54 protein-coding genes and 4 pseudogenes are annotated in these 57671 nt (G+C 39.7%); 40 read left to right on the top strand and 18 right to left on the bottom strand.

The window, feature by feature from the left end; all coding sequences use genetic code 11:
- Nucleotides 1-56: 56 nt before the first annotated feature.
- The 7 genes from E0409_RS07060 to E0409_RS07025 all read left to right on the top strand — a co-directional run bounded on the left by E0409_RS07060 (nucleotide 57) and on the right by E0409_RS07025 (nucleotide 9326).
- Entirely contained in the window at nucleotides 57-1163 is a 1107-nt protein-coding gene (locus E0409_RS07060) for an efflux RND transporter periplasmic adaptor subunit (protein ID WP_131289186.1), read from the top strand.
- Nucleotides 1160-4318, top strand: coding sequence for an efflux RND transporter permease subunit (locus tag E0409_RS07055; protein ID WP_131289184.1), 3159 nt, complete (start codon nucleotides 1160-1162; stop codon nucleotides 4316-4318). The genes E0409_RS07060 and E0409_RS07055 overlap by 4 nt, the downstream gene beginning before the upstream one ends.
- Before the next feature lie 133 nt (nucleotides 4319-4451).
- Nucleotides 4452-4829, top strand: a complete 378-nt coding sequence (locus E0409_RS07050; protein ID WP_131289181.1) for a hypothetical protein — start codon at nucleotides 4452-4454, stop codon at nucleotides 4827-4829.
- Nucleotides 4830-4936: 107 nt separating this feature from the next.
- A complete protein-coding gene (gene dnaJ / locus E0409_RS07045) occupies nucleotides 4937-6052 on the top strand; it encodes a molecular chaperone DnaJ (protein ID WP_131289179.1) in 1116 nt (371 codons plus the stop codon).
- A 420-nt stretch (nucleotides 6053-6472) separates the two neighbouring features.
- Complete coding sequence (locus E0409_RS07035; RefSeq protein WP_131289177.1) at nucleotides 6473-7534, top strand: RNA-guided endonuclease InsQ/TnpB family protein; 1062 nt, start codon at nucleotides 6473-6475, stop codon at nucleotides 7532-7534.
- A gap of 267 nt (nucleotides 7535-7801) precedes the next feature.
- Complete coding sequence (gene dapB / locus E0409_RS07030) at nucleotides 7802-8623, top strand: 4-hydroxy-tetrahydrodipicolinate reductase (protein WP_131289175.1); 822 nt, start codon at nucleotides 7802-7804, stop codon at nucleotides 8621-8623.
- A gap of 58 nt (nucleotides 8624-8681) precedes the next feature.
- The gene (locus E0409_RS07025) at nucleotides 8682-9326 is read left to right on the top strand and encodes an START domain-containing protein (RefSeq protein WP_131289173.1); all 645 of its coding nucleotides are present in this window, start codon (nucleotides 8682-8684) and stop codon (nucleotides 9324-9326) included.
- Nucleotides 9327-9389: 63 nt separating this feature from the next.
- Here E0409_RS07025 and E0409_RS07020 read toward each other — a convergent pair whose 3' ends face one another.
- Nucleotides 9390-10565 carry an MFS transporter gene (locus E0409_RS07020; protein ID WP_131289171.1) on the bottom strand — a complete coding sequence of 392 codons (1176 nt, stop codon included), beginning with the start codon at nucleotides 10563-10565 and terminating at the stop codon, nucleotides 9390-9392.
- Between the two features lie 9 nt (nucleotides 10566-10574).
- Nucleotides 10575-11378 carry a 2,5-didehydrogluconate reductase DkgB gene (gene dkgB / locus E0409_RS07015; RefSeq protein WP_131289169.1) on the bottom strand — a complete coding sequence of 268 codons (804 nt, stop codon included), beginning with the start codon at nucleotides 11376-11378 and terminating at the stop codon, nucleotides 10575-10577.
- Nucleotides 11379-11494: 116 nt separating this feature from the next.
- On the opposite strand from dkgB, the gene E0409_RS07010 reads away from it, so the two are divergent.
- Nucleotides 11495-12385 carry a LysR family transcriptional regulator gene (locus E0409_RS07010; RefSeq protein WP_131289167.1) on the top strand — a complete coding sequence of 297 codons (891 nt, stop codon included), beginning with the start codon at nucleotides 11495-11497 and terminating at the stop codon, nucleotides 12383-12385.
- Between the two features lie 83 nt (nucleotides 12386-12468).
- On the opposite strand, the gene ahr is transcribed toward E0409_RS07010, so the two are convergent.
- From ahr to tnpA, 6 genes and pseudogenes are all read right to left on the bottom strand, one after another.
- A complete protein-coding gene (gene ahr / locus E0409_RS07005) occupies nucleotides 12469-13491 on the bottom strand; it encodes an NADPH-dependent aldehyde reductase Ahr (protein WP_131289165.1) in 1023 nt (340 codons plus the stop codon).
- 31 nt (nucleotides 13492-13522) lie between these two features.
- A complete protein-coding gene (locus E0409_RS07000) occupies nucleotides 13523-14095 on the bottom strand; it encodes a DNA-3-methyladenine glycosylase I (RefSeq protein ID WP_131289163.1) in 573 nt (190 codons plus the stop codon).
- A gap of 21 nt (nucleotides 14096-14116) precedes the next feature.
- Nucleotides 14117-14362 carry a hypothetical protein gene (locus tag E0409_RS06995; protein WP_131289162.1) on the bottom strand — a complete coding sequence of 82 codons (246 nt, stop codon included), beginning with the start codon at nucleotides 14360-14362 and terminating at the stop codon, nucleotides 14117-14119.
- Nucleotides 14363-14379: 17 nt separating this feature from the next.
- A complete protein-coding gene (locus tag E0409_RS06990; protein ID WP_131289160.1) occupies nucleotides 14380-14922 on the bottom strand; it encodes a M23 family metallopeptidase in 543 nt (180 codons plus the stop codon).
- A gap of 71 nt (nucleotides 14923-14993) precedes the next feature.
- A pseudogene (locus E0409_RS17055) lies at nucleotides 14994-15169 on the bottom strand (transposase); the annotation flags it as partial.
- 118 nt (nucleotides 15170-15287) lie between these two features.
- Nucleotides 15288-15525 (bottom strand): annotated as a pseudogene (tnpA, locus tag E0409_RS06980) (IS200/IS605 family transposase); the annotation flags it as partial.
- On the opposite strand from tnpA, the gene E0409_RS06975 reads away from it, so the two are divergent.
- Nucleotides 15493-16980, top strand: a complete 1488-nt coding sequence (locus E0409_RS06975; RefSeq protein WP_235942341.1) for an RNA-guided endonuclease InsQ/TnpB family protein — start codon at nucleotides 15493-15495, stop codon at nucleotides 16978-16980. The pseudogene tnpA and the gene E0409_RS06975 overlap by 33 nt on opposite strands.
- A 61-nt stretch (nucleotides 16981-17041) precedes the next feature.
- On the opposite strand, the gene mutY is transcribed toward E0409_RS06975, so the two are convergent.
- From mutY to E0409_RS06930, 9 genes are all read right to left on the bottom strand, one after another.
- Complete coding sequence (mutY, locus tag E0409_RS06970) at nucleotides 17042-18076, bottom strand: A/G-specific adenine glycosylase (RefSeq protein WP_131289156.1); 1035 nt, start codon at nucleotides 18074-18076, stop codon at nucleotides 17042-17044.
- A gap of 117 nt (nucleotides 18077-18193) precedes the next feature.
- On the bottom strand, nucleotides 18194-18556 hold the full coding sequence (locus E0409_RS06965) for an HIT family protein (RefSeq protein ID WP_131289154.1): 363 nt from the start codon (nucleotides 18554-18556) through the stop codon (nucleotides 18194-18196).
- Between the two features lie 86 nt (nucleotides 18557-18642).
- Nucleotides 18643-19383, bottom strand: a complete 741-nt coding sequence (locus E0409_RS06960; RefSeq protein ID WP_131289152.1) for a dienelactone hydrolase family protein — start codon at nucleotides 19381-19383, stop codon at nucleotides 18643-18645.
- Nucleotides 19384-19741: 358 nt separating this feature from the next.
- On the bottom strand, nucleotides 19742-20443 hold the full coding sequence (gene bamJ / locus E0409_RS06955; protein ID WP_131289150.1) for a BamJ family beta-barrel-assembly machinery protein: 702 nt from the start codon (nucleotides 20441-20443) through the stop codon (nucleotides 19742-19744).
- A 50-nt stretch (nucleotides 20444-20493) separates the two neighbouring features.
- Entirely contained in the window at nucleotides 20494-21198 is a 705-nt protein-coding gene (bamJ, locus tag E0409_RS06950) for a BamJ family beta-barrel-assembly machinery protein (RefSeq protein ID WP_131289148.1), read from the bottom strand.
- 332 nt (nucleotides 21199-21530) lie between these two features.
- A complete protein-coding gene (locus E0409_RS06945) occupies nucleotides 21531-23735 on the bottom strand; it encodes a polysaccharide biosynthesis tyrosine autokinase (RefSeq protein WP_131289146.1) in 2205 nt (734 codons plus the stop codon).
- Nucleotides 23736-23753: 18 nt separating this feature from the next.
- Nucleotides 23754-24182, bottom strand: a complete 429-nt coding sequence (locus E0409_RS06940; RefSeq protein WP_131289144.1) for a low molecular weight protein-tyrosine-phosphatase — start codon at nucleotides 24180-24182, stop codon at nucleotides 23754-23756.
- 1 nt (nucleotide 24183) lies between these two features.
- Nucleotides 24184-25287, bottom strand: coding sequence for a polysaccharide biosynthesis/export family protein (locus tag E0409_RS06935; protein WP_213073360.1), 1104 nt, complete (start codon nucleotides 25285-25287; stop codon nucleotides 24184-24186).
- Between the two features lie 148 nt (nucleotides 25288-25435).
- Nucleotides 25436-26461, bottom strand: coding sequence for an IS30-like element ISAba125 family transposase (locus tag E0409_RS06930; protein ID WP_131289142.1), 1026 nt, complete (start codon nucleotides 26459-26461; stop codon nucleotides 25436-25438).
- Between the two features lie 327 nt (nucleotides 26462-26788).
- Here E0409_RS06930 and tviB point away from each other — a divergent pair, with 327 nt between their 5' ends.
- From tviB to galE, 29 genes are all read left to right on the top strand, one after another.
- Nucleotides 26789-28066, top strand: a complete 1278-nt coding sequence (gene tviB, locus E0409_RS06925) for a Vi polysaccharide biosynthesis UDP-N-acetylglucosamine C-6 dehydrogenase TviB (RefSeq protein ID WP_131289140.1) — start codon at nucleotides 26789-26791, stop codon at nucleotides 28064-28066.
- Between the two features lie 14 nt (nucleotides 28067-28080).
- Nucleotides 28081-29106: an NAD-dependent epimerase/dehydratase family protein gene (locus E0409_RS06920; protein WP_131289138.1), complete on the top strand. Its 1026-nt coding sequence runs from the start codon at nucleotides 28081-28083 to the stop codon at nucleotides 29104-29106.
- The gene (locus E0409_RS06915; protein ID WP_353682183.1) at nucleotides 29082-30278 is read left to right on the top strand and encodes a lipopolysaccharide biosynthesis protein; all 1197 of its coding nucleotides are present in this window, start codon (nucleotides 29082-29084) and stop codon (nucleotides 30276-30278) included. The genes E0409_RS06920 and E0409_RS06915 overlap by 25 nt, the downstream gene beginning before the upstream one ends.
- Nucleotides 30275-30889, top strand: coding sequence for an acyltransferase (locus tag E0409_RS06910; RefSeq protein ID WP_252151781.1), 615 nt, complete (start codon nucleotides 30275-30277; stop codon nucleotides 30887-30889). The genes E0409_RS06915 and E0409_RS06910 overlap by 4 nt, the downstream gene beginning before the upstream one ends.
- Nucleotides 30890-31025: 136 nt before the next feature.
- Nucleotides 31026-31577, top strand: coding sequence for an acyltransferase (locus E0409_RS06905; protein WP_131289134.1), 552 nt, complete (start codon nucleotides 31026-31028; stop codon nucleotides 31575-31577).
- A gap of 25 nt (nucleotides 31578-31602) precedes the next feature.
- Nucleotides 31603-32721, top strand: a complete 1119-nt coding sequence (locus tag E0409_RS06900) for a glycosyltransferase (protein WP_131289132.1) — start codon at nucleotides 31603-31605, stop codon at nucleotides 32719-32721.
- Nucleotides 32718-33812 (top strand): glycosyltransferase, encoded by a 1095-nt coding sequence (locus E0409_RS06895; RefSeq protein WP_131289130.1) that lies wholly within the window; start codon nucleotides 32718-32720, stop codon nucleotides 33810-33812. Before E0409_RS06900 ends, E0409_RS06895 begins: the two co-directional genes overlap by 4 nt.
- Complete coding sequence (locus E0409_RS06890; RefSeq protein WP_131289128.1) at nucleotides 33809-34948, top strand: glycosyltransferase family 4 protein; 1140 nt, start codon at nucleotides 33809-33811, stop codon at nucleotides 34946-34948. The genes E0409_RS06895 and E0409_RS06890 overlap by 4 nt, the downstream gene beginning before the upstream one ends.
- Nucleotides 34948-35556 carry a sugar transferase gene (locus tag E0409_RS06885; RefSeq protein ID WP_131289126.1) on the top strand — a complete coding sequence of 203 codons (609 nt, stop codon included), beginning with the start codon at nucleotides 34948-34950 and terminating at the stop codon, nucleotides 35554-35556. The genes E0409_RS06890 and E0409_RS06885 overlap by 1 nt, the downstream gene beginning before the upstream one ends.
- Nucleotides 35549-36205, top strand: coding sequence for a NeuD/PglB/VioB family sugar acetyltransferase (locus E0409_RS06880; RefSeq protein WP_131289124.1), 657 nt, complete (start codon nucleotides 35549-35551; stop codon nucleotides 36203-36205). Before E0409_RS06885 ends, E0409_RS06880 begins: the two co-directional genes overlap by 8 nt.
- A 22-nt stretch (nucleotides 36206-36227) precedes the next feature.
- Nucleotides 36228-37397, top strand: a complete 1170-nt coding sequence (locus tag E0409_RS06875) for a DegT/DnrJ/EryC1/StrS family aminotransferase (RefSeq protein ID WP_131289122.1) — start codon at nucleotides 36228-36230, stop codon at nucleotides 37395-37397.
- Nucleotides 37398-37456: 59 nt separating this feature from the next.
- Nucleotides 37457-39310 carry a polysaccharide biosynthesis protein gene (locus E0409_RS06870; protein ID WP_131289222.1) on the top strand — a complete coding sequence of 618 codons (1854 nt, stop codon included), beginning with the start codon at nucleotides 37457-37459 and terminating at the stop codon, nucleotides 39308-39310.
- A 235-nt stretch (nucleotides 39311-39545) separates the two neighbouring features.
- Nucleotides 39546-40604, top strand: coding sequence for a dTDP-glucose 4,6-dehydratase (gene rfbB, locus E0409_RS06865; protein WP_131289120.1), 1059 nt, complete (start codon nucleotides 39546-39548; stop codon nucleotides 40602-40604).
- Nucleotides 40604-41485, top strand: coding sequence for a glucose-1-phosphate thymidylyltransferase RfbA (gene rfbA / locus E0409_RS06860; RefSeq protein WP_131289118.1), 882 nt, complete (start codon nucleotides 40604-40606; stop codon nucleotides 41483-41485). Before rfbB ends, rfbA begins: the two co-directional genes overlap by 1 nt.
- Entirely contained in the window at nucleotides 41485-41886 is a 402-nt protein-coding gene (locus E0409_RS06855) for a sugar 3,4-ketoisomerase (RefSeq protein ID WP_131289116.1), read from the top strand. The genes rfbA and E0409_RS06855 overlap by 1 nt, the downstream gene beginning before the upstream one ends.
- A complete protein-coding gene (locus E0409_RS06850; RefSeq protein ID WP_131289114.1) occupies nucleotides 41883-42617 on the top strand; it encodes an N-acetyltransferase in 735 nt (244 codons plus the stop codon). Before E0409_RS06855 ends, E0409_RS06850 begins: the two co-directional genes overlap by 4 nt.
- Complete coding sequence (locus E0409_RS06845; protein WP_131289112.1) at nucleotides 42617-43036, top strand: MaoC family dehydratase; 420 nt, start codon at nucleotides 42617-42619, stop codon at nucleotides 43034-43036. The genes E0409_RS06850 and E0409_RS06845 overlap by 1 nt, the downstream gene beginning before the upstream one ends.
- 11 nt (nucleotides 43037-43047) lie before the next feature.
- The gene (locus E0409_RS06840) at nucleotides 43048-44163 is read left to right on the top strand and encodes a DegT/DnrJ/EryC1/StrS family aminotransferase (protein WP_131289110.1); all 1116 of its coding nucleotides are present in this window, start codon (nucleotides 43048-43050) and stop codon (nucleotides 44161-44163) included.
- A gap of 1 nt (nucleotide 44164) precedes the next feature.
- Entirely contained in the window at nucleotides 44165-45436 is a 1272-nt protein-coding gene (locus E0409_RS06835) for an O-antigen translocase (protein WP_131289108.1), read from the top strand.
- Nucleotides 45423-46283 (top strand): glycosyltransferase, encoded by an 861-nt coding sequence (locus tag E0409_RS06830; RefSeq protein WP_165541310.1) that lies wholly within the window; start codon nucleotides 45423-45425, stop codon nucleotides 46281-46283. Before E0409_RS06835 ends, E0409_RS06830 begins: the two co-directional genes overlap by 14 nt.
- On the top strand, nucleotides 46280-47251 hold the full coding sequence (locus E0409_RS06825) for a glycosyltransferase family 2 protein (protein ID WP_131289104.1): 972 nt from the start codon (nucleotides 46280-46282) through the stop codon (nucleotides 47249-47251). The genes E0409_RS06830 and E0409_RS06825 overlap by 4 nt, the downstream gene beginning before the upstream one ends.
- A 46-nt stretch (nucleotides 47252-47297) precedes the next feature.
- Nucleotides 47298-48305, top strand: coding sequence for an EpsG family protein (locus E0409_RS06820; protein WP_165541309.1), 1008 nt, complete (start codon nucleotides 47298-47300; stop codon nucleotides 48303-48305).
- Between the two features lie 8 nt (nucleotides 48306-48313).
- The gene (locus E0409_RS06815; protein WP_131289099.1) at nucleotides 48314-49378 is read left to right on the top strand and encodes a glycosyltransferase; all 1065 of its coding nucleotides are present in this window, start codon (nucleotides 48314-48316) and stop codon (nucleotides 49376-49378) included.
- A gap of 7 nt (nucleotides 49379-49385) precedes the next feature.
- Nucleotides 49386-50213 (top strand): glycosyltransferase, encoded by an 828-nt coding sequence (locus tag E0409_RS06810; protein ID WP_131289220.1) that lies wholly within the window; start codon nucleotides 49386-49388, stop codon nucleotides 50211-50213.
- Nucleotides 50214-50225: 12 nt separating this feature from the next.
- Nucleotides 50226-50843 (top strand): sugar transferase, encoded by a 618-nt coding sequence (locus E0409_RS06805; RefSeq protein ID WP_131289097.1) that lies wholly within the window; start codon nucleotides 50226-50228, stop codon nucleotides 50841-50843.
- Between the two features lie 20 nt (nucleotides 50844-50863).
- Complete coding sequence (gene galU / locus E0409_RS06800; protein WP_131289095.1) at nucleotides 50864-51739, top strand: UTP--glucose-1-phosphate uridylyltransferase GalU; 876 nt, start codon at nucleotides 50864-50866, stop codon at nucleotides 51737-51739.
- 22 nt (nucleotides 51740-51761) lie between these two features.
- Nucleotides 51762-53018, top strand: a complete 1257-nt coding sequence (locus E0409_RS06795) for a nucleotide sugar dehydrogenase (protein WP_131289093.1) — start codon at nucleotides 51762-51764, stop codon at nucleotides 53016-53018.
- On the top strand, nucleotides 53018-54691 hold the full coding sequence (gene pgi / locus E0409_RS06790) for a glucose-6-phosphate isomerase (RefSeq protein WP_131289091.1): 1674 nt from the start codon (nucleotides 53018-53020) through the stop codon (nucleotides 54689-54691). Before E0409_RS06795 ends, pgi begins: the two co-directional genes overlap by 1 nt.
- On the top strand, nucleotides 54684-55703 hold the full coding sequence (gene galE, locus E0409_RS06785; protein ID WP_131289089.1) for a UDP-glucose 4-epimerase GalE: 1020 nt from the start codon (nucleotides 54684-54686) through the stop codon (nucleotides 55701-55703). Before pgi ends, galE begins: the two co-directional genes overlap by 8 nt.
- A gap of 70 nt (nucleotides 55704-55773) precedes the next feature.
- Here the strand turns inward: galE and E0409_RS06780 are convergent, their stop codons facing one another.
- A complete protein-coding gene (locus E0409_RS06780) occupies nucleotides 55774-57144 on the bottom strand; it encodes a phosphohexomutase domain-containing protein (RefSeq protein ID WP_131289087.1) in 1371 nt (456 codons plus the stop codon).
- 224 nt (nucleotides 57145-57368) lie between these two features.
- On the opposite strand from E0409_RS06780, the pseudogene E0409_RS16710 reads away from it, so the two are divergent.
- A pseudogene (locus tag E0409_RS16710) lies at nucleotides 57369-57476 on the top strand (IS982 family transposase); the annotation flags it as partial.
- A gap of 78 nt (nucleotides 57477-57554) precedes the next feature.
- Nucleotides 57555-57671, top strand: a pseudogene (locus E0409_RS17050) (IS3 family transposase); the annotation flags it as partial.

The following is a 57671-nucleotide window of genomic DNA, read 5'->3' as shown; positions in this document are numbered from 1 at the left end:
ATTTAAGATACTCGTTATTTTGCCCTAAAAAACATTTTTAAATAAGAGCGAATTTCATGAGCATAATTAAGACCGCAGTTGTCAGCATGATCATCGTTTGCAGTGTGACCTTATGGGGATGCAGCACGGATGCAACCGAAACAGAACACATCCCCTTTGTGATGGTGACTCAACCGAATAGCACGCATAACGAGCAGAAAAGTTATGCCGGTGATGTACAGGCACGTCAGCAGACGGCTTTGGCATTCCGGGTTGGGGGGCAAATTATTGAACGTTATGTCGATGTCGGTGATCAGGTCAAAGTCGGTCAAGTGCTGGCTAAACTGGATGTGAAAGATGCACAGCTACAACTGAATGCGGCCAATGCTCAACTGGAAAGTGCGCAATCTGCAGCAAAAAATGCCGAAGATGAACTGAAACGCTTTAAGCAGTTACTCCCAATGAGTGCGGTGAGCCGCTCGCAATATGATGCCGTTGAAAACCAATATAAAGCAGCGATGTCAGGCTTAAAACAAGCCCAATCCAATTATGACGTCAGCCGTAACCAAACCGGTTATAACCAGTTGGTCGCCAATAAAAATGGCGTAATTACTGCGCGTAATATTGAAGTGGGGCAGGTGGTCGCTGCAGGGCAGGTAGCTTATCAAATGGCGATTGCCGGTGATCGTGAAGTGGTGATTGGGGTTCCTGAACAGGCCATTTCAGAGATTAAAGTCGGTCAAAGCGCATGGGTGACCTTGTGGTCTAAACCAGAAGATAAATTTGCAGCCTATGTTCGTGAAATTTCACCAGCAGCCGATCAATCCCGTACTTTTAGCGTGAAAGTTGCATTACGTGAAGGCAATACTGCGATTCAACTGGGGCAAAGTGCCCGGGTATTTTTTAACAACACCCAAAACAATGTATTAAGTGTGCCTTTATCCAGTGTTTCTGCCAATGATCAGCATGCCTATGTTTGGGTGGTAAAACCTGACCAGACCATTCAGAAAGTCTTTGTGACTTTAGGTGCTTATGGTCGTGACAGCGTACCGGTATTGTCCGGCTTGAATCCGCAAGATTATGTGGTGATTGGCGGGGTGCATTTATTGCGTGAAAAACAAAAAATCCAGCCGATTGACCGTGAAAACCGTGCCGTGAAAATTCAGGCAGGAGCGCCCTCATGAAGCAAGACCTGAAGTCTGAATCACGTTATAACCTGTCGGAATGGGCGCTAAAAAATAAAGGCCTGATCCTTTATTTTATGCTGCTATTAGGCATTGTCGGGATCGTCTCTTATTCCAAACTGGCACAAAGCGAAGATCCACCATTTACCTTTAAGGTGATGGTGATTCAAACCTATTGGCCGGGAGCAACAGCTGAAGAAGTTTCATTACAGGTCACCGATCGTATTGAAAAAGAACTGATGAGCACGGGCAACTATGAACGCATCATGGCATTTTCACGTCCGGGCGAATCGATGGTGACTTTTGTGGCCAAAGACTCGTTACGCTCCAGTCAGATTCCAGATGTATGGTATCAGGTCCGAAAAAAAGTCGGGGATATCAAACAGCAATTACCCAGTGGCGTACAAGGTCCGTTTTTTAACGATGAATTTGGCGATACCTTCGGCAATATTTATGTCCTCACTGGCAACGATTTTGACTACGGCATATTGAAAGAATATGCCGACCGCTTGCAACTGCAATTGCAACGGGTGAAAGATGTCGGCAAAGTCAATCTGGTCGGCTTGCAAGACCAGAAAATCTGGATTGAACTCTCCAATACCAAAGCAACTCAACTCGGTATTCCGGTCACGGCTATTCAGCAAGCCCTGCAACAACAAAATACCGTGGCCAGTGCCGGGTTCTTTGAAACGGGCACTGACCGTATTCAGATGCGGGTCAGCGGTCAGCTGCAAAATGTTGAAGAATTAAAACAAATACCACTCTTGGTGGCAGGCAAGACCATTCAACTGGGCGATGTCGCAGAAGTCTATCGTGGCTTTAGCGAGCCGGCTCAACCGCGTATGCGCTTTATGGGTGAAAACGGGATTGGCATTGCGGTCTCGATGCGTAAAGGTGGAGATATTCTGGCTTTAGGTAAAAACCTCGAAACTGAATTTTCCCGTTTACAAAAGTCTTTGCCTTTGGGCATGCAGCTGCAAAAGGTTTCTGATCAACCGGTGGCGGTGAAACACAGCGTCAATGAGTTCATGAAAGTGTTGGCTGAAGCGGTGATTATCGTTTTACTGGTCAGCTTCTTCTCACTCGGCTTCCGTACCGGACTGGTGGTTGCATTTTCGATTCCCTTAGTATTGGCGATGACCTTTGCCGGGATGAATTTATTCGATGTCGGACTGCATAAAATTTCACTGGGTGCACTGATTTTAGCACTGGGTTTATTGGTTGATGATGCAATTATTGCCGTCGAGATGATGGCGATCAAAATGGAGCAGGGCTATAGCCGGCTTGAGGCCGCAGGTTTTACCTGGAAGACCACCGCTTTCCCCATGCTGACAGGGACTTTAATTACCGCAGCAGGTTTCTTACCGATTGCAACGGCTGCATCCAGTACTGGTGAATATACGCGTTCCATTTTCCAAGTGGTGACGATTGCGCTGATTGTGTCATGGTTTGCCGCAGTGCTTTTTGTGCCATATCTAGGCGACAAACTTCTCCCGGATTTTGCAAACTTGCCACAAAAAGCACCGTGGTATCAGCGTCTTTGGGCACGTTTACGTAAGCAACCTGAACCACAACCACTACAGCATCATGCCGGTGAACATCATGATCCGTATCAGACCAAGTTTTATCAAAAATTTAGAAATTGGGTTGATACCTGCCTGACCTATCGTAAAACGGTGATTGCAGCGACGGTGGCTATTTTTGTATTGTCGGTCTTGATGTTTAAACTGGTGCCGCAACAGTTTTTCCCACCCTCAAATCGTGCCGAAATTTTGGTGGATTTAAAACTGGAAGAAGGTGCATCACTCACTTCAACTGAAAATGCGGTGAAAAAAGTCGAAAAACTTTTGTCGACTAAACAAGGCATTGATAACTATGTGGCCTATGTTGGCACAGGTTCAACCCGTTTCTATTTACCGCTAGATCAGCAACTTCCACAGGCCAGTTTTGCCCAGTTTGTGGTTTTGGCTTCGTCCTTGGATGACCGTGATGAAATTCGTCAATCTTTAGATCAGGAAATTCGTAAATTGTTGCCGGATGTTCGTACCCGCGTCTCCCTGTTAGAAAATGGTCCGCCAGTCGGTTATCCATTGCAGTATCGGGTTTCAGGTGAGGACTTGCATTTAGTCCGTCAGTGGGCGCATAAAGTTGCTGCTGTAATCGGTGATAATCCGAATACCAGCAATGTGCATTTGGACTGGGGCGAGCCAAGCAAAGTCATTCATTTAAATATCGACCAGGACCGTGCCCGCCAAATGGGGGTGTCGAGCTTGGATTTAGCCAATTTCTTAAATAGCTCCATTAGTGGTGCAACCATTAATCAATATCGTGAAAAACGTGAATTGATTGAAATTCGTCTGCGTGGTGATCAGGCTGAACGGATTAATGTTGAGGCCTTATCCAGTCTGGCAGTACCCACAGCAAATGGGGGTTCCGTTCCGCTGGCGCAAATTGCAAAAATTGAATATGACTTTGAAGATGGTCTGATTTGGCATCGTAACCGTTTACCGACTATTACCGTGCGCGCCGATATTCGCAGTAAATTACAGCCGGCAACTGTGGTCGGTGAACTGGCTGAAAAAATGGATCAACTGCGTGCTGAATTGCCAAGTGGTTATCTGGTTGAAGTGGGCGGAACCGTGGAAGAGTCTGCACGCGGACAAAACTCGGTGAATGCCGGTATGCCATTTTTCTTGGCTGTAGTGATGACTTTATTGATGATTCAGCTCAAGAGCATGTCACGTGCGTTCATTGTGTTGTTAACGGCACCGTTGGGCTTGATAGGGGTGGTATTATTCCTGTTATTGTTCAATAAACCTTTTGGTTTTGTGGCGATGTTGGGAACAATTGCACTTTCCGGCATGATCATGCGAAATTCTTTAATTTTGATTGATCAGATTGAACAGGATATTCAAGAGGGACATGATCCGTGGTCAGCGATTGTTGATGCAACGACGCGCCGTTGTCGTCCGATTGTGTTGACGGCATTGGCTGCGGTACTGGCGATGATTCCTTTATCGCGCAGTATTTTCTTTGGTCCGATGGCGGTTGCCATTATGGGTGGATTGATTGTTGCAACCCTGCTGACGCTGTTCTTTTTACCTGCATTGTATGCACAATGCTTTAAAGTGAATAAAAATAAGCAAAGTACATAATTTTTTGACAATAACCAGGTGCGAAATATTGAAAATTTCAATATAGTAGCACTGGATATTTGTATACATTTCTATAAAGCAATTTACTGCATATTAAAATATTAAGCGTGTAGTAAATGGGGTTAAAAAGCACATGAAGCAAGATAACTTAAGCCGACTTCGCCGTTCCATTGCGACTTCTTATGTCTTCATGTTTTTTGCTTTATTTACTGTGATTAGTGGTGTATTTGCCTACTGGTATGCGCGCAAAGTCACACAAGTGGATGGGGTTGAAGTATGGCTTGAAGCTCAAGCGCTTTGGGTGATGCGAAATATTGTGATCTATTCTATTTTGGTGTTATTTGCTGCACTTTGGTTTATTCCGCTGATTTTCTTTTATTGGGATAGCGCACTTTGGGTAACCGGTTGTACGGTTGCTGGTGTAGTATTTACGATGATCGCCTTTTTGTTTCTGCTTAATGCTTGGCTTAAAGGCATCTCTCGATTTTTAAAAAATAAAGCCGTTTTCTAATCTGGCTAAATTTTTTCCCAGCATTCCCCTTGTAAAATTTGGATTGACCCCCAATTTCAGTCCACAGTTAAGCATTAAATCAAATTCCGTGAGGAGCATCGCCAGATATGGCTAAACGTGATTATTATGAGGTTTTGGGCGTCGCTAAAACCGCTAGTGATGATGAAATTAAAAAAGCCTACCGTAAGTTGGCGATGAAATATCATCCGGACCGCAATCCAGACAACCCTGAAGCTGAAGATAAATTTAAAGAAGCTGCTGAAGCTTATGAAATTTTATCCGATGGTGAAAAACGCAGCATGTATGACCGTATGGGGCACAATGCCTTTGAAGGTGGTATGGGCGGCGGCGGTGGCGGCTTTGGTGGCGGTTTCAATGCAGAAGATATCTTTAGCCAGTTTGGCGATATCTTTGGTGGCGCTTTTGGTGGCGGTGGTCGTCAACAACAACGTGCACGTCGTGGATCAGACCTTCGCTACGTGATGGAATTGACCCTTGAAGAAGCAGTCAAGGGCGTGAAAAAAACCATTACGTTTACCGCACCTGCACCTTGTGATGCGTGTGATGGTAAGGGTTCAAAAAATCCTAAAGATGTTGAAACTTGTAAAACCTGTCATGGTGCAGGTCAAGTGCGCATGCAACAGGGCTTCTTCTCTGTTCAGCAAACCTGTAGCACCTGTCGTGGTCAAGGTACCATTATTAAGAATCCATGTAATAAATGTCATGGTTCTGGTGTATCAGATCGTCAACAAACGCTTGAAGTTACTATTCCTGCAGGCGTGGACAATGGTGACCGCGTACGTTTAACTGGCAAAGGCGAAGCGATTCGTGATGGTCAGTCAGGCGATTTATACGTTGAAGTTGTGGTGCGCGAGCATGAAATCTTCCAGCGTGATGGTGCAGACTTGTATATGGATGTGCCTGTCAGCATTGCTGATGCCGCTTTGGGTAAAGAAATTCAAATTCCAACCCTCGATGGTCGTGTAAGTTTGAAAATTCCTGAGGGAACTCAAACCGGGAAAATGTTCCGCTTACGTGGTAAAGGGGTTAAACCTGTGCGTACCAGTATGCAAGGCGATTTACTTTGCCGCGTAGTGGTAGAAACACCGGTGAATTTAACGGCTCGTCAACGTGAGTTATTAAAAGAATTGCAAGAAACGATGGATGGTGAAGACAGTAAATCATCTCCAAAGAAAAAATCGTTCTTCGGTCTGTTTGATTAATTTCAAACGGCTGTCAGAAAAAGGGTGATATTGATATCACCCTTTTTTTATCATTTGGAACGTGAAACCTTGCCCTTCAGGGCATAGGTATTTACACCTCTATGAGGTACCTAATGCAATCTCATTCAGTTCATCTATTGAATATTCTGAGAGCAGTTGAAGGGTGTTCAGTAAAATCGAAAGTCCTGCCAATAGGGCAGGCGCACTTTCAAGTTTGCCTCTTTTCTGCTACCTGCCTGAAAGACGGGCGAGAAACGCACGGATTTTCTGATTTTGTTCATCTTCAGAATGCTGTATTCGCCAAGTCACCTATGCCTTCAGGGCGAGGAGGTAAGCGACTGGACCAAGCCATGCGTCACAATTTGTCGTAAAATTATAATTTTAAAAAGAAATAAACCCTGTATGTGTTAATGTTGATGCATGAAAACTCTTAAATTACGCATAAAAGACAAACATTCAAAGATGCTTAATGAACTCGCATCTCAGGTGAATTTTGTCTGGAATTATGTCAATGATTTAAGTTTTAAACACCTCCAGAGAAAGCAACAGTTCTTCTCTGCATTTGATATGTCCCAATATACTGCTGGCGCTTCAAAAGCTGGTATCAACTTAAACAGCAATACTATTCAAGCTGTCACAGAAGAATTTGTTACTCGTAGAAAGCAATTCAAAAAAGCTAAATTAAGATGGCGTATCAGCAACAAGAAATCTGCTAGACGCTCTTTAGGTTGGATTCCATTTAAAAAGAGTTGTATTAAGTACCATAATGGACAGATTCAATATCGAAAGCAGTGGTTTAGCCTTTGGGATAGCTACGGACTAAGTAAGTATCAAATTAAAACAGGCTCGTTCGTTGAGGATGCGCGTGGACGTTGGTACGTTTGCTTGGTTGTGGATAACCCTAAAACTGAGAAATCGACTGCAACTAAAGCGATCGGGATTGATTTGGGTTTAAAAGATATTGCCACCTGTTCCGATGGAACAGTGATTTCAAATCCAAATTTCTATCGCCAGTATGAGCAGAAATTAGGGATTGCTCAAAGAGCAAAGAATAAAAAACGTGTACGTGTATTACACGCCAAGATTGCGAATTGTCGTAAAGACCATTTGCATAAAGCAAGCACTATGCTTGTGAAGAAAAATGCACTGATTGTTGTTGGCGATCTAAGTGCCAAAAAACTTGTAAAAACTAAAATGGCAAAATCGGTTTTGGATACCGGATTTTCAGCACTAAAAACAATGCTCAAGTATAAATGCGAGAACGCAGGCGTATTGTTTGAAGAAGTTAATGAAAGATTCACAACCCAAATTTGTTCGTGCTGTGGTGAGATCACCGCAGGCAGTCCGAAAGGTAGGGCAGATTTGCGAATAAGAGTATGGGAATGTGAATGCGGAAGTGTAAATGATCGTGATTTAAATTCCGCTAAGAACATACTTGCGCTTGGGCATAAGCGTCTAGCAGTAGGAATCTCCCTCTTTTAAGGGGGGAGATGATGTCAATCGTGTCGCGTAGTCTGCGTAGTGATGTTTACAATGAGATGAAAATCAGCAGCAAAATCATTTATTTTTAACACTCAACTTTCAATATAGGAACCGGCTTGGACTGAGCCATTTTATTGTGCTTTGCTAGTAGCATGTGCCACGACCGGTTTCTCTTTTTTTCAATAAAATATTTCAGACTGAAACTTAGTGTTAGTACAGAGTTTTGCTATAGTAAGACCCACTTAGAATCAACATCAGGAATATGTTATGTCAGCAGCTCCACGCATTGGTGTATTGGGTGCAGGCGGTCGTATGGGACGCATCCTTGTTCAAGCCGTTAAAGAAGCAGGTTATCAGCTTGCCGCAGCGGTTGAGCGTCCTGAAAGCAGCTTGATTGGTGCAGATGCAGGCGAGGTTGCCGGTATTGGTGCAGTGGGAGTGAAGATTGTTGGCAATCTGCAAGACGTATTAAAAGACTGCGACGTGGTGGTGGATTTCACTGCACCGCTTGCAACTGCCCAGCATTTAAAATTGTGCCGTGAGGCGGGCGTGGCCATTGTGATCGGTACGACCGGCATGAACGATGAACAAAAAGCCTTTCTTGATGAAAGCGCAACCCAAACCCCGGTGGTCTATGCCGCGAACTATTCTGTCGGTGTCAATGTTTCAATCAAACTGTTGGAACTTGCGTCAAAAGTATTTGGTGACACGGTCGATATTGAAGTAATCGAAGCACATCACCGCCATAAAGTGGATGCGCCATCGGGTACAGCCCTGATGATGGGTGAGGCAATTGCAGGTGCTTTGGGTCGCGACCTTAAAGAAGATGCTGTATATTGCCGTGAAGGTCATACCGGTCCACGTGAGCGTAAAAGCATTGGTTTCCAGACGATTCGTGGTGGCGATATTGTGGGTGAGCATACCGCCATGTTTATTGCTGATGGTGAACGTGTTGAAATTACCCATAAAGCGACTAATCGCATGAACTTTGCTTCAGGTGCAATCCGTGCTGCAGCTTGGGTGGTGGGCCGTGAGGCGCGTAAATATGACATGAAAGATGTACTTGGATTTAACGATATTCAGGTGTAAAAAATCGTCAAAATCATTTATAACAATACAGCAAAATTAAAATAAGAAGCTCAACGGAATGAAAAAAGTGATATTGATGGCTTGTGCTGTGGCAATGTTGGCTACAGTACAGGCTAAACCTGTGGATAATGCCAAGCTCAGTATTAATAAAAACAATATTAAAGTTTGGACCTTTCAAAATAGTCAAAACCCGGTGTTTATATACAAAGCTGAAACGACTTACGATAGCCCTTTAGAAAAAGCGGTTAATCTGATTTTAGATATTGACCATGCAGTGCAATGGGTGCCATATATGGGGAGTATCAAAGTCCTTTCGCGGGATGACAAAAAAGGCGAATTTTTATTGTATATGGTGCTGGATTTCCCTTTTCCGCTAAAAGATCGTGATTTAGTGGTACAAGGCAAAATCATGAAAGATGCCCAAGGTATCATCACGATTAAAAATAAAGCGGTCGACAAAGGCTATGCCAAAAATCCGGATTATGTACGTTTAACCCATTACGAAGGCGATTGGACCTTTCAAAAACTCGCCAATAATAAAACTAAAGTTTCCACTTATGGTTATGCCAATCCCGAAGGCGCCATTCCTTTAAGCTTTGTGAATATGTTTGTACAGCAGCAACCTTATCAGATGTTGCAAAAAATGAAAACGGAACTGAGTAAGCCATCCAGTATTACTGCCTTGCCCGAAGCTTTGCGTTAATCCATAACACTAAAAAGTCCGCATGATGCGGACTTTTCTCTTGGATATATAGTGAGATGAATTTTATGCGCAGGGCTGATAATCCACTGCTTTATTAGACGCAAGTTTCATCTGAATCAACACCAACAGCAACGCCAGTACACTCAATCCCGCACCGGCAAATGAAACTGATGTATAGCTGAGACCTATATTCAGCACACTGGCTCCCGCAATCGCGCCTAAAGCATTACCCAAGTTAAAGGCACCAATATTCACTGAAGAAGCCAAACCAGGCGCATCATGTGCGACCGACATCACTCGCATTTGCAGTGGAGGAACTACGGCAAAAGCAGCAATCCCCCAAATAATCAATGCAACTGCTGCCCCTAGAGTTGTAGTGGCCAAAACAGGGAACAGCAACATCATCACAATTAACAGCAGTAAAAATCCAATCAGGGTTTTATCTAAAGACAGATCGGCAAATTTACCGCCCAAATGATTACCAACAGAAAAACCGATTCCAATCAGTACCAGCATCAGGGTGATCATTTCAGGTGAAGCTTGGGCAAAGCTTTTTAAGCTGGGCGCAATATAGGTATATAAGGCGAACATCGCACCTGCACTCATCACAGTGGTCAGTAAGGCCAGAACCACAGGCAAACGGGTGAGGACTTTAAGCTCCTGTTTTACATTAGGCTTATGACTGGTTTTACCTTCAGGCAAAGCTTTCCATAGAGCAAACATGGTAATGAGGCCAAGGGCAGAGACCCCGAGGAAAGACATGCGCCAACCAATATTTTGTCCAATCCAGGTGGCCAGTGGCACACCACCAATATTGGCAATAGTCAGCCCCATAAACATCATTGCGACTGCACTAGCTTGTTTATCTTTCGGTACTACACTGGCTGCAACGACTGAGCCAATCCCAAAAAATGCGCCGTGATTTAAACTGGTAATAATACGCGCGCCCATTAGACTTAAATAGCTTGGCGCAAGCATTGCCAGAATATTGCCAATGGTAAAAATCGCCATCAGTAAAATTAAGGATTTACGTTTTGAATAGCGACTCAGCCACAAAGTCATCAGCGGTGCACCCAGCATCACCCCAAACGCATAGGCACTGATCAGCATGCCGGCACGTGGAATTGAAATCTCCAGATCTTGTGCAATTTCAGGTAGAAAACCCATCGGAGAAAATTCGGTGGTGCCAATGGCAAAGGCACCTACAGCCAGAGCCAGTAAAGGAAAGTTAATTTTCATCAGCTCATTTTAATCCCAAAGCGGGGCAAGTTGTTCAGGACTGATTTCACGTGCATTACGGTCGAGTTGGGCAATGGTTGACATTTCATCTTTCGTCAGTTGAATCTCTTGTGCAAATAAATTGGCAATTAAATGTTCGCGTTTGGTGGAAGATGGAATCACGGCAAAGCCTTGCTGCATTGCCCATGCTAAAGCAATTTGTGCAGTTGAAGCCTGATGCTGTGCGGCAATATCTTGCAGGACGGGGTTATTCAATACCTTGCCATAAGCCAAAGTCATATAGGATGTGACATCGATATTCTGAGATTGTAAAAAATCTACAAGCCGATGATTTTGCAAATAGGGGCTGAGTTCAATCTGATTGGTCGCAATATGTTCTAGACCAATGCTGTTAATTGCTTGTTGAGTCAGTTCAATATTGAAGTTGGAAATCCCGATATACTCGGTCAAGCCTTGTTGTTTGGCTTCAAGTAGCGCTTGCATCACTTCAGCAATGGATATGCCTAACTTAGGTGCAGGCCAATGGATCAAGGTGAGATTGACGGCATCAGTCCGCAGTTTTCGTAAACTGTCTTTTATACTGGGAATCAGTTTTTCCGGCGCATAATGGTCTGTCCAGATTTTAGTGGTGATAAACAGCTCATTTCGATTGAGCTGACTTTCGGCAATCGCTTGTCCTACTTCTGCTTCATTGGCATAAATTTGCGCAGTATCGACTGCGCGATAACCGACTTCAAGTGCAGTCTTGACAGAATCAATCACGGTCTGTCCAGATAAGCGAAAAGTTCCGAGACCAAATTTTGGCACAATCATGGTTTTACTCAATATTTAAATTTTAAGATGGGTATTATTTTGATGCTTTTATTGTTGCTAAAAAACAGGTTAATTTGCAAAATATTATTGACTAAAAATCAATAAATGAGTGGAAGATGAAATCGACCATTGAGGAACTCCATGCCTTTGTCACTATCGTCGATAGTGGTTCAATTGTCATGGCAGCAGAACGTTTGGGACAAACCACATCGGGTGTCAGTCGTGCCTTGCAACGGCTGGAAAACAAGCTGAACGTGACCTTGTTGGAACGTACCACACGTAAGCTGAAACTGACCCAGGAAGGACAACTGTTTCTGGCCAAAGCCCGCAAAATTTTAAATGACTTGGCAGAAGCCGAAGATGCTTTACTGAAGTCGAACAGTGATATTTCCGGACTGATTCGGGTCGATTCTGCCACACCATTTATCTTGCATGTGATTGTGCCTTTAATTCAGGAGTTTATGCAGCAATATCCGAATATTGAAATTGAACTGAGTAATCATGATCAGGTGATTGATTTGCTCGAACATAAAACTGATGTTGCGATCCGTTTTGGGGAATTGCACGACTCCAGCTTACATGCCAAATTGTTGTGCCGCAGTCGTTTATATATTGTCGCGAGTCCATCATATTTAGAACAACATGGCATACCACAATCCTCAGAGGATTTAGCCTCACATATTTTATTGGGTTTTAGCCATCCGACCCATTTAAACACCTGGCCGATCCAATTAAATGCTGAAGATTTTATTGCTCATCCCAAAATAAAAGCCTCTAATGGTGAAACTGTGAGGCAACTGGCTTTACAAGGGGTAGGAGTTACCTGTTTATCCCGATTTTTGATACAGGAAGATTTACAGGCAGGTCGCCTGAAAGCCTTATTTGAAGATCAAATTGAACTGCATTATCAAAAAATCCATGCAGTTTATTATCGACAAGAACACCTGCCGAAACGTGTACGTCTATTTATCGAGTTTTTGGCACAAAAGTTAGCCGTGTATTTATAAGTAATTTAATGGTGAAATTTCCAAAAAAATCTGCCCAACCATTGCGGCTAGGCAGATTTAAATTTAGCGGGATCAAATAAAAATTAGAAATCAGCTTTTAACACAATCCGGTAACGTGCTTTACCAGAATGCAGATGTTCAATTGCCTCATTAAGTTGCGACATCGGAAAGACTTCAATTTGCGGTGCAATATTTTTACGCGCTGCAAACTTGAGCAGTTGACGCAGTGCGGCAGGGGAGCCTGTTGGCGAACCTGTGACCGATTTCGCGCCGCCAATCAGCATGCTGGCTGGAATTTGCATTGGCTCCAAAACCAGACCCAGCATATGGATGGTGCCATGCGGTGCCAGACTGCTTAAGTAGGCCGACCAGTCTAAAGTGACATTCACGGTACAGAGTAACAAATCAAATTTTCCGCGTTGAGCTTTTAGCGCAGCAGAATCGCGGCTATTCACCACATGGTCTGCACCCATGGCTTTTAGTTCTTCAGTCTTGTCTAAGCTGGAGGTAAAGGCCGTAATTTCACAGCCCCAGGCTTTTAGCAGTTTAATCGCCATATGCCCCAAACCGCCAATCCCGATCACGCCCACATGATGAGTGGCTTGAATTTGATGTTTAAGAATCGGATCAAATACCGTAATTCCCCCACAAAGAAGTGGGCCTGCACTTTCTGGGTCTAGATCTTCAGGCAGGGGGATGATCCATTGCCAGCCGGCACGCACTTTGTCAGCAAAACCGCCAGCATGTCCAACAATGGTCGCTGTTTGTCCACCGCTACATAATACTTGCTGTCCAGATACACAAGAATCACAGTGCTGGCAACTTTCTGCTGTCCAGCCGATGCCAACACGTTGTCCCACTTTCAAGCCTTTGGCTTCTGAACCCAGCTGGGTAATGATGCCAATAATTTCATGACCTGCAACTACCGGATAAACCGAAGAGCGCCACTCATTATTAATTACAGAAACATCAGAATGGCATAAACCGCAATATTCAACTTTGACTTCAACCTGATGCGCTTGTAATTCTCCGGCATCAAATTGATAGGGTTCAAGTTCTGCACCCGCTTTCATTGCGGCATAGGCATGGATGATATTGTTACTCATGAGAGAATCCTTTTATTATCTTGTGGATGTTTTAAAATGATTTAAAAGAGCAATAGTTTTCATGATCATCGACCATACCGACTGCCTGCATAAAAGCATAACAGGTGGTGGGGCCAACAAATTTAAAGCCCTTCTTTTTTAAGGCTTTGGAAAGGGCAATACTGATTTCAGTCTGGGCGGGTGCCTGACGATAGTCCGGTACATCATTATATCGGGTTTTCTGTGCAACAAAATTCCATAACCATTCACTGACATTGCTCTGTTGTGGCTTTAATTCTTGGGTTAAATATTGCCAGGCAATAGCGTTGTCACGAATGGCTTTGAGCTTGCCGATATGCCGTATCAGACTAGCATCTTCACATTTCAGCTGAAGTTGTTCATCTGTAAATGAGGCAATGGTTTCAATTGAAAATTGAAAGAAATGCTGTCGATAGCTATCCCGCTTTTTCAGCACGGTAATCCAGGACAAACCTGCTTGTTGTCCTTCCAGACAAAACATTTCAAATAAATGCGCTTCATTATGACTGGCTTTGCCCCACTCATGATCATGATAAGCGATATAAAGAGCATCATTCGAGCACCAACCACAGCGTTGAATCGACATTTCTGATGCTCCTGAAGCGGCTTAAAGCTTAAATTCAGCCCACTGATCCTGTTGACTATCCCAATAATAAAGCTCTGCCTGGGGCAAGTCAGTGAATTGAACCCACATGTCTTGTCCCGTTTTTTCGGCAAAACCGGTGCTAATCAAAAGCGCTTCCTCAGTGATTTCCATCACCCAACCTTGATGGCTTTGTCCAGCCAAAACAATTTTTTGTTGATTGCCTGATTCAGCAAATTCGACCAAACGATTGATCAGCGCTTCTGACATGAATAGTTCCTAAAAAATTAACGTAAATAAGGATAGGGGTTGACCACACCACGACCTTTACCATCAAGGTAAATACCATAGTGCAAATGCGGTGCCGTATGACGTGCGTTGCCCGTATTGCCGACATAGCCAATCAGATCACCTTTTTTGACATAATCACCGACATTTAAGCCGCGTTTATGCTCATCCAGATGGGCATAGTAATGCCAGGTTCCGCCAGGCCCCATAATCCAAACCACTTTACCACCCAAATTGTTATTGCGTAAGTCAGCAATTAAACCTTCTGTGGCACTCAGCACTTTTGTTCCACGTGGAGCCATAATATCAATGCCTTCATGGGTGCGGCCACTACTACGGGAAGCCCCCCAGGTATCCTTTAACTGTCTGGCTTTGATATTTTTTACCGGAATAGGCAATGACGATTTCAGCTGCATACTTTTCAGCTTTTGTACCTGAGCAGATGGAAGCGGAGTAGAGGAAGGCTTTTTAGGGCTTGATGTACATGCGGAAATCCATAGCACACTAAAACCAAGTAATAATGCATAAATAAAACGAAGCACTGTTTATCCTTTTTTCATTCTAATCTATGTGAAAATTATTTGAACAAAAATAGTAACGCATTCTCGCTCTTTTAAGGGTGAGTTAAGCCATTCTTAGCTCTTAATTTTTTCGATCTTTTTATTGGGGATATTGAGGGAGGCTATCTTTAACTCTCTATGTATTGTTTTACTACTTCAAGGCTTGCCCACTGCAAGATACAACACAATAACTAGGCAACCAAAAATGATTGACCCACAATTTTGTTTTTATCAACTGATGTTACGCCCCCATTCTATTTTTAAAAAAATCGACCACAATATGTAGTGGCGAAGATGTTCAAAAATATACTTACTGCGTAACATCAGTTATTAAGTCCTAGAAACTTCTCTTCTTAATAAATATGAGCTTTTGCTTTTTAGCTTTCCTGCTAAATTAGAAATGGTGATGTTGGGGTGATCATCTTCACCATTAAAATATAAAAGTTCACAATCCATTTGTTCGCAAGTTTCTTTTATTATCTCCCTGAGCGCATCCAACATTTCTTTTGTTAGAACAACTCTGCGATATTTAGTAACAAATACTAGGTGAGCATGGTTTTTAAAAACACAACGTTTCCCTGTTCTCTATTTATATATTTTATTCACTTACTGAATTTACTCAAGGTTGAGGTTGGTATAAAATTACAGCAACCAAATAGCAAAATACTTATGATTTTAGGCGTTAAATTTAGAGCATATCCAACAGAAGAGCAGAAGTTGATTCTGAGCCAGTGGATGGGATGTGCGAGATTCATTTGGAATGCCAAGTGTGATGAAGATAAGTATTACAGAACTTTTGCTCAAAAATTTACAATTATAAAGCAATATTACTTAACTCAAGACCAAAGCTACAGCCACTTTAAATCAAAAGATTTAAGCCCTTGGTTGTCGGATTGCCCCAGCCAAATCCTTAGAAATACATCTACAAATTGGTTTAATACACTCAGTAATTTTAAAAAAGGTTTATGTGGTCGACCAAAGCGTAAGGCTAAAACCGATAAAGGTAGCATTTACCTAACTCGTGAATTGTTCCGATTCGAGAAAGATCAATTTGGTCAAACCATCCTGTTTATCGGTGCTAAAAAAAATAATATTGGATTTTTAAAATTCAAAGCCCATAGTCATTTTCAAATACCTAAGTCTCTCTACATTCGTAAAGAACGTGGGCAATACTTTGTGTCGTTCTGCTACGATGATCTAAATGATGTTGCTGAAATTAAGCCTAGCGAACATTTAGAATATTTACATGGATTTAACAAAGAGCAGTTAAATGAATGCGTGATTGGGATTGACCGTGGTATAACCATCCCTGTTTGCACCAATGAGCAGGAATATGATTTTTCAAAGAAACAAAAGAACCATATGGCTAAAGCGGATCGCTATATCAAGCGATTGCAACGTAAATTGGCCAGACAGCAAAAAGGCTCTAATAGCAGAGCTAGAACCAAACATCGCATCGCTACTCATCACGCAAAAAAAGCCAATATACGCAATGATTTTGCTCACAAGACAAGCCATAGCTTGGTCGGCAATGAAAAGAATAAGGTCTTTATTTTTGAGAAATTAAATACTCAAAACATGACGTTAAAACCAAAGCCTGTGCAAGATGAATCAGGTTGCTATTTGCCAAATAAGGCAAAAGCAAAAGCAGGATTAAATAAAGCAATCCTAAATGTCGGCTGGTACATGATCGAAAATTACGTGAAGTACAAAGCCAAGAGATTAGATAAAGCTGTATTTAAAGTTCGAGCTGCTTATACAAGTCAGGAGTGCGCTTTGTGCGGCCACACTCACCCCGATAATCGCAAAAGCCAAGACAGGTTTAAATGTGTGAGTTGTGGACATACTGATAATGCAGATAAAAATGCATCAAAAGTGATTAAGAGTCGAGCGATAAGTTTAATTTTAGACACTGGAACAGTGTTGGTAGAGGATTTACTTTCTTCTGCTAGTGGGCGTGGAGGCAGTCGTAAGTCGGTTAAGGGTTCTGCCCTTAATCGCATTGTCGATGAAATGTCAAAAGAGATGAGTGCAACCTAGGTTGTACTTCGGAAACTTGTTGCTTTAGCTGCGAGTAGTTCATTAACAGTGCCTGACTATGTCATAAATTTATGGCAGAGATCAATTTTTTCATCGCCGTGGGAATGCCCATTTCGGTTGCAATTTGTGTTGCTAACCAGGAACCACCTAATTCAATAGAAAGATGTTCTTGTTGATCTGCATCCACCTCAAAACAGATGGCTTCAAGTTGCCAGGTAAAATGGGTAAAACTATGCGTAATCTCAGCTCGTTGGATGACTTTTTTGAGTCCTAAGGTTTGGCACAAGCTTTCAAATTCAACCGGATTTTCAATAATCGGCAAGCACCATAAACCACCCCATAAGCCGCTATTCGGACGTTGTTGCCATAACCATTGATCATTCGACTGAATCACCAAGACTTGTGCTGATTTGACGGGTACGGCTTTCTTCGGCTTTTTAAAAGGCAGTTCAGTTTCTAAACCTTGTTGATGCGCTTTACAGTGCGGCTGCATCGGACAATATAAACACAGCGGTTTTTTCGGGGTGCATACGGTTGCGCCCAAGTCCATAATCGCTTGGGTATAGTCGTGATTGCGCTCAACAGGGCAAAGCTGTTCTGCCAGTTGCCACATGGCACGTTCATGTACGGGTTTAGACAGATCATCTTCAATGGCAAAGAAACGCGCTAATACTCGTTTGACATTGCCATCCATAATGACGCCGTACTGACGTAAACCAAGCGACATGAGTGCACCAGCGGTCGAAGGGCCAATCCCGGGAAGCTCAATCCATTGTTCTAATGTGGCTGGAAAATGACCCTGACGTGCCACAATTCCCGCAGCTTTATGTAAATTTCGTGCACGTGCATAGTAACCGAGTCCTGCCCAATAGGGTGCAACATCATCCCAACTGGCTAAGCCTAAATCGTTAACTGTTGGAAAGCGAGCTATAAAGCGATCAAAGTATTGCAGTACAGTTTTAACTTGGGTCTGCTGTAACATAATTTCTGATACCCAAACCTTATATGGATCATCGACCACTTGCCACGGCAAATCATGACGACCATGAACGTCGAACCAGGAAAGAAGGGCATCGGAAAAAGAAAACTGTGACATGCGAACCGCGTATTTGGAGTAGATGAATAGTATAGCGAAAACTGTGTAGCATTGCGGTTGTGACCAGACATAAAAAATGATGCTACAGCATCATTTTTGAATCAGCAGGATCTATTTCTATTTACTGGTCATACCCCAACGCTCATCCAGTTTTAAGGTTTGACCTTCATAGCGTGGAATAATATGAATGTGTAAATGTTCAGAGGCTTCACCAAACACACTGCCATCATTGAAACCAATATGAAAGCCAGAAGGGTGGTGGCGCAACTGAAGCTCATTACGTGCAAGCTCAAGTAAAGACATTAAGCTTTTACGTTCTTTGTCTGTGACATCGAAAAAAGAGCTGACATGACGTAGAGGAACAATGACAGAGTGACCTTTAGATAATGCATTCGGCTCAGGCAAAATCACACCAAAGTCATTTTTATCAATGATGTCATATTCATCAAAGTTGCAATACGGGCAGTTGTTTTCAGTCATTGTTCTATCCTCTTTAAAAATATAATTTTTAAAATATCCAGCTCACTGGATGGGTAAAGATGGCAGAACCATCTTTACCTTCATTGCTATTCACCAAGTCGAGTTTTTAATAATTCATACATGGCAGATAAGCCTTGTTGTTCTGCGGCTGCATTATAGCCAAGATCAACCCCATTGGCTTTGGCACGTTCGTCGGCAAGTGGGTTACTAAAGCCATGTTTGGCACCTTTAAAGATCATCACTTCATGCTCGACTTGAGCCGCCTGCATTTCTTGTTTAAAGCGTGCAACATCATCTAAACTGACCATGCTGTCGAGTTCTCCGTGGAGAACTAAAATTTCAGCTTTTACTTTTCCGGGCTGTGCAGGTGCTTTCGGAGTCAATGTGCCATGGAACGTGACCACCGCTTGTAAAGGTGCACCGGAACGTGCCAGATCAAGCACAACTTTGCCACCATAACAGAAGCCTACAGCAGCCAGTTTATCTGCATTTACTTCTTCTTGCGCTGCTAATGTTGCTAAACCTGCAGACGCACGAGTCACAATTGTTTCAGGATCTTTAAAGGTTTGCATCATCCATTCACTGGCTTGTGGAACTGTAGTGGTTACTTTTTTATCACCGTACATATCAATGGCAAGCGCTGCATAGCCATGTTCGGCGAGTTCACGTGCACGTTGTTCGGTGTATTCATTTCGTCCCCACCATTCAGGCGCTACAATCACGCCCGCGACCGGTGTTTCTGATTCAGGCGCTGCAAAGTATCCAATCAAATGAGTTCCATCTGCAGCAGTGTACTGAATTTCGCGAGTTTTAATTGTTAGAGCCATTGATTCAATCCTTGTTATTCGTGAAGAAAATGTATTGATGGATACATAGAAATAAAGCATCTTTGAAGATTGTACAAGATCGATTTATTTTGACTGCATACTATTATCAATAAATTGCAACATGCTATTAGCTAAGATAAATTTAAAATATAAGTTTTTGATAATTATTGATTTTTTATTATATTATGCAGTTTGGCAGGGGGTATACATCGCTTGAAAAAGAAGAAATGCTTTTATATTGAACGCCAATATTGGCAAATAGATTGATTAAATCATAAAAAATAGCGAGGAGTGAATGAGCATGATTTTTTGCTCAAATTGACCTGCCCGCTACTTTTTAATATGGGTTAAATAAGGGTTATTTAGTCGATTTAGGTAAGACTTCAAGAAGTTCTACATCAAAAATTAAAGTACTATTCGGTTCGATTACATCACCAGAGCCAATTTGACCATAGCCAAGTTGTGCTGGAATAAAGAAGCGATACTGAGCACCTTCTTTCATCAGTTGTAAGCCTTCAGTCCAACCTTGAATGACTTGGCTAACCTGAAATTCAGCTGGTTGATTTCGGGCAATTGAGCTGTCAAAAACTGTACCGTCTATTAAACGACCTTCATAATTGACTTTGACAACGGAATTGGCTTGAGGGGATTTCCCTGTGCCTTGTTTTAATATTTGATATTGCAAACCAGATTTAGTGGTTTGCACGCCTTGTTTTTTAGCATTGGCTTTTAAAAATTCTGCCCCGATTTTGGCATTGGCATCTGCTTTCTGTTTCAGTTCGATAAGCTGTTTTGCATCACTTAATTTTTTATGTTGGGTCAGGACGCGTGCCATTTCCTCATCGGTGAGAGCAGCTTTACCACCTTGAGCTGCAGTCTTTAATCCGAGCATGAAAGCATCTAAATCCAAATCTTTTACAGATTCGGCATTGCTACGCCCCATTAAGTAGCCAAAGCTGTAGCCGACCTGTTCATTTAAACTACTGGTATTGGTCACGGGTTTTGCAAAGCTAGCCGTGGTAAAAAGGCAGAAACAAAGCAATGTTATAGGTGTTTTCATTCTCTTATCCCAAGATAAATAAGGAGAGCAAAAGCTCTCCTTGAATTTTTTTATTTTACTTTGATCAGTTCAACATCAAAAATCAGGGTGCTGTTGGCAGGAATCATTCCCGGAACACCTTGTTCACCATAGCCCAATTGTGAAGGGATATAAAGGGTCGCTTTACCGCCTTCTTTCATCAATTGCAGACCTTCAGTCCAACCCGGAATGACTTGATTTAATGGGAACTCAATCGGTTCACCACGTTCAATCGAGCTATCAAATACTTTACCGTCAACCAATTGGCCTTTGTAATGTACGGTCACAATAGAGTTTGCAGCCGGTTGTTTACCTGTACCTTCTTTGATGATTTTGTACTGCAAGCCTGAAGCTGTAGTTTTTACACCCGGTTTTTTCGCATTTTCAGTTAAAAAAGAATCGCTAGTTGTTTGAACTTGCTGTGCTTGCTCAACTTGCTTCTGTTGCATTTCCTTTTGGAATTGCTCATAGGCTTGTTGAAGTTCTTGTTCTGTATAAGCAGGTTTATTTCGAGCGTGACCTTCGCGTACACCGGTAACAAAGCTATTGATATTTAATTCAGGTGGTGTTTGATGTGCAACTTCATAGCCTAGCGCATAACTGATTTTCTCAACAGCAGATGCATTCTTTGATGCTTTTGATGTCACGGTAGCCGGATTTTGAGTTGCATAATAAACAGGTACAAGTGCAGCACCGCCTAAAAGAACAGCGACAGCGATGGGTAAGGCTTTACTCATAGGTTTTCCCAAATTCATTTTATATTCAAAAGTTGCATTAATTTTAGCAGACTTTTCTATCCAACACGTTTCGAGGAAGCCGTATTGTACAGAAATCCAATATATTCTTATCAAGCCAGTTATTCTATAACAGACTGAATACATAAAACATTTTTAATACAATTAAATATCAATTTTTTATCTACTTTGATAGTGAATTATAATTTTTTTGCTTTGATCCTGATTTGTTTATAAACCAAAATATTTTTAGATTAAGATGATCTTAAAAAGAAAAAGCCAGTGAATCACTGACTTTTACAATAAAGAAATTCAATTGATATGAATCAAATCTTTTAATCCTTATCTTTTGAGGTTTTATAACCATAGGCATAGTTATAACCATAACCATAACCATAACCATAACCATAACCGCCAGTGCCACGTTGAATATCATTCAGAATAAAGCCATTGACCTTAACTCCGACTTGGTCAAATCGGTTAATTGTTAATTCAAGTTCTTTCATCTGTGATTTTGCATAACGTGCAATGACTAAATTCACGCCGGCATATTGTGAAATGATAATCCCGTCGGTTACGGCAAGCACAGGAGGCGTATCAATAATAATATGATCATACAGAGGTGAAAGTTGTTCTAGCATGGTAGAAAATCTTGCTGAGCTCAAAAGTTCAGAAGGATTCACCGGACTCTTGCCACGCGTAATTACATCTAAATTATGAACTTCAGTCGGCCTAATAATATTTTCAATACTTTGCTGAGTATTTAAATATTCAGCCAAACCTGGTTGGTTGTCATGATTGAAATATTTATGTAAATAACCACGACGCATATCCCCATCAATGATCAAGACGCGTTTATTACTTTGCGCTAAAATTGTTGCCAGGTTTGCAGAAATAAAGGATTTACCCACTTCTGGGGAAGGACCTGAAATCATAATGATATTATTTTTCGCCTGATTCATGGCAAAGTGAATCGCGGTACGCATGCTGCGTAAGCTTTCAATTGCAATATCATCGCTGTTTTTAATGGCTAAAATAGGAATATGCTTTTTCTTTTTCAGCAGTTTAATGCGGCTTTCTTGAATCGATGAACGTGGAACCGTGGCATATACTGGTAAATCCAGCTCATTTTCAATCTGGCTGGAATCTTTAATGCCCGAACGCATCATGTTGCGCAGTAGAGCTAGCAAGGTTCCGAGGAAACCACCCAGGAAGATGGATAAAATCAGAATCTGTAATTTCTTCGGTGCAATTGGTTTATTCGGTTCAACGGCAGTATCCACAACACGGACATTACCAATTTCCCCTGCTTTAGCAATACGGAGTTGCTGGTAAGAGTTAAGCAAAGCTGTATAGAGTTGGGTTTTAACTTCAACCTCTCGATATAGCTGTAAATAGCGACGTTGTAAATCAGGCAGTTGTTTTAAAGTATCATTCAACTCACCAATTTTTTTATTAATCGCTCCCAACTGTGCATTCATTTGCTGCATCACCGGGTGTTCGTTGGTATATTTTGCTGCCATTTCAGCTTGTTGCTGTTCCAATTGTGATTTTTGCGTCTCTAAGGTAATACTTTGAGTCAAATACAATTCAGATTCTTTGGTCACATCCACGGTATTATATTGTTGGCGGAATTTGTTAAATTCACGCTCTGCAACATCAAGCTGTTGTTTTAATTCAGGTAACTGTTCATCTAGGAATTTAAGCGTTTGTGCAGTTTCAGCAGAACGACGTTCAATATTTTGTTGGCTATAAGCAACAAGAATAGAATTCAGAACTTTAGTGATATGTTCTTTATCCTGACCTTGATAATTTAAACCTAAAATACCGGTCAATTTACCTTTTTCAGCCACAGAATAATTGTTCGTAATTGACCCCATAGCTGCAGGTAATGACATTTTTTGAATATTATAGCTGTCTTTGAATTGATCTTCAGTATAGATTGCAACTTTCCAGGTACCCTGTTGAGAAGTATGCTGGCTTTCTTGGTTGGTCGGTGCACTAAACAGGATTTTCTTGGTTTTTGGATCGGTTAAAGTAAATTTATTGGCATTAAAATTCAGCAGAAGATTTTTATCTAAGTAATAAGCTGGAACTTCAAATTTTCGAACATCAAAAGATTTAGAATCATCTTGGAATAAAACTGATTTTGCCTGATATTGAGTTTGATAATCATGCGGGCTGAGTAAACGATCAAAAAAACTATTTTCTGTTCCTGAAATTTTTAAATCCAGGTTTAAGTTTTTAATGACAGAACCGAGTACTAAACGTGATTTAAGCAGTTCTATTTCAGCTTGAGCAGGTTGTTTTTGCTCAATCATGCTGGAGAGATCACCCAATAAAGCGGCAGAGGTACCTTTACTTTCTTCAACTTGCACCAATGCATCGACTGAATAAGTATCGGGTGTGGTTCTTAAATACAATAACGCACATACCAAACTTAAAATTACACACAGTGCAATGAGTTTCCATTGAGCAATGAGTGAAAAGAACAGCTCTTTTAAATCAATTGTATCTTCAGTATTGGTATTTTGGCTCATAATTTTGCTATCAAAAAGTTAAATATGTTGTGTCCAGTCGCTAATACAATCTTGTATTAATTGACAGGTTTCATCAAAGATCAATTGCTCATGCTGGTAGGGATCAGGTACATTTCTGCCTTGCCAATGCCCGAGTCGGAATGTTTTTCCTTTAGCAAAAGGCCAGGTCTGTTCTAAATGCTTTTGCTGATTTTGGCTCATCACCAAAATCAAGTCCGCCTTTTTAATCAAGTCGCTATTCAGTTTCTTGGCAATATGCGGCTGCATATCGATGCCTAAACGCTGCATACATAATTGTGCTTTTTCATCTGCAGCATGGCCGATTAAGCCAGAAATACCTGCAGACTCAATATGAAGTTGCGGATATTGCTGTTTTAAAAAATATTCAGCCATTGGACTGCGGCAGATATTCCCCACGCAAACCACAAGAATATTTTCAATATTCATATTAATTGCCCAAATTACTGGCCGTATTCACAAGGCTAGAAAAAGGAACAACTTGGTTAATCACACGTTGCCAACGAGCCAATCCAGAAGCATCGACATAGACAATATCATTGCTGCGCATTTTAAATTGATTGGCTAAACCAAAATCGCCAATGCTGGTCAAATCTAAATGATAAATTTCTGTGCTGTAGTCATTGGGATTGCTGCGCACCACATAAATTTTACTGCGGCTGGCAGAGAGGGGATTTAAACCTAAACTTTCACCTAAAATATCGCTTAGACTCATCCCTTGGTCACGCATAGGAAGGGATTGATTTTTCCCGGATTCACCCATGACATAAATTTTTTGATTTTCTCTAGAGTTTACATAAATGGTATCATTAGGTTGAATGAGTAGGTTATGTAAAGAGAAGCCTGATTTTTCCAATTCAATACTATTTAGGCTATAGGTTTGACCTTGGCGAACAAGGGTAATGGAGGTATTGTCACCTTTTTCAGTATTTACCCCACCAGCAAGACCTAATGCAGTATAAACACTTACTGGCTGATCACTTAAGAAAAATTGTCCACCGCGCATGACATTACCTTGCACAGAAAAGCGTTGACCTTGGTAGGACAATACCCGTGCAATAACATCGGGTGTTTTTAAATAACGAGAAAGTTGACTACGTAATTCCTGATTGACCTGTGTTAATGATTTTCCAGCAGCTTTATAACGGCCAATCATTGGAAACTGAATATAACCATTTTGGTCAATCTGATAGCCATTGGCCTGAACAGATTGCTCACTACTAACTGAACTTGTAGGAGGAGTTATATCTGGATAAGCCCAAAGATAAATAGAGAGAATATCACCAGCACTTAATTTATAATTTTTGTGTGATGTATTGAATAAATGCGCATAATCTTGTTTGATATTAACTTGTGCAGGCTGTACAGCAGGTAGTGATTCTTGAGTGAGCTTGACTACATTAACAGAGGTTCCAAGCTCAGTTTGATAAACACCTTCACTAGGTAAATCATATGTTTGGAGACCTGATGTAATAGCGCAACCTGTCATTCCTAAACTAAGCGCTAACATAAAACTGTAACGGTAGTAACTCACACGAAATCCTGTTTATAAAAATAATTTGAAATGAATAAATATAGGCATAATTTGTCCAAGAATATAAAATTTGAACAATAGTATTTTATACTAATAAGCTTTTGTTACCTAGCATAACATTTTGTTGAATTGTAATATGTTGGCGAATTCAAACATGAGGTGCGACAGTTTCAAAAGCCTTATGATAATCAACAAGCTGAGCAAATTTCTCTAATGGTGTCAGCCAATCTAACGCTTTTCTAGGACGAGTATTCAGTGACATGGCAACTTGATTTAAATAATGCTGATCTGCCTGATTTAAATCAATCCCTTTAGGTAAATATTGCCTAATTAAACCATTCATATTTTCGCATGTACCTTTCTGCCATGGCGAATGTGGGTCACAGAAATATACATCTATGCCTAAATCTTCTTCGAGGATTTTATGTTCTGACATCTCACGTCCACGGTCATAGGTCAACGTTTTACGTAGTTCTGCAGGTAAATATTTCAGAGCTTCAGTTAAAGCCTTGCGCACTGATTCTGCCTTTGCATCAGGTAATGTTGCCAAGATACAGAGCCGTGTATTTCGTTCAATAAGTGTTGCTATCGAACTTTTATTATCTTTACCTTTAATTAAATCGGCTTCCCAATGACCCGGTATTTTTCTTTCTTGAACTTCGGCTGGGCGCTCATGAATAGTTTTAATATCATGTAATATAGAATCTTTTTTAGGTTCACCGTTAGCTTTTCGCTTTTTATTTTCATGACGCAGACAGGATAATAAGTCTTTTTTCAACTCACCCTTTGGTAATGCTCGTATAGTTGAATAAATCGTTGTATGGCTTACATTCATTGTTTGATCCAAATCAGGAAATGTCTTTAAACGCTTTGCTATTTGCTGAGGAGACCATAAACAACGGATCGCTTCAACAATAAATTTCCAGAGGATTGAATCGATTTTGAGTTTTCTGTGACCGCGTCTACGTCTAGCGAAGGTGTTATCAGAAGCATATTGAGCTTGATAAACGTCATTGATGCTATTTCTTTTAAGCTCACGATAGATCGTACTCGGATGTCTTTTAATGAGTTCAGCAAATTTTCTTGGTGAAAAGCCTTCTTTTCTTGACTCAAGCATTAATGCAGTACGATCTTCAAAGTTAAGATGATGGTATGACAATTTTATATACTCCATAAACCCTTTAAATTAATTAGGTGGTTTATGTCGCACTTCAAGTTTTACTCTGCCGTTTAATATGCAAGAAAAATTATTATTTTCACATTTTTTAAAATAGAAGTATTGAGATGGTGTTAGGGTTAGGGTTAGGGTTTGTCTATAATAAATATGATGTTTTTTTCTATTGTTGTGACTAATTGGGAGATTATGTTGAATTGCATATTTGAATAATCTCTATTATAACGACAATATTTTACAATTAAAATTATTTGAATTTCTGCTATATTAGAATGCTATTTATAACGTCACGATGATGAATAAAGCATCGATCACATAGGCTTCTATATGTTACAACTCTCTGAACTAAAAATAGCAATTATTGGTCTAGGTTATGTAGGACTACCTTTAGCTGTGGAGTTTGGAAAAAAAGTTCCAGTTGTTGGCTTTGATATTCACCAAAAACGTATTGATGAATTAACACGTGGCCAAGATCATACTTTAGAAGTCTCACCTGAAGAATTAAAACAATCGATGCATTTAAGCTATACCACGAGTTTGGATGACTTAAAAAGCTGTAATTTTTTTATTGTGACTGTGCCAACGCCGATTGATCAATATAAGCAACCTGATTTAACGCCTCTGGTAAAAGCCTCCCATAGTATTGGTCAAGTCTTGAAAAAAGGCGATATTGTGGTGTATGAATCAACAGTTTATCCGGGTGCGACTGAAGAAGTGTGTATTCCTGAATTAGAGAAAATTTCAGGTTTAAAGTTTAATGAAGACTTTTTTGCTGGTTATAGTCCTGAGCGTATTAACCCAGGTGATAAATTACACCGCGTCACCAATATTCTAAAAATCACATCTGGTTCTACGCCCGAAGTCGCAGATTTTGTTGATGAAGTTTATAATCTGATTATCGAAGCAGGGACACATAAAGCTGCGAACATTAAAGTTGCTGAAGCAGCCAAAGTGATTGAGAATACGCAGCGTGATGTCAACATTGCTTTAATTAATGAACTCGCATTAATTTTCAATAAAATGGGTATTGATACCGAAGCGGTATTGCAAGCTGCGGGCACCAAATGGAACTTCTTACCTTTCCGTCCCGGTCTGGTCGGTGGTCACTGTATTGGTGTCGATCCCTATTATCTAACCCATAAAGCCCAAGCGATTGGCTATAATCCTGAAATTATTTTGGCGGGTCGTCGTTTGAATGATGGCATGGGCGCGTATGTGGTGACGCAGCTGGTCAAAGCAATGTTGAAAAAACGTATTCAGGTTGAAGATGCCAAGGTACTGATTTTAGGTTTAAGTTTCAAAGAAAACTGCCCGGATATTCGGAATACTCGTATCATTGATATCATTAATGAATTGCAAGAATATCATGTCAATGTTGATGTCTATGATCCTTGGGTAGATGCTACGGAAGCAGAGCATGAGTATGGTATTAGCCCAATTCAAACATTAGAAGATAATACTTACGATGCTGTGATTTTAGCTGTTGCGCATGAGCAATTTAAAGACATGGGCGCTGAAGCGATCCGCGCACTCGGCAAGCCTGAACATGTGCTATATGACTTGAAATACGTACTGTCTCAAGCCGAATCTGACCTTCGCTTATAATAGGACATGCCCTCATGAATCAATATCAACAGGTATGTGAAACCCTGCAAGCTCAACCTAAAATATGGTTAGTGACAGGTGTGGCTGGCTTTATCGGCTCTAATTTATTAGAAACTTTATTAAAGTTAGATCAAATGGTTGTGGGTTTAGATAACTTTGCGACAGGTCATCAATATAATTTAGATCAAGTACAAGCTTTGGTGAGTTCTGAGCAATGGGCTAAATTTAAGTTTATTGAAGGGGATATCCGTCAATTCGCAGATTGTCAAAAAGCCTGTGCAGGTGTGGATTATGTCTTGCATGAAGCAGCGCTTGGCTCTGTACCCCGTTCCATCGCAGACCCGATCACCACCAATGAGACCAATATCAGTGGTTTCTTAAATATGTTGACTGCAGCGCGTGATGCCGGTGTATCTAGCTTTACTTATGCAGCGAGTAGTTCAACTTATGGTGATCATCCTGCATTGCCAAAAGTCGAAGAAAACATTGGTAAGCCATTATCACCTTATGCAGTGACTAAATACGTCAATGAGCTGTATGCTGATGTATTTGCCAAAACCTATGGTTTTAAGGCGATTGGTCTGCGTTACTTTAATGTATTTGGTCAGCGTCAGGATCCAAATGGTGCCTATGCTGCGGTGATTCCAAAATGGACTGCAGCGATGATTGCCGGTGAAGATGTGTTTATTAATGGTGATGGTGAAACCAGCCGTGATTTCTGCTTTATCGACAACACTGTACAAGCCAATATTTTAGCTGCGACTACGCAAGATGATGCAGCGAAAAACCAGGTTTATAATGTGGCAGTGGGTGACCGTACCACGCTGAATGACTTGTTTAATGCCATTAAAGTTGCGTTGGCTGAAAATGGTGTGAACTACAGCAAAGATGAAGTGTACCGTGAATTCCGTGCCGGTGATGTGCGTCATTCACAAGCCAGCATTGCCAAAATTGAAAAGGCTTTGGGTTATGCACCTCAGTTCCGTATTGATGACGGTATTCAATTAGCGATGCAATGGTATGTGCAAAATCTGAAATGAGGCTGATGCATTTAGCCCGAAAATATCAATCGATCGGGCTGATTACCTTAAGTTTATTAGTGGGTGCGATAATGACATTTATTGCACTTCCTTTTTTAACGCGCCTCTATTCTGTAAATGATTTTGGTCAGTACGGTGTGGCGTTGGCATTTGTCAGCGTCTTGTCGACTGTGGCTAATTTACGTTTAGATCAAGCCTTATTGGTGGCGAAGCCTGAACATCAAAAAAGCTTAATCTTCGAAAGCAGTGTTTTTTCACTGCTTTTTTCAGTTTTAAGTGCTGTGGTGATTGGCTTTATTTACAATGCGGAAATGGCGGTTGCGATTGCACTCGGTGTCTTTGCCAACACCTTGATTCAAAGTGTCTATAACTATAAATTTGCCCACGAAGCGGAATGGTTTTGTGCAGGCTTAAATATTTTCCGCAGTCTGATTGTGGTGGCGGTACAGCTGAGTCTGCCTTTGATGTTGAACATCAATTTACTCAATAGTTATAGCGTCAGTTCATTGGCAATGATCATGGTGCTGTTGATTTATGTGCTGAATCAGCGTCTCTATCAAGTCAGTTGGAATGCCTTTAAAAATTATAAGGATTTTATTTTCAGCAATACCCCGCATGCTTTGCTGAACAGTTTTTCGCATAATTTGCCATATTATGTGGTGGCGCATTTTGTTGGCTTTCAAGCAGTGGGTTTTTATTCTATTGTCGAGCGGACTTTGCGTGTGCCAATCAATTTGATGTCGCAAACCATTCGTCAGTTCTTTATCCGTAAATTCTATCAGCAGGATTCTGCTACTGAGGCTTTAAAAAGCAGTGTCTTTTTAAGTCTTGTATCTTTGCCTTTTTTTGCAATTTTCTTTGTGCTGCCTGAATCTTTTTATTTAATGATTTTTGGCCAAGCATGGCAGGGAATTGCTACATATTTTCAAATTTTAGCCTTGGGCTATTGGGCAGTCTTCTGTAATCCGCCAAGTTCGGCATATCTGATTGCCAAGCGCCAAAGCCATATTTTGTTTAAACTGCAAATTATCGAACTCATCATTAAGTTTATCTTGTTTGCAGGGTTGTATTGGCTGTGTGCGGACAAATTGTATATGTTGCTTGCGGTGCCTGTTGCGCTGATCTTCTATAATTTTGCCATTTTAGCCGTTGTGTGGAGACGTCCAGAATGATCTTTTTTAAATGTTTAAAATTGCTGAACTGGTTCTCTGCACAGTGCCGAAAAAGCCTATATGGCATAGCTTTTGGCAGTCAGTTTAAATATTTTGGACGCCGAACCAAACTCGAAATTTCAGGTAAAATCATCATCGGGAAAAATGTCTATATTGGCGATGATGTCACTCTGATTGTCGAGTCAGGTGCCTCATTGATCATTGGTGATAACAGCTTTATTGGTGAAAGTTGTTATATCAAATGCTTTGGCGGAAAAATTGAGATTGGGCATGATGTTAGCATTAATTCCAAATCCTTTTTAAATGGCTGTGGCGGTTTAAAAATTGGCAACAACACCCGTATTGGCACGCAAAGCATCATGATTGCCAGTAACCATAAGTTTGATGATCCCGAGGTTTTGGTGAAAGATCAAATTACCAAGCAGGGCATTGTGATTGGTGAAAATATTTGGTTTGGTGCAAGAGTGACAGTTTTGGATGGTGTCACGATTGCCAATAATAGCGTGATTGGGGCATGTTCTTTGGTGAGTAAAAACATCACTGAAGCAGGCGTTTATGTCGGCATTCCTGCCAAGAAGCTGGAAAAGTCCTTACCGAAGTTAGTAGATTAAACCAATATGTGGGGCAGTATCTGTCAGGCGCATTTTCGGTTAAAATAATCTGTCGAAAAAATGGGCTGATTAAAGCCCATTTTCTTTTGCTGTTTCACTTGAATATTGCCTTTATCGGATCACACAGGTTTCAATCATGAGCTTTATCCGTGCTGTTTTTAACGCTGTCTTTGATTTGGCCTATTTTTTTGCCAAAGGCAGTGTGGCATACGCGCGAAAAAAAGGCGTGACCATTGGCAACAATTGCAGAATCTATATCCGCAGTTGGGGTTCTGAACCATTCTTGGTGAGCATTGGTGATGATGTTACCGTCACCTCAGGGGTGAAATTTATTACCCATGATGGCAGTACCTGTTTGGTCAAAGATGAGCACGGTAAACGTTACCAACGTTTTGCACCGATTCAAGTCGGTTCGCATGTGTTTATTGGAGTCAACAGCATTGTGATGCCAGGGATAACGATCGGTTCAAATGTAGTAATCGGTGCTGGTTCCGTGGTGACCAAAGACATTCCAGATAATTCAGTCGCCATTGGTGTTCCGGCCAAAGTCGTTTCAAGCTTTGCAGATTATCAAGACAAAATTAAAGCCACTTGCGCCAGTGATTCTGAACTTGCAGGTATCACTGATTATGCCGAGCGTGTGCAGCGCGCAATTGAGCTGCAATCTCAAAAACAGTCCCATCATTAATCTCCCCATTCATTTAGGTTTCGTTATGCTGAATAAAGTCATGTTCTTTTTACCCACACTCGGTGGTGGCGGGGCAGAACGTACGGTCATTCAACTTGCCAACAGTTTTGCTGAGCAAGGTTTGCAGATCGATTTGGCAGTATGTAATTTGAATGGTGAAAAAGCGAAATTGCTTGCTGAAGTGAACAGCAAAATTCAGCTGATTAATTTTAATTGTGGGCGTGTGGCCAATGCCTTATTTCCACTAAAAAAGCGTTTACAAGAACAACACTATGATTGTGTGGTTGCCACACAAACGCATACTAATATTATTTGCGCTTTTGCCAAAAAATTGGCGAGGGTGAATACCAGACTGATTTTTAGAGAGGTATCCACGCCTTCTAAAAATATGAAGCTTTCAGGCTTCAAGAAATTTATTTTGACTAGCCTCATCAACTGGACGTATAACACGGCAGACCAAGTCGTCTGTGTGTCGAATGGCGGCTTGGAAGATTTTCGTGAATATTATGGCTATCAAAAGCAAAATTTAATCACCATCTATAACCCTGTGATTGATGATGCTTATTTGGCAAAACTAAACGTCCCTGTTGAGCATCGTTTCTTTCAGCCAGAACAGAAAGTAATTCTGGCTGTGGGACGTTTAACTGAAGCGAAAAATTTTGGCTTTTTGATTCGTTCTTTTGCGAAATTACATCAGCAGCATCCTGAAACCCGTTTGCTTATTTTGGGCGAAGGCGAACTGCGTGCTGAGTTTGAAGCTTTGGTGACCAGCTTAGGTCTGCAAGATGTGGTCGATTTACCGGGCTTCGATCCAAATCCTTATGCCTATTTAAAATATGCCGATTTATTTGTTTTAAGTTCAAATTGGGAAGGCTTGCCAGGCGTTTTAATTCAGGCCTTAGCCTCAAAAATTAAAGTGGTCAGCACCAATTGTCCAAGTGGTCCAATGGAAATTCTGGTGAACTCGAAATTTGGTTTATTGGTTGAATGTAATGATGTCGAGGGCATGGTTGCTGCGATGAATCAGGCATTGTTCGGTAACTATGTCGAATTTTCTAATGCTGAATTTGAACAGCATTGCCAGCAATTTTATAAATCCAATGTACTGCAGCGCTATTTAGAGATGATGGAGAATCCATCATGAACAAAGAATTGATGGTACATGTGATCACCAATTTTGCCGGTGTGGGCGGTGCTGAAATGATGCTGGCACGCCTGATCAAACAGACGCAAAATGAATATAATCATGTGGTGATTTCACTCATGAAAACATCTGAAGTTTATGCGGATACTTTGGCGATCTGTTCATCTCACTATGCGCTGGCCTGGAATGGTTTGAATAGTTTTGGTGTTATTGCCAAACTGAAGAAATTGCTGCAACAGCTTGCACCGAAAACAGTGCAATGTTGGATGTACCACGCCAATGTGATGACCAGTCTCAGTGTGTTCGGCTTAGCGAATAAACCGAAGGTGTTTTGGGGTATCCATCACTCACTGGCTTCTCCAAAAGAAGAGTCGATAGCGACTAAATTATCTTTGGCAATAAGTAAAATGTTGTCAGCCAAACCGGCAGGCATTATCTATTGTGCGCATTCATCGTTACACCAACATCAGCAATATGGTCTGAATAACTCGAATGCACAGGTGATTGCCAATGGTGTATCCCTAGATAAATTTCAGCCGAATCCTGTATTGCATGATCCGATTGTGATTGGTTTTGCAGGTCGTTATCATACGGCAAAAGGCTATCCTTATTTATTTGAAACGATCGCCAAACTGAAAGATCAGCCGATTATTTTTAAAATTGCCGGCCAGGGTGCCAATTTAGACAATCCTGAAATCAAGGGCTATTTTGAGCAATATCAGCTCGATGAAAATCAAGTCCAGTTGCTGGATCAAATCTCCGATATGCCAACCTTTTATCAATCGATTGATGTGTTTTTAATGACTTCGATTACCGAAGGTTTTCCAAATGTTTTGGTTGAAGCCATGGCATCAGGTTTGCCGTGTATCAGTACTGATGTCGGCGATGCCAAATATATTGTGCAAGAGCTTGGCTGGATTGTACCGCCACGTGATTCAGATGCGCTTGCCAATGCAATTCTGAAATATGTAAATTTAAGTGCAGATGAAAAACAGCGACTCAAACAAGCGACACGTCAGCGAGTAGAAAAGAATTTTAGTATTGAAAATGTCAGCCAACAATATATGAATGTGTGGAGATCAGGCAGATGAAATTTCTCATGATCAGCAGTTTTCTGCCATCTGTTTTGAACTTCCGTGGCAAATTACTCGAAGCGATTCACGCCAAAGGTTATGACATTTATGTAATGGCACCTGACCTATTGCAATTTCCTGATGAGCATCAAAAGCTGCAAGCTTTGGGTTATCACATTTATGAAATTCCAATGCAACGCACTGGCACTAATCCGATCAAAGACTTGAATACGTTGATGGAAATGTATCGGTTAATCCGTCAAATTCAGCCAGACGTTGTACTGTGCTATACCATTAAACCGGTCATTTACGGTACTTTGGCGGCTTGGTTGGCGAAGGTTCCGAAACGTTTTGCGCTGATTACTGGGCTTGGCTATGCTTTTCAAAATGTCGAATCGGGCAAGCGCAGTCTGTTTCAAAAAATGGTGCATGGCCTCTATGCGCAGGCCCTAAAACATACTCATAAAGTCTTTTTCCAAAACCCGGATGATTTAAAGCTGTTCCAGGATATGCATTTGCTTGAAGCCAGTAAGCCGATGGTGGTGGTGAATGGTTCAGGGGTGAATGTACAAAATTTTGAGGTGATGCCTTTGCCTTTAAATGAGCAAGGCATCGTCAAAGCCTCATTTTTGCTGATCGCCCGTTTTTTGGGGGATAAAGGTGTTCGTGAATATGCTGAAGCTGCACGGATTATCAAAGCCAAATATCCCGAAACTGAATTCCATTTGGTCGGCTGGATTGATGATAATCCCTCAGCCATTTCTCAAACTGAACTGGAGACTTGGGTCAGTGAAAAAACGGTAAATTACTGGGGTAAACTCAGTGATGTGCGTCCTGCAATTGCGGCAAGTTCAATCTATGTGTTGCCATCTTACCGTGAAGGTACACCGCGTACCGTGTTAGAAGCGATGGCGATGGGACGTGCGGTGATTACCACCGATGCACCGGGTTGCCGTGAAACAGTATCCAATGGGGTAAACGGTTATTTGGTCGGGGTGAAATCGGTCGATGATCTCGTTCAAAGCATGCAATATTTTATTGAAGATCCAAAGCTGATCGCCTATATGGGGCAACGTTCACGTGAAATTGCATTTAATAAATATGATGTGCATCAAGTAAATAAGCATATGATGACTGAAATGGAGTTGATCTGATGCTGAAACGTGTCTGTGATGTGGTGATTGCATCCACCGCTTTATTGCTGCTCTCTCCACTTTATGCTTATGTCGCCTATAAAGTGCGTAAAAACTTGGGGTCACCCGTATTGTTTCGTCAGGTGCGTCCGGGGCTACATGGCAAACCCTTTGAAATGATTAAATTTCGCAGCATGAAAGATGCTGTGGACAAAAACGGAAACCCATTACCCGATAATGAACGTCTCACCCCATTTGGGAAAATGCTCCGTGCCACCAGTCTGGATGAAATGCCGGAACTGTGGAATGTGATTAAAGGGGAGATGAGCATTGTCGGGCCTAGACCACTGCTGATGGAATATTTGCCTTTATATAATGCTGAGCAGGCCAAACGCCATGACGTGCGTCCAGGCATGACAGGGCATGCCCAAGTGAATGGCCGTAATGCCATTTCATGGGAAAAAAAGTTTGAACTCGATACGTGGTATGTGGAAAATCAGTCGCTTTGGCTGGACTTTAAAATTATGCTAAAAACAGTAAAAAAAGTGATTGCCAAGGATGATATTAGTGCCGAAGGTGAAGCGACTATGACCAAGTTCACTGGTTCGCCGGAACAGAAAAATGACTAAACTCTATGCGGTTTATGGTGCATCGGGGTGCGGGCGCAGCCTGATGCCTGTGGCACGTCAGCAATTGGCACGTGAAAATGACACATCAAAAATCGTGTTTATTGATGATGCTTTAAATGATATTCAAGTCGTGAATGGTCATCGCGCCATGAACTATGTGACTTTTAAAGCACAGCACGCTGAGCAGAAATTTGCATTGATAGCGATTGCGAACAGTGCAGTTCGTGAAAAGCTAGCGTTACAACTCGAACAAGATGGTATTTATTTATGGTCTGTGATTGCAGACAATGTGGTCTTAATGGATCAGGCTGAGATTGCAGAAGGTTGTGCCTTAAGTCCATTTGTCAGTATTACTTCGAATATTAAAATCGGTAAATGCTTTCATGCCAATTTATACACCTATGTGGAGCATGATTGTGTGATTGGAGATTACGTTACTTTTGCGCCAGGCGTAAAATGTAACGGTAATATTCATATTGAAGATCATGCTTACATTGGTGCAGGCGCCGTGATAAAACAAGGCACACCAGATCAGCCTTTGGTGATTGGGCGTGGTGCGATTGTTGGGATGGGGGCCGTTGTCACCAAAAGTGTTCCTGCAGGCGTGACTGTGGTGGGCAATCCTGCTCGTATTCTCGAGCAAAAATAGATATTAAAGCTAGGAAAAATCCATGTTAAACACTGCATTTGAGCCGTGGCCAAGTTTCACCCAAGTTGAAGCAGACGCGGTTTCAAAAGTTCTATTGTCGAATAAAGTGAATTATTGGACAGGTCAAGAGTGCCGGGAATTCGAAAAAGAATTTGCGCAATTTGCAGGGACAAAATACGCAGTGGCGGTATCAAACGGTACGGTTGCATTGGATTTAGGTCTTAAAGCCATTGGAATTGGTCAAGGTGATGATGTCATTGTGACTTCAAGAACTTTCCTTGCATCTGCCAGTTCAATTGTCACTGCAGGTGCAAATCCAATTTTTGCCGATGTAGAACTCGACTCACAAAACATTTCACGCCGTACTATTGAGGCGGTGATTACGCCGAATACCAAAGCGATTATTTGTGTGCATTTGGCGGGCTGGATGTGTGATATGGATCCAATTATGCAGTTGGCTGAAGAAAAAGGCTTATATGTGATTGAAGACTGTGCCCAAGCCCATGGTGCCATGTATAAAGGTAAATCTGCAGGTTCAATTGGTCATATTGGCGCTTGGTCATTCTGCCAAGACAAGATCATGACCACAGGCGGTGAAGGTGGTATGGTTACCACCAATGATGAAAGCCTTTGGAAAAAAATGTGGTCGTACAAAGATCACGGCAAAAACTTTGACAGCATTTATAATAAACAACATCTACCGGGTTTCCGTTGGTTGCATGATTCATTTGGCACCAACTGGCGCATGATGGAAATGCAGGCAGTGATCGGTCGTTTGCAGCTGAAAAAAATGCCTGAATGGACCGAAAAGCGTAATGCAAATATGGTACGTATTTTGGCTGAATTTGAAAACAGTGCATATTTTACCGTCGCAAAACCATCCAGTGATTATGTGCATGCAGTTTATAAATGCTATGTACAAGTGAATATTAACGCTTTACCTGAAGGCTGGTCACGCGACCGTATCATGCAAGAAATTAACGGTTTAGGCGTGCCATGTTTTAGCGGTTCATGTTCAGAAGTGTATTTAGAAAAAGCCTTTGATGGAACAAAGTGGCGTCCTGCACAGCGTTTAGAAAATTCCAAACAGCTTGGTGAAAGCAGCCTGATGTTTGTGGTACATCCAACCTTGTCTGAACAAAGCATGCAAAAAACGGTAAATGCCATTCAAACAGTCATCAGTCAAATTTAAAAATCTGTATGGCGTATAATCTACGCCATGATTTTCCCATTTCCTCCATCGAGCCCTTTGTGAAAGACATTATTCGATCTATTGCATCTTTACCGCGTCGCCAAAAACAGATTGTATTGGTGTTGATGGATATCTGTGTCTTGCCATTCATGATGTGGCTGGCTTATGCCATTCGTTTGGCACGTCCAAATGTAGAAGTGATGCAAGGGCTTGATGGCTGGTATTTGTATGTCGGCATTTTCGGCATTGTGATTTTTGCCTTGCTTGGCATTTATAGTGCCATTGTCCGTTCATTTAATGAAGATTATTTACTGCGGATCTCGATTGGTACATTTATTCAAATCGTTGCGTTGTATGCGATTAAAAAGTTAGATGTCGCGTTTATCCCGATGAGTATTCCACTGATGTACGGCTTCATGCTGTTCTCCTACATGTGGTGGAGCCGTGCGGTGATTCGCTATGCAACGATTAAAACCTTTGCCAAAAAACAAACCCGTAAACGTGTGGCGATTTATGGTGCGGGACTCGCTGGTCAACAAATTGCAGCAGCTTTAAATCGCTCAGATGATTATTTGCCGGTGTGTTTTATTGATGATAAAAAATCACTGCAAGGCCAGTCGTTAAGTGGTTTGAAAATTTACTCGCTCAAACGTGCCGCTACAAAATTCGGAAAATTTGCGATTGAAGAAGTCTTATTAGCAATGCCCTCGGTTGGTCGTGCACGTAAAAAAGAGATTATTGAATCTTTTGACTCTGCTGACGTGAAGATTATGGAACTGCCTGGGGTAACCCAGCTGGTCGATGGTCAGGTACAAATCTCGGATATTCGTGAAGTCGATATTATAGACTTACTTGGCCGTGATCCTGTCCCACCTAAACCGGAGCTACTTGAGAAAAATATTAAAGATAAAGTCGTGATGGTGACTGGGGCAGGGGGGTCGATTGGTTCCGAGCTTTGCCGTCAAATCGTGAAACATCAGCCGAAACTTTTAGTATTGTTTGAGATGTCGGAATTTGCACTATATTCCATTGATCGCGAATTACAGACTTCAGGCATTCGAGTGATTCCTGTTTTAGGGTCAGTGACCAATCAAACAAAACTTGAGCGCATTATTGCGCAATACACAGTACAGACCATTTACCATGCTGCAGCTTATAAGCATGTGCCATTGGTTGAAGCCAATCCTTTCGAAGGTATTTATAACACGTCGATTGGTACTGCACGCAGTGTGGATGCGGCGGTGAATCAAGGAGTAGAAACTTTTGTTTTAATTTCTACAGATAAGGCTGTACGCCCAACCAATGTCATGGGCGCATCAAAACGTATGGCAGAGCTTTATTGCCAAGGTTTAGCGTCTACAAATCCTAAAACTCAAATCAGTATTGTGCGCTTTGGTAATGTCTTGGGGTCTTCGGGTTCAGTTGTGCCTCTATTTAAAAAGCAAATTGCTAAGGGTGGGCCTGTGACGGTGACGCATCCAGAAGTAACGCGTTACTTTATGACTATTACGGAAGCTGCGCAGCTTGTTATTCAAGCAGGTGCCATGGGGACGGGTGGTGATGTATTTTTGTTGGATATGGGGGAGCCGGTCAAAATTGTCGATTTAGCCAAGCAAATGATTCGTCTGAGTGGTTTTAAAACCATGGATGATAAAGGTAATGGAGATATCGAAATTCAGTTTACAGGATTACGCCCTGGGGAAAAATTGTATGAAGAGCTTTTGATTGATCAGCAAGATGTTGAGCAGACCGAACATGCACGAATTTTAAAATCGTTCGAAATTTTTTATGATTTTAATAAAATTTCAGATGTATTTTTGGAATTAAAAAAAGAAATACAGCAGGAAAATAAACAAAATAATATATTCTATATACTAACTTCTTATGTTGAGGGTTATAACAGAAGAGATTAGAATGTTGCCGGCTAATTTATTTATTCGATCCAGAAGACTAATGACAATTAATCACTCGATAGATATGTAAATAAACCATGCTCTATAATTTGGCTATATAAATCCAGAAAGAGTAAGACAATATTTAGAACGTATTGGGAAGATAGTATTAAAGGTAAGTTGATACGCATACCTTCATATTTATAAACATGATGAAAAAGATTAATCAGATATTTAAGTTTTTAGTAGGAATAATATGAAGTTAATGGTAACTGGTGGTGCAGGTTTTATAGGTTCAGCTGTTATTCGCCACATTATTGAAAAAACACCTTATCAGGTACTTAATATAGATAAGTTGACTTATGCAGGAAACTTAGAATCATTAAATTCAATTTCTAAAAATTCGCGTTATCAATTTTCACAGACGGATATATGTGATCGCGAAGCGCTAGATCAGTTATTTTTAGCATTCCAACCTGATTTAGTGATGCATCTTGCTGCCGAATCACATGTCGATCGTTCTATTACAGGTTCGGCCGCATTTGTTGAAACCAATATTATTGGCACATATCAATTATTAGAAGCAGCTCGAAATTATTGGAATAACTTAGAAGAGCATAAAAAATTAGCATTTCGTTTCCATCATATTTCAACCGACGAAGTTTATGGTGATTTAGAAGGAACAGATGCTTTATTTTTAGAAACTACTTCTTACGCACCCAGTTCTCCTTACTCGGCAAGTAAAGCAAGTTCTGATCATTTGGTTCGTGCATGGCATAGAACATATGGTTTGCCAACAATTGTAACAAATTGCTCAAATAATTATGGGCCATACCATTTCCCAGAAAAACTCATTCCACTAGTAATTTTAAATGCGTTAGAAAGCAAGCCATTACCAATTTATGGTAAAGGTGATCAAATTCGTGATTGGCTCTATGTAGAAGACCATGCGAGAGCCCTGTATAAGGTAGTGACAGAAGGGATTGTGGGTGAAACCTATAATATTGGCGGCCACAATGAAAAACAAAATATCGATGTGGTAAAAACGATTTGTTCAATTTTGGATGAACTTTGTCCACAAGCGAATAATACGCCTTATGCATCCCTCATCACTTTTGTAAAAGATCGTCCTGGCCATGACTTGCGTTATGCAATTGATGCCAGCAAAATTAAAAATGATTTAGGTTGGACTCCACAAGAAACTTTTGAAACAGGTATTCGTAAAACAGTTGAATGGTATTTAAATAATTTAGAATGGTGTCATCGTGTACAAGATGGCAGCTATCAGCGTGAAAGATTAGGTGTAAATATATAATGTCAAATAAAACCAAAGGAATCATTTTAGCAGGTGGTTCAGGTACACGTTTATATCCAATTACCAAAGGTGTCTCTAAGCAGTTACTGCCGATTTATGATAAACCGATGGTTTATTATCCATTGTCGGTGCTTATGCTGGCAGGCATTCGTGAAGTACTGATCATTAGCACACCAGATGATATTGATGGTTTTAAGCGCTTACTCGGTGATGGTTCTGATTTTGGCATTGAAATTCAGTATGCCATTCAACCTAGCCCAGATGGTTTAGCACAGGCTTTTATTATTGGTGAAAGCTTTATTGGCGACAGTAATGTGTGCTTGGTACTGGGGGACAATATTTTTTATGGTCAAGGTTTTACCCCAATGTTGCGTCAAGCTGTTGCACGTCAGAAAGGTGCAACAGTATTTGGTTATCAGGTAAAAGATCCAGAACGCTTTGGTGTTGTGGAGTTTGATGCGCAAAAGCGGGCTGTGTCTTTAGAAGAAAAACCGAAGCAACCAAAATCTAACTTCGCTGTAACGGGTTTATATTTTTATGACAATGATGTCATCCAAATTGCAAAGTCAGTCCAACCTTCTGAACGTGGTGAGTTAGAAATCACTACAGTCAACCAGATGTATTTAGAACGTGGTGATTTGAGTGTTGAACTATTGGGTCGTGGTTTTGCATGGCTAGATACAGGTACGCATGAAAGTTTGTTACAAGCAGCTCAATTTGTAGAAACCATAGAAAAACGTCAAGGTTATAAAGTGGCTTGTCTGGAAGAAATTGCTTTGAATAATGGATGGTTAAGCAAAGAACAAGTATTAAGTATTGGTCAAAGCATGAGTAAGAATGATTATGGCCAATATTTGATTTCTTTGGTGGGTGAAAACTGATGAGTCTTATTGAGTGGGTTGAACTTCCTGATTTAGGGGATCATCGAGGTGCGCTAGTAGTTGCTGAGACAAATAAAAATATCTCTTTCGAAATTAAAAGACTTTATTATATTTTTGGTGTTCAGTCAGATATTCCTCGTGGTTTTCATGCCCATAAAGAATTACAACAAATTGCATTTTGCATAAAAGGGAAGTGCAAAATGATTATGGATAATGGGATTGAAAAGCAGGAAGTTTGGATTGATCATTCAAATAAGGGTTTAAAAATACCTCCCATGATTTGGCACGAAATGCATGATTTTTCAGAGGATTGTACCTTACTTGTTTTAGCAAGCGATCATTATGATGAAAATGATTATATTCGTGATTATCAAGAATTTCTAAATGAGGTGAGAAAATGAAAATTCATCCTACAGCAATTATCTCACCTAAAGCGAGAATTGGTAGTAATGTAGAAATTGGGCCATCAACTATTGTGTATGATAATGTTGAAATTGGCGATAACTCAATTATTGGAGCATTCTGTGAGTTAGGTGTTGCTAATCATCTCTCACAAGGTTCGCCCCTAATTATTGGTCAAAATTCCAATATTCGATCGCATAGTATTTTTTACGAAGGCTCATGTTTTGGGGATGGACTAACTACTGGGCACAGAGTAACTGTTAGGGAGTTGGTTAAAGCAGGGAAAAACTTACAAATAGGCACACTCTCTGATTTACAAGGACATTGTGAAATTGGCGATTACGTTCGTTTTCATAGTAATGTACATATTGGGCAAAAAAGTAAAATTGGAAATTTTGTATGGATATTTCCTTACGTGGTTCTTACGAATGATCCTCACCCGCCTAGCGATACCCTTATAGGAGTAACTGTTGAGGATTTTGCTGTAATCGCAACTATGTCAGTGATTTTACCGGGCGCAACGGTCGCTGAAGGGGTCTTAATAGGAGCACACTCTTCACTTAAAGGTCAGACTGAAGCAAATATGGTCTATGTAGGATCGCCAGCTAAAAAAATATGTCCAACATCTAAAATAAAATTACAAGATAGTAAAGAAGATGCATATCCTTGGCGGAAGCATTTTCATCGCGGTTATCCAGCTGAAATTATAGAAAAATGGATTACTGAATAATGGAAATAAAAAACTCATTTACCATTAATGAAATTCAAATTGGTATGACAGCATCGTATTCTCAAACGATAACTGATGCAGATGTAAAGGCATTCTCTGGAATTTCAGGGGATCATAATCCAGTACATGTGAGTGAAGAATATGCAAAACAGTCTAGATTTAAAGATCGTATTGCACATGGTTTGCTAACTGCTAGTTTCTTTTCTGCTATTTTTGGCACCAAACTTCCGGGTGAAGGATGTATCTATGTCAGTCAAAACCTACAATTTAAAAGGCCTGTTTATTTAGGAGATACAGTCGTTGCGAAAGTAACTGTTATTGCTGTCGATATTTCTAAAAAGCGTGTTGCTTTTGAAACTGTATGTTCTGCTAACGGAAAAGTTGTAACGACAGGTACAGCAGAAATATTTATTCCTTAGGTATTATAAAAATGATTCCCTTCTTAGATCTTCGAGCTATAAATGCTCAGTATCATGCCGAACTTAAAGATGCTTGTGCCCGTGTTATTGATTCAGGTTGGTACATTGGTGGTAAAGAGTTAGAGACTTTTGAACATGATTTTGCTGACTATTGTGGTACACAATTTGCCATAGGAGTCGCAAATGGCTTAGATGCCCTAATTCTTACTTTACGCGCATGGAAAGAATTAGGTAAACTTCAAGATGGTGATGAAGTTATTGTTCCATCTAATACCTATATTGCAAGTATTTTGGCAATTACAGCCAATAACTTAACACCTATATTAGTTGAACCTAATTTAAGTACTTACAATATTGATCCAGTTAAAATTGAACAGGCAATCACATCTAAAACTCGTGTAATTTTACCTGTGCATTTGTATGGCCGTCTAGCAGCCATGCCAGAAATTATGGAAATTGCAAAAAAATATAATTTATTGGTACTTGAAGATTCAGCACAATCACATGGTGCTGAATTAAATGGTAGAAAAGCAGGAAACTGGGGCCATGCCTCTGGTTTTAGTTTTTATCCAGGTAAAAATTTAGGCGCACTTGGTGATGCAGGTGCTGTAACGACTAATGATGAAGAGCTAGCAAATATGCTTAAAGCACTTCGTAATTATGGTTCACATGAGAAATATAAAAACCTAGTCCCTGGTGTAAATAGTCGTTTAGATGAAATTCAAGCAGCGATACTTGATATTAAATTGAAGTATTTAGAAAAAGATACGGAACATCGTCGTTTAATAGCGAATTTGTATTTAACTCAAATTAAGAATCCATTAATTACCTTACCTTTGGATGGTGTTGATGCTACTAAATATACCCAACATGTGTGGCATTTGTTTGTAATACGTACAGATCATCGTGAGGCGTTGCAAAAGTTTTTAGCTGATGTTGGCGTTCAAACTCTAATTCATTATCCAGTTCCACCACATAAGCAACAGGCTTATAAAAAGTGGAATGATTTGAGTTACCCAATTTCTGAGCAAATTCATGAAGAAGTCATAAGTCTGCCAATAGGACCCACTTTAACTTGGGAAGACGCAGAAAAAGTGGTTCAGCTTTGCAACAGCTTTAAAGCATGATATGAACTTACTTAAGACCAGTGTTTTAAATGGAATTGCTGTTTTAATTAAAACAGCAACAATGTTTATTTTGAATAAAATATTAGCGGTATATGTTGGGCCAGCTGGTTATGCAGCGATAGGTCAATTTCAAAATTTTATTCAAATGATCACGACTTTTGCAGGAAGTGCAGTAAATATCGCTGTAGTGAAATATACGGCTGAATATCATGAGGATGAAGCGAAGCAAAAAGCCATCTGGAAAACTGCCGGAAGTATTGTTTCAATTTTTAGTTTTATTTTTACTTTTCTAGTCTTAATTTTTCATCAACAGTTATCATTTTGGATATTTAAAACGGAAGACTATGGCTCTGTTTTAATATGGTTTGCAGTATTTCTGATTTTTTTTAATTTAAATGCGCTTTTATTAGCAATCTTAAATGGTAAAAAAGAAATATTGAAGTTAGTCACAGCCAATATTGCCGGCAGTTTATTTTCTTTAATCATTACTGGATTACTTGCCGTAAAATTTGGATTGTATGGGGCACTGGTTGCACTAAGTATATATCAATCGCTTAATTTTTTTGTGACTCTATACCTCAGCTATAGGTCAGAATGGTTTGATTTTTCATACCTTTATGGAAAAATAGATCCTGAAGTTGCAAAAAAATTTGCTGCATTTGCTGCCATGGCCTTAGTGAGTGCCATTTGTGTACCATTGTCTCAAATGGTTATTCGTAGCTACCTGATTCATGAATATAATGCTACGTATGCAGGGTATTGGGAAGCAATGATAAGGCTTAGTGCGGCTTATTTAATGTTAGTTACGACAACACTAAGCGTCTATTATTTACCAAGGTTGTCTGAGCTGACAAGTATTAAAGAAATAAGGAAAGAAGTTTATTTAGGCTATAAATTTATTTTTCCTTTGGCTGTGGTTGGTGGGTTTTTAGTATATTTGCTAAAAGATTGGATTATTCCGTTACTATTTAGCTCTGCCTTTTTACCAATGAGAGAGTTGTTTTTATGGCAGATGATTGGCGACTCACTCAAAATAGGCAGTTGGATTTTAGCTTACTTGATGTTAGGCAAAGCAATGACGAGGCTATTTATAAGTGCTGAAATTATTTTTGCATGTAGTTCAATTGCTTTAACTTACCTATGCACACAGATTTTTGGTTTTAAAGGTGTTTCTATTGCACATTTAGTGAATTATGCATTGTATTGGATGGCGATGAGTTATTTTGTATTTGCCATATTAAAAGATCGAGAGAATAGTTTTGGAAAAGAATAATCAACCTTTAGTCTCAATAGTTATCCCTTGCTATAACCATGAGCAGTTTGTACAAGATTGCATACAGAGTGTAATTGATCAGACATATGAGAATATTGAACTCATTATTATAGATGATGGTTCAAAAGATAATTCTGTACTCAAAATTCAAGAAATGGTGGAAAAATGTCAGAACAGATTTAAACGATTTGAATTTCGATATAGGCCTAATAAAGGTTTAAGCGCAACATTGAATGAAGCAATAGATTGGTGCTGCGGTAAATATTTTTCTGCTATAGCATCAGACGATATGCTTCTTGAAGAAAAAACTAAAACTCAGCTTGATTATATGGAAGATCATTCAAGTAGTGTGGCAGTTTTTGGAGGAGTTCATATTATAAATAATGAAAATAAAGTGATCCGAACGATTATTGATGAACAAAAAAAATATACGTTTAATGAAATTTTAATGCACCAACATAACTTGCCTGCACCAACGGCATTTATTCAAAGAGAAAGTTTAATTAGGGTTGGAAAGTATGATCCTGAAATTAGAATTGAAGATTGGTATATGTGGTTAAAGATTTCGAAAATAGGTGAAATCGTTTATCTACCAAAAGCTTTTTCGTATTATAGAGATCACCTGGATAATACAACCAAAAAAAGTAATATAATGAGTGTTGAGAGATTTAAAGTAATCTCTAATTTTAGTAATGATAAAAACTACTCTTTAGCTAAACAGCAGGTAGGTTGGATTAACTGCCTTGAAGAAAACTATACGGGGCGGTGGGAGAAATTTTTTTCAAAGTGTTTTTATTTAATAAGAAATCCAGCTTTTTTCTTATATAAATTGACAGGTAAATTATGATTAGTATTTTAATGCCGGCATTTAATGCTGAATCATATTTAAAAGATAGTATTAATTCTATATTGAATCAAAGTTACACTGATTTTGAACTATTGGTTTGTGATGATTGTTCAACAGACAATACTTGGGAAATCATGCAGAGCATACAAGATGCTAGATTAAAAATTTTTCAGAATAAAGAAAATCAAGGCTACTTAAAAACTTCTAATTTTTTAGTTTCTCATGCTGTTGGTGAGTATATTTCTTTCCAAGATGCTGATGATCTATGCACTCCGGATAGATTATTTAAGTTACATACTTATTTAGTTGAAAATGGGTTGGATCTAGTTGGCTCATATTGTGGAATTTTCTTAAAAAAAGATAAATTGTTATCAGTAGTAAAATATAGTACAGAACATAAAGATATAGTTAAAGACCTTTTAGAAAAAAACCATCCTCCTTTTTGCGGTTCTGCCGTGATGGTTAAATCGGAAGTAGTAAAAAAATGCGGTCTCTACTCTATTAATTTTGACAGAATAGGTGCAGAAGATTTTGACTGGATCTATAGAGTGGCATTATCAGGTTTTAAGCTAGGGAATTTTCCTGAGCCACTGTATTTGTACAGACAACATGTTCAAAGTGTAACTAGATTGAACTATGAAAAAAATCAGGTTTCTTTATTCAGTGAGTTAATAGCTAAAAATTTATATTTAGCAAGAGTAAATAATTTACAGCATGATTTTGAATATTTTAAAAATGAGTTTATTAATGACACGGATTTATATGTAGATTTAGTTAATTACAAAATTCTTAGAAATAGTTTTCTAGGTTCTAAGAAAGAACTTTTAAAAAATCTTTACCTGTTTTTATTTAATGTGAGAAGATCGAGAGAGAAAATTTTAACATTATTTAGTGCACTATGTATTCTAGTTTTTAATTATGAGATTTTTGAGAGGATTAAAAATATTTTAAAAGGGATGAGATCTTAGTAGTATGATTTATTATTTTTTAATATTTATATACCTGATGTTTTGTATGACTAGAGTTGTATCAAAATATAATACTCTCTATTTAGAACTATACCTTTTAGTTACTTTAATATTTCTGTCTACATTTAGGTCTTTTGGGGTTGGTGCTGATACATTAGTTTATTTGATGTTTTTTCAGGACTTTCCTAATTTATTTAATTTTGATTTTGACTACTTAGCTCATATAGAAATCGGATTTAGATTTTTTTTAGCTACTATAAAAATCTTTACTCATAGTGAAGAATTTTTTCTGTTTTTATCTTCTGCCTTTTGTATCATTCCTGTGTATTTGGGGCTGAAAAAGCTTAAGTTAGAGTATGCATTAGTTGGTTTGTTTTTTTATTTCCTTATTTTTTTTATTAATTATCCAAATAGTGTAATTAGGCAAGGCATATCAATGGGTTTGTTTGTACTTTCCTTGCCATATATGCGTGATAGACAACATTTTATGGTTCTGTTGTTGGGAGCAATTTCTTCTTTATTTCATACAACAGGATTTATTATATTCTTGTGTTATATTTTTACTTTTTTTGAATACAAGAAAGCTCTAACAATTACACTTTTATTTTCTTTCGTTAGTTTTTTTCTTTACAAATTTAATGTTTTACAATATTTAATATTTAATTATATCGGTTCTGGCTATGAAGAGGTTTACACTGTTCAGTTTTCAGAGGATACTTCTCTGTCTCAATATTTATATAGGGTTGCTGTTGCTTTTTTAATTGGATTCTTAATTTTTAGAGTGGATAATGACTTTTACAAAAAACTTTTTTTATTTTATTTAATGGGTTTCTTTGTTTATATAGCTCTTTCTGATAATAATTTATTGGCCGCAAGATTTAACATGTTTTTTAGAATGCTTGAATTAGTTTTAATTCCGTATGCCTTAACATGTATTCGAGATTATAGGTATAGGCTCTTCTTCTTTATTGTATTTTTTTCTGTTTTTCTGTTGTTTTTTATAAAATCTGTCAATATTCCATACAATCAATATAGGTTTTCAGATTTTATTTGAGAGGTTTTATGAAAGTGATTTTTTTAGTCCATTCTTTCGATACCATAGAAAGGGGTGGAGTTCTTAAAGTTGTTTCAGAACTGACTGAGAGTCTGGTTAGTCATATTGATGATATTAATGTTATCAGTTTAGGTGTAGTTAATAGTTTTGCATTCGATCTTAATGATAGTGTTAAATTTTCTTCCTTAGATATGCCTAAGTATAAAACAACATTTTATAAGGGTAATATGAAGGTAAAATGGTTCTTTGATGCTTTTAACGCATTAAAAGAATCTGTGGTTAATAATTCAGAAGCAATTTGGGTTACATCATCACCACCTTTAACACTGCTTTTAGGTTTGTTTAAATTTAAATATAATTTAAAAGTTATTGGTTGTGATCATATTTCTACACTTTACTCAAAAGGTGGATATGTACAAAAAATAAGGAATTTAATTTTAAAAAAAATAAATATAATGGTCGCATTAACGCCACAAGATAGGGATTTCTATATTCAAAACAATATTAGGTCTGTTTATATACCTAATGGCGTTAATCTTGATTTGATTCATGTTAATAACGCAAGGAAAAATATAATATTTGTTGGTAGGTTTCATGACGTGAAACAGCCGCTCAAAGTGGTTGATTTATTTGTTAATTCTAAGTTTGCCAGGGAGCGTTTTAGGTTGAAGATGTATGGACATGGTGAATTAGAAGAAAAGCTGATTTCTCATGTGAATTCGTCTGGCTTTAGTCATTTAATTGATATTATAACGGATGAAACTAATCCTAATATAATATATAAAGATGCTTTTGCATTGGTAATGACTTCTAAAGTTGAAGGCATGCCTATGGTTTTGTTAGAAGCAATATCTAAAAATATTCCGTGTCTTGCAATTGATTGTCCATACGGCCCTGCAAATATTATTAAAGATGCTATTAATGGTTTTTTAATTAATGGTGAATATGATGATTTTGAAAAAAAAATAGCATCATGTGAGAAATTAATTAATACTGACTTTAGAGATTCGATTTCTGAGTTTAGTAATGATAATGTTACATTGAATTGGATGAAGTTACTAAATGAAGTTTAAAAATGATATGTTTTCCATATTAATATCCATCTACTATAAAGAAAAGCCTGAATACTTTGATGCCTGTATGAAAAGTATATGGGATTTCCAAACACTTAAACCATCTGAAATTATTATGGTTGAAGATGGATCTTTAACTCCTGAGTTAGATCAAGTTATTGCTCAATGGCAAGAAAAAATAGGTACAGCTTTAAAAATTACTAAATTAGCTGAGAATGTGGGTACAGGAAAAGCAAAAAATATTGGTTTACAACAATGTAGTCATGAAATTATTTGTATTGTAGATACAGATGATATTTCTGTTTCCGATCGCTTTGAAAAGCAAATGCAATGCTTTGAAGCAGATGGTGATTTGGTGATTTTAGGTGGTCAAATTACCGAATTTGTGGATGATATATCATCGCCTTCGGGTATGCGGGTTGTTCCATTGGATAATCAAGCTTTGAGACATTATGCAAAAAAGCAAAGTCCTTTTAATAACATGACTATATCCTACCGAAAGTCTAAGATTCTTGAGGTAGGAGGTTATCAACATCATCTATGGATGGAAGATTACAACTTATTCTTAAGGGTAATCGCCAAAGGCTATAAGATACAGAATTTAGCAGATGTCCTTGTGTATGCTCGCATTGATAATGGTATGCATGCTCGTCGCAAAGGATTCGAATATATTAGAAGTGAGAAACAGTTACTAAATTTGAAAAAACAGCTTAAATTACAGAATTCGATTCATGCTAATATGCTGTTTCTTTTCAGATCATTATTTAGACTGATGCCTAGTTCATTACTAGGGAAAATATATAATACTTTTTTAAGAAAAAAAGTTCAAAAGTAATGGAATAACCGTATGAAGCGCTTAGTCGATATATTAATAGCAAGTATTGCTTTAATTATCTTATCTCCTTTATTTATATGGGTTGCCTATAAGGTTCGTAAAAATTTAGGTTTTCCTATCTTTTTTTATCAAGAACGACCTGGAAAAAATGGCGAACTTTTTAAAATGATCAAGTTTCGCTCTATGAAAGATGCTTTTGATAAGCAGGGTAATTCCTTACCTGATGAAATGCGTATCACTCCCTTTGGACAGAAGCTACGTTCTACTAGCTTAGATGAAATGCCTCAGTTAATTAATGTACTCAAGGGTGATATGAGTATTGTTGGCCCACGTCCAATGCTTAAAGAATTTGTTGAACTTTATTCACCTGAACAAGCACGTCGTTTAGAAGTGCGCCCAGGTATGACGGGACTTGCGCAAGTCAGTGGCAGAAATGAGTTAGACTATGAAGAGCGCTTTAAGTGTGATGTATGGTATGTAGACAACCATAATGCTTGGGTCGATTTTAAAATTATGTTTAAGACAGTTAAAGTCATGCTCAAGCGCGAAGGCATAAGTGCACCTGGTCATGTAGGACCATCTCTTTTTCACGGTAATAATCCGCAGGCAACACAACAGCAAAAAGATTAAAGGTTATTGGTAATATATCCATGATTAGAAAAGCGATTCTCCCGGTGGCAGGTTTAGGTACCCGGTTCTTACCTGCAAGTAAGTCGATTCCCAAAGAAATGGTTACAGTTGTTGACCGTCCAGCCATTGAATATGTAGTACGCGAGGCAGTTGCGGCAGGAATTGAACAAATTATTCTGGTGACTCATTCTTCAAAAGCTTCCATTGAAAATTATTTCGACCGTAATTTTGAACTCGAAACTACATTAGAAAATAAAAAGAAATTTGATTTGCTCAAAGAAATTACTGAAATCTTACCTCCGCATGTCAGTGTTGTGAGTGTTCGTCAGCCACAGCCACTTGGTTTAGGTCATGCGGTATTGTGTGCAAAAGCCGTGGTGGGAGACGAAGATTTTGCTGTATTACTTCCAGATGTGCTGGTTAAGGATGATCAGGCTGAAAATGACCTGGCGAAAATGATCGCACGTTTTGAAGCGACCGGAGCTTCACAAATTATGGTTGAAGCAGTACCTGAACATCTGGTCGATCAATACGGAATTGTTGATGTCGCTGAGAGTCCAGCAGTGGCTGAAAGCATTATCATGCAAGGTATTGTAGAGAAGCCAGCAGTGGGAACAGCACCCTCTAATCTTTCAGTGGTTGGTCGCTACGTTTTGCCTGCTAAAATTATGCAATTATTAGAGCAGACACCCAAAGGTGCAGGTAATGAAATTCAATTGACTGATGCGATCGCAATGTTACATCAAACAGACTGTATTGAAGCTTATCGTATGAAAGGTCAAACTTTTGATTGTGGTAGCAAACTCGGTTATTTAAAAGCAGTATTGCATTATGGTGTAGCTCATCCAAAATTGGGTGAAGAATTTAAAGCCTTAATTAAAGAGTTAGAACTATAAAATTATAAGAATAGGAGTTTTTATGAAAGTTGCGGTATTTGGACAAACCCTTTATGCCGGAGTAATGGCAGCTTTATTGGCAGAGTGTGGACATCAGGTATATTGGTGTGATGTATTAAAAAAAACATCGTCAGAACAGGCCTACGCACAAGATGAAGCGGTTAAGCATTTATTGGAAAAACAAGCAAAAAATGGATTTCTTCAATATTGCAACTTCAATGAAATCCCTTTAGATACCGATGTTTATTTTTTTAGTTTAAGTCCTGCTGAAGAAGCCCAAGGCATCGAGCTTCTAAAAGAGCTAAAACAACGTCCCATTATTCATCCCAAGTTAATGATTAATGCTTCAACTTTGGGGCTGCACAGTACTGAAAAATTCCAGCATATTCTTGCTCAAGATGAGTGGGTCTATTTACCTGATATGATTCAGGAAGGCAATGCGCTACCCAGTATGACGCAAGCTGAACAGCTGATTGTCGGCTGTACGCGATCTGAAGTTCAAAACAAAGTCCGGGAATTGTTACGTCCTTTATTTCCCCGTCAGCAACAGTATCTGTTTATGCCTGTTTTAGATGCTGAATTTACCAAGCTCAGTATTTCAGGCATGTTGGCAACACGCATTAGCTATATTAACGACTTGGCTGTAGTTGCAGAAAAACTGGGCATTGATATTGAACATGTCCGTCAGGGTATGGCTGCAGATAGCCGTATTGGCGCTTCTTATTTGTATCCGAGTGCCGGCTTTGGTGGGGAAAACTTCTCACACGATATTATGACTTTGGCCAATACGGTTTCTGGTACTGGGGTTAAAAGCCAGTTACTGGCTCAGGTTTGGGAAATTAACCAACAGCAAAAAGAACTTTTATTTAGGAAATTATGGAACTATTTTCATGGTGACTTGAACGGGAAAACTGTTGCCATTTGGGGTGCTGCCTTTAAGGAAAACACCTCTCGTATTCAACAATCGCCTATTCATGTCATGCTGAATGCCTTATGGGCACAAGGGGTCAAGGTTAAATTACATGACCCTCAAGCCCTTGCTGAAATTGAAAAAATATATGGTCATCGTGAAGATCTGATTTATTGTACTGATCAATATGAAGCTGTGAAAGACAGCCATGCCTTGTGTTTACTCACCGCTTGGAAGCAATACTGGAGCCCAGATTACAAGAAACTGCTTCAGACCATGCAGCATCCCTTAATTTTAGATGGCCGTAATATTTTTGATCCAGATTATGTTAAAGCACAAGGTCTTGCTTATATGGGAGTTGGACGCTAATGACACAGCCTATTCAGCCTTTTATCGTCAATGATTATGAAGCTATTTTAACTAAGCTCAGCAATTTAAAAGAACAATTTGAGCATCTGCATTTAAATGAGCTGTTCGCGCAAGATGATCAGCGCTTTGAAAGGTTCTCGGTCATATTGGAACAGATTGTTTTAGATTTCAGTAAGCATCGTATTGACCAGAATGTCTTGAATGCATTAATTCATTTTGCTGAAACACAAAATCTGGAAAACTGGATTAAACGGCTTTTTTCTGAAGAGCAGATCAATTATACCGAGCAGCGTGCAGCAATGCATTGGGCTTTGCGTCTTCCTGAAAATGATCCATTACATACGCAACTTTCAAATCAGGTGCATGCTCAATTACAACGCATGTTTGCCCTGGTAGAAAAAATTCACGCAGGCCAATGTCGCGGCGCAACCGGTGAAGTGATTCAGGATGTCGTCAATATCGGGGTCGGTGGATCAGACCTCGGGCCACTGATGGTATCCCAAGCTTTATCTGATTTTAAACAAGCGACATCAAAATCGCTGAATGTACATTTTGTTTCTACGATCGATGGCAGTCAGTTATCTGAGCTGTTGCATAAGCTGCGTCCAGAAACCACCCTGTTCATTATTTCATCGAAATCTTTTGGAACCATTGACACCTTATCCAATGCACAAACGGCACGCTTGTGGTTAGAAAAAGCCTTTGGCCAACATAGCCAGATGTTGAAACATCATTTTGTTGGCGTGTCGACCAAGCCTGAAAAAATGACGGAATGGGGGATTGCCGAGGAAAACCAGTTTCTGCTTTGGGATTGGGTCGGGGGGCGTTATTCACTCTGGTCATGTATTGGCTTGCCGATTGCTTTAACAATCGGGGTGGAAGGCTTCAAGCAGTTGCTTGCCGGTGCACACGCCATCGATCAGCATTTCCAAACAGCGCCTTTAAGCCAAAATATTCCGGTACTGATGGGCTTACTTGGCGTTTGGAACAACAACTTCCTTGATATTCAGACACATGCAGTACTGCCTTATGATGGCCGCCTTAAATACTTTGCTTCCTACTTGCAGCAGCTAGAAATGGAATCGAATGGTAAGTCGATTCAGCGCAATGGTGAAAAAGTGACTTTGGATACCTGTCCGATTGTCTGGGGTGAAGTCGGGCCGAATGCCCAGCATGCCTTTTATCAATTGTTACATCAAGGTACCCAAGCAGTGAGCTGTGATTTTATTGCACCTGTGCAACGCTATAATACCAACCAGTTTACCTATGCAGAAAATGCTGAGGCCTTGGTCGAGCAGCACCATTTAGCTTTGTCCAATTGTCTGGCGCAGTCGCGTTTATTGGCATTTGGTAATCAGGCACTTGATCAAGATGAATTAGAAAATTTAGCGCGATATAAGCAGTATTCGGGTAATCAACCGAGCACGACCATTTTATTGCAAGAATTAAATCCCTATAGTTTAGGTATGCTGATTGCCATGTATGAGCATAAGGTATTTGTGCAGTCTGTACTTTGGAATATCAATCCATTCGATCAATGGGGCGTTGAAAAAGGCAAAGAAATTGCCAATCAGCTGTTACCGATTTTAAATGGAGAGGTAGAAGATATTTCGAGTTTAGATGCCTCTACTCAAGGGTTAATCCAGATATTATTAGGAAAAACACATGGCTAAAATTTTAGTAACAGGTGGGGCAGGTTACATTGGCTCACATACCTGTGTGGAACTTTTAAATTCAGGACATGAAGTTGTGGTTCTGGATAATCTTTGCAATAGTTCAGAAGAATCTCTTAACCGTGTGCAACAGTTGAGCGGTAAAACCTTGACCTTTGTTGAAGGCGATATTCGTGATGCACAAGTTCTGGATCAGGTTTTTCAGCAATATCCGATTGATGCGGTGATTCATTTTGCCGGTTTGAAAGCGGTGGGCGAAAGTCAACAAATTCCACTCACCTATTTTGATAATAATATTGCAGGTTCCATTAGCCTGGTCAGAGCAATGGAACGCGCAGAAATTTTTAATTTGGTTTTTAGCTCATCTGCAACGGTTTATGATGAAGCAAATACATCTCCGCTAAATGAAGATATGCCGACAGGTATGCCAAGTAATAATTATGGCTATACCAAACTGATTGTTGAGCAACTGTTGCAAAAACTTTCCGCTGCAGATGAACGTTGGTCGATTGCGCTACTTCGCTATTTTAATCCGGTCGGTGCACATAAAAGTGGACGCATTGGCGAAGATCCACAAGGAATTCCCAATAATTTAATGCCTTATGTGACTCAGGTGGCAGTAGGGCGTCGTGAGAAACTTTCTATTTTTGGTCATGATTATTACACTGTCGATGGTACAGGGGTACGAGATTATATCCATGTGGTCGATTTAGCCAATGCACATTTATGTGCCCTGAATAATCGTTTAAATGCTCAAGGTTGTCGTGCCTGGAATATTGGTACAGGCAATGGTTCATCCGTGCTTCAAGTTAAAAATACTTTTGAAAAAGTGAATGGTGTACCTGTTGCATTTGAATTTTCACCACGACGTGAAGGGGATGTGGCAACATCTTTTGCAGATAATGCACGTGCAGTGGTTGAGCTTGGTTGGAAACCAAAATATGCTTTAGAAGATATGTTGGCGGATAGTTGGAACTGGCAAAAGAAAAATCCGAATGGCTATCGTGATTAGAATATGTGTGCATTCATAGGATGAAAAAAAGGAGCTTGATAAAAGCTCCTTTTTTGATTGATTGAAGGTTTTAGCCTTCGATCAATTGTGTCACTTCATCCACATATGCCTGGATGCTTTTCGGATTTTGATCACGGCGACTTTCAATATTTAAACGCAATAGGGGTTCAGTATTGGATGTACGTACGTTCAAACGCCATACGCCAAAATCTAAACTCACACCATCTGTGTAATCAATCACTGGTTTTTGATCGGCATAGTGATCAAAAATCTTTTGAATCGTCGTTTGAGTATCAGCAACTTTAAAGTTGATTTCACCCGAACATGGGAATTTCGCAATCATCTCTTCGACTAGGCTTGATAATGATTGTTTGGTTTCAGATAAAACCACAACCGCCAATAACCACGGAATCATGCCACTATCGCAATAAGCAAAATCACGAAAATAATGGTGTGCACTCATCTCACCACCGTAAGCCGCATTGTGTTCGCGCATCACATCTTTAATGAATGCATGACCTGATTTTGATTGCACAGCAACACCTTGATATTGCTCGACAACATCTAAGGTGTTCCAAACAAGGCGAGGGTCATGAACAATTTTTTCACCTGGTTGTTTCAGTAAGAAGGCTTGGGCAAGCAGACCCACAATGTAATAACCTTCAATGAATTGACCTTTCTCATCGAAGAGGAAACAACGGTCAAAGTCACCATCCCAGGCAACCCCCATATCTGCTTGATGCTGAATGACTGCATCACGGGTGCTATCACGATTTTCAATTAAAATCGGGTTGGGAATACCATTTGGGAATGTTCCATCTGCTTCATGATGAATTTTGATAAATTCAATCGGTACATTCAGTAATTTAAATTTATCTTCAATCGCATCAACAACATGACCTGCTGCACCATTGCCGGCATTCACCACCAATTTCATTGGACGAATTTTTGAAACATCAATGTAAGTCATTAAGTGTTCAATAAATTCAGGCAGAATATTGTAGCTTTGCGTTGTACCTTTTAGTGCAACTTCTGTGAATTCACCTGTTTCAGCCAAAGCACGAATTTCTTTTAGACCGGTATCTGCACTAATTGGACGTGAGTTCTCACGAACCAATTTCATACCGTTATAATCCATCGGATTATGACTCGCAGTAATTTCGATACCACCTTGTACATCTAAATGGAAGGCACCAAAATAGACTTCTTCTGTACCGGTCATGCCTAGGTCGAGTACATTGACACCTGCATCATTTAAACCTTTGATCGAGGCCTGTTTCAGACCTTCACTGCTGAGACGGATGTCACAGCCGATTACCACAGTTTTTGGTTGATATATCTGTCCATAGGCGCGACCAATTTTATAAGCAATATCTTCATTCAGCTCCGTGCCAAGTTTTCCGCGAATGTCATAGGCTTTAAAACAGGTGAGTTTTGTCATGTGATCTCTCGATATTCCTGAAAATAATGCGAAGTTATAAGGTTTTAAATAGTATAGAGATAAACTTACAGTATTAAAAAACAAAAAAACCAATAAAAAATTATAGGGGGTTATGAATCACTTGAGCTTAGTAATAACCTGAATCGCGGATAAGAAATTAGCTTGAAAAAAAGGTGACTGAAAACCATTAGGGAGTTACCACACCACCTACGCCTTCAGCCACCATGTTCGATTTTACATATTTCTTCTGCATCATTGATGACTTTTTTCAGAAATTTGAAGCAAGCTATTGGGAATTTTTAAAACACAACAACAAGCGTTTGAGAATGCGGTCAGAGGTGGATCAGGAAATTTGAACAACACTTATAAGTGATATTTTGCTCCCCAAATGATGTTATAAACATCAATATATGGAGTATTTTATGGCACGTAGACCAAGAAGAAATCATTCAAATGATTTTAAAGCTAAGGTAGCACTTGCTGCGATTAAAGCAGAAAAAACACTTGCTGAATTGAGTGCTGAATTT

The organism is Acinetobacter sp. ANC 4862 (assembly GCF_004336635.1).
Lineage (GTDB): Bacteria > Pseudomonadota > Gammaproteobacteria > Pseudomonadales > Moraxellaceae > Acinetobacter.
Note: the sequence above shows the minus strand (reverse complement) of the source record. Positions and strands in the feature narration are given on the sequence as shown.

Bases quoted from the DNA above. Each gene is read 5' to 3' on its own strand.
- E0409_RS07060 (WP_131289186.1), top strand. From the start codon at position 57: ATGAGCATAATTAAGACCGCAGTTGTCAGCATGATCATCGTTTGCAGT.
- E0409_RS07055 (WP_131289184.1), top strand. From the start codon at position 1,160: ATGAAGCAAGACCTGAAGTCTGAATCACGTTATAACCTGTCGGAATGG.
- E0409_RS07050 (WP_131289181.1), top strand. From the start codon at position 4,452: ATGAAGCAAGATAACTTAAGCCGACTTCGCCGTTCCATTGCGACTTCT.
- dnaJ (WP_131289179.1), top strand. From the start codon at position 4,937: ATGGCTAAACGTGATTATTATGAGGTTTTGGGCGTCGCTAAAACCGCT.
- E0409_RS07035 (WP_131289177.1), top strand. From the start codon at position 6,473: ATGAAAACTCTTAAATTACGCATAAAAGACAAACATTCAAAGATGCTT.
- dapB (WP_131289175.1), top strand. From the start codon at position 7,802: ATGTCAGCAGCTCCACGCATTGGTGTATTGGGTGCAGGCGGTCGTATG.
- E0409_RS07025 (WP_131289173.1), top strand. From the start codon at position 8,682: ATGAAAAAAGTGATATTGATGGCTTGTGCTGTGGCAATGTTGGCTACA.
- E0409_RS07020 (WP_131289171.1), bottom strand. From the start codon at position 10,565: ATGAAAATTAACTTTCCTTTACTGGCTCTGGCTGTAGGTGCCTTTGCC.
- dkgB (WP_131289169.1), bottom strand. From the start codon at position 11,378: ATGATTGTGCCAAAATTTGGTCTCGGAACTTTTCGCTTATCTGGACAG.
- E0409_RS07010 (WP_131289167.1), top strand. From the start codon at position 11,495: ATGAAATCGACCATTGAGGAACTCCATGCCTTTGTCACTATCGTCGAT.
- ahr (WP_131289165.1), bottom strand. From the start codon at position 13,491: ATGAGTAACAATATCATCCATGCCTATGCCGCAATGAAAGCGGGTGCA.
- E0409_RS07000 (WP_131289163.1), bottom strand. From the start codon at position 14,095: ATGTCGATTCAACGCTGTGGTTGGTGCTCGAATGATGCTCTTTATATC.
- E0409_RS06995 (WP_131289162.1), bottom strand. From the start codon at position 14,362: ATGTCAGAAGCGCTGATCAATCGTTTGGTCGAATTTGCTGAATCAGGC.
- E0409_RS06975 (WP_235942341.1), top strand. From the start codon at position 15,493: ATGGTTTTTAAAAACACAACGTTTCCCTGTTCTCTATTTATATATTTT.
- mutY (WP_131289156.1), bottom strand. From the start codon at position 18,076: ATGTCACAGTTTTCTTTTTCCGATGCCCTTCTTTCCTGGTTCGACGTT.
- E0409_RS06965 (WP_131289154.1), bottom strand. From the start codon at position 18,556: ATGACTGAAAACAACTGCCCGTATTGCAACTTTGATGAATATGACATC.
- E0409_RS06960 (WP_131289152.1), bottom strand. From the start codon at position 19,383: ATGGCTCTAACAATTAAAACTCGCGAAATTCAGTACACTGCTGCAGAT.
- bamJ (WP_131289150.1), bottom strand. From the start codon at position 20,443: ATGAAAACACCTATAACATTGCTTTGTTTCTGCCTTTTTACCACGGCT.
- bamJ (WP_131289148.1), bottom strand. From the start codon at position 21,198: ATGAGTAAAGCCTTACCCATCGCTGTCGCTGTTCTTTTAGGCGGTGCT.
- E0409_RS06945 (WP_131289146.1), bottom strand. From the start codon at position 23,735: ATGAGCCAAAATACCAATACTGAAGATACAATTGATTTAAAAGAGCTG.
- E0409_RS06940 (WP_131289144.1), bottom strand. From the start codon at position 24,182: ATGAATATTGAAAATATTCTTGTGGTTTGCGTGGGGAATATCTGCCGC.
- E0409_RS06930 (WP_131289142.1), bottom strand. From the start codon at position 26,461: ATGGAGTATATAAAATTGTCATACCATCATCTTAACTTTGAAGATCGT.
- tviB (WP_131289140.1), top strand. From the start codon at position 26,789: ATGTTACAACTCTCTGAACTAAAAATAGCAATTATTGGTCTAGGTTAT.
- E0409_RS06920 (WP_131289138.1), top strand. From the start codon at position 28,081: ATGAATCAATATCAACAGGTATGTGAAACCCTGCAAGCTCAACCTAAA.
- E0409_RS06915 (WP_353682183.1), top strand. From the start codon at position 29,082: ATGGTATGTGCAAAATCTGAAATGAGGCTGATGCATTTAGCCCGAAAA.
- E0409_RS06910 (WP_252151781.1), top strand. From the start codon at position 30,275: ATGATCTTTTTTAAATGTTTAAAATTGCTGAACTGGTTCTCTGCACAG.
- E0409_RS06905 (WP_131289134.1), top strand. From the start codon at position 31,026: ATGAGCTTTATCCGTGCTGTTTTTAACGCTGTCTTTGATTTGGCCTAT.
- E0409_RS06900 (WP_131289132.1), top strand. From the start codon at position 31,603: ATGCTGAATAAAGTCATGTTCTTTTTACCCACACTCGGTGGTGGCGGG.
- E0409_RS06895 (WP_131289130.1), top strand. From the start codon at position 32,718: ATGAACAAAGAATTGATGGTACATGTGATCACCAATTTTGCCGGTGTG.
- E0409_RS06890 (WP_131289128.1), top strand. From the start codon at position 33,809: ATGAAATTTCTCATGATCAGCAGTTTTCTGCCATCTGTTTTGAACTTC.
- E0409_RS06885 (WP_131289126.1), top strand. From the start codon at position 34,948: ATGCTGAAACGTGTCTGTGATGTGGTGATTGCATCCACCGCTTTATTG.
- E0409_RS06880 (WP_131289124.1), top strand. From the start codon at position 35,549: ATGACTAAACTCTATGCGGTTTATGGTGCATCGGGGTGCGGGCGCAGC.
- E0409_RS06875 (WP_131289122.1), top strand. From the start codon at position 36,228: ATGTTAAACACTGCATTTGAGCCGTGGCCAAGTTTCACCCAAGTTGAA.
- rfbB (WP_131289120.1), top strand. From the start codon at position 39,546: ATGAAGTTAATGGTAACTGGTGGTGCAGGTTTTATAGGTTCAGCTGTT.
- rfbA (WP_131289118.1), top strand. From the start codon at position 40,604: ATGTCAAATAAAACCAAAGGAATCATTTTAGCAGGTGGTTCAGGTACA.
- E0409_RS06855 (WP_131289116.1), top strand. From the start codon at position 41,485: ATGAGTCTTATTGAGTGGGTTGAACTTCCTGATTTAGGGGATCATCGA.
- E0409_RS06850 (WP_131289114.1), top strand. From the start codon at position 41,883: ATGAAAATTCATCCTACAGCAATTATCTCACCTAAAGCGAGAATTGGT.
- E0409_RS06845 (WP_131289112.1), top strand. From the start codon at position 42,617: ATGGAAATAAAAAACTCATTTACCATTAATGAAATTCAAATTGGTATG.
- E0409_RS06840 (WP_131289110.1), top strand. From the start codon at position 43,048: ATGATTCCCTTCTTAGATCTTCGAGCTATAAATGCTCAGTATCATGCC.
- E0409_RS06835 (WP_131289108.1), top strand. From the start codon at position 44,165: ATGAACTTACTTAAGACCAGTGTTTTAAATGGAATTGCTGTTTTAATT.
- E0409_RS06825 (WP_131289104.1), top strand. From the start codon at position 46,280: ATGATTAGTATTTTAATGCCGGCATTTAATGCTGAATCATATTTAAAA.
- E0409_RS06820 (WP_165541309.1), top strand. From the start codon at position 47,298: ATGACTAGAGTTGTATCAAAATATAATACTCTCTATTTAGAACTATAC.
- E0409_RS06815 (WP_131289099.1), top strand. From the start codon at position 48,314: ATGAAAGTGATTTTTTTAGTCCATTCTTTCGATACCATAGAAAGGGGT.
- E0409_RS06810 (WP_131289220.1), top strand. From the start codon at position 49,386: ATGTTTTCCATATTAATATCCATCTACTATAAAGAAAAGCCTGAATAC.
- E0409_RS06805 (WP_131289097.1), top strand. From the start codon at position 50,226: ATGAAGCGCTTAGTCGATATATTAATAGCAAGTATTGCTTTAATTATC.
- galU (WP_131289095.1), top strand. From the start codon at position 50,864: ATGATTAGAAAAGCGATTCTCCCGGTGGCAGGTTTAGGTACCCGGTTC.
- E0409_RS06795 (WP_131289093.1), top strand. From the start codon at position 51,762: ATGAAAGTTGCGGTATTTGGACAAACCCTTTATGCCGGAGTAATGGCA.
- pgi (WP_131289091.1), top strand. From the start codon at position 53,018: ATGACACAGCCTATTCAGCCTTTTATCGTCAATGATTATGAAGCTATT.
- galE (WP_131289089.1), top strand. From the start codon at position 54,684: ATGGCTAAAATTTTAGTAACAGGTGGGGCAGGTTACATTGGCTCACAT.
- E0409_RS06780 (WP_131289087.1), bottom strand. From the start codon at position 57,144: ATGACAAAACTCACCTGTTTTAAAGCCTATGACATTCGCGGAAAACTT.